This is a genomic window from Spirosoma gilvum (genome assembly GCF_054776815.1).
Window position 1 is genome coordinate 230,687 of record NZ_BAAHBH010000004.1, and the last position, 57,671, is coordinate 288,357.

The 57,671-nt window shown below is 46.9% G+C and carries 42 protein-coding genes and 7 tRNA genes (2 of these 49 running past the window's edge); 22 read left to right on the forward strand and 27 right to left on the reverse strand.

Going from position 1 to position 57,671, the window contains the following annotated elements; translation table 11 throughout:
* The 7 genes from lon to ACYVFD_RS12420 form a co-directional block, all read right to left on the reverse strand.
* Positions 1 to 2,334: the 5' portion of an endopeptidase La gene (gene lon / locus ACYVFD_RS12390; protein ID WP_461090399.1), read on the reverse strand. The gene continues 156 nt to the left of window position 1, outside the view; only the first 2,334 of its 2,490 coding nucleotides appear in the window; it begins with the start codon at positions 2,332 to 2,334; its stop codon lies beyond the left edge, outside the window.
* Positions 2,335 to 2,500: 166 nt separating this feature from the next.
* Positions 2,501 to 2,995 carry a DUF6702 family protein gene (locus ACYVFD_RS12395; RefSeq protein ID WP_461090400.1) on the reverse strand — a complete coding sequence of 165 codons (495 nt, stop codon included), beginning with the start codon at positions 2,993 to 2,995 and terminating at the stop codon, positions 2,501 to 2,503.
* Positions 2,996 to 3,056: 61 nt separating this feature from the next.
* A complete protein-coding gene (gene rseP / locus ACYVFD_RS12400) occupies positions 3,057 to 4,376 on the reverse strand; it encodes an RIP metalloprotease RseP (RefSeq protein ID WP_461090402.1) in 1,320 nt (439 codons plus the stop codon).
* 162 nt (positions 4,377 to 4,538) lie between these two features.
* Complete coding sequence (locus ACYVFD_RS12405; RefSeq protein WP_461090404.1) at positions 4,539 to 5,711, reverse strand: 1-deoxy-D-xylulose-5-phosphate reductoisomerase; 1,173 nt, start codon at positions 5,709 to 5,711, stop codon at positions 4,539 to 4,541.
* A complete protein-coding gene (locus ACYVFD_RS12410) occupies positions 5,704 to 5,961 on the reverse strand; it encodes a type II toxin-antitoxin system RelE family toxin (RefSeq protein ID WP_461090406.1) in 258 nt (85 codons plus the stop codon). Before ACYVFD_RS12410 ends, ACYVFD_RS12405 begins: the two co-directional genes overlap by 8 nt.
* Positions 5,961 to 6,182 carry a hypothetical protein gene (locus ACYVFD_RS12415; protein WP_461090408.1) on the reverse strand — a complete coding sequence of 74 codons (222 nt, stop codon included), beginning with the start codon at positions 6,180 to 6,182 and terminating at the stop codon, positions 5,961 to 5,963. Before ACYVFD_RS12415 ends, ACYVFD_RS12410 begins: the two co-directional genes overlap by 1 nt.
* Positions 6,183 to 6,186: 4 nt before the next feature.
* Complete coding sequence (locus ACYVFD_RS12420) at positions 6,187 to 7,689, reverse strand: GH3 auxin-responsive promoter family protein (RefSeq protein WP_461090410.1); 1,503 nt, start codon at positions 7,687 to 7,689, stop codon at positions 6,187 to 6,189.
* A gap of 200 nt (positions 7,690 to 7,889) precedes the next feature.
* On the opposite strand from ACYVFD_RS12420, the gene ACYVFD_RS12425 reads away from it, so the two are divergent.
* From ACYVFD_RS12425 to porU2, 11 genes are all read left to right on the forward strand, one after another.
* Positions 7,890 to 8,291, forward strand: coding sequence for a hypothetical protein (locus ACYVFD_RS12425; RefSeq protein WP_461090412.1), 402 nt, complete (start codon positions 7,890 to 7,892; stop codon positions 8,289 to 8,291).
* Between the two features lie 176 nt (positions 8,292 to 8,467).
* Positions 8,468 to 9,493 (forward strand): rod shape-determining protein, encoded by a 1,026-nt coding sequence (locus ACYVFD_RS12430; RefSeq protein ID WP_020597389.1) that lies wholly within the window; start codon positions 8,468 to 8,470, stop codon positions 9,491 to 9,493.
* A gap of 84 nt (positions 9,494 to 9,577) precedes the next feature.
* Positions 9,578 to 10,414, forward strand: coding sequence for a rod shape-determining protein MreC (gene mreC, locus ACYVFD_RS12435; RefSeq protein ID WP_461090414.1), 837 nt, complete (start codon positions 9,578 to 9,580; stop codon positions 10,412 to 10,414).
* A gap of 124 nt (positions 10,415 to 10,538) precedes the next feature.
* Complete coding sequence (locus ACYVFD_RS12440) at positions 10,539 to 11,045, forward strand: hypothetical protein (protein WP_461090416.1); 507 nt, start codon at positions 10,539 to 10,541, stop codon at positions 11,043 to 11,045.
* Between the two features lie 84 nt (positions 11,046 to 11,129).
* Entirely contained in the window at positions 11,130 to 11,621 is a 492-nt protein-coding gene (locus ACYVFD_RS12445; protein ID WP_461090418.1) for a GAF domain-containing protein, read from the forward strand.
* A gap of 174 nt (positions 11,622 to 11,795) precedes the next feature.
* The gene (locus ACYVFD_RS12450; RefSeq protein ID WP_461090420.1) at positions 11,796 to 12,239 is read left to right on the forward strand and encodes a DUF4890 domain-containing protein; all 444 of its coding nucleotides are present in this window, start codon (positions 11,796 to 11,798) and stop codon (positions 12,237 to 12,239) included.
* Positions 12,240 to 12,384: 145 nt separating this feature from the next.
* Positions 12,385 to 13,455 carry an NHL repeat-containing protein gene (locus tag ACYVFD_RS12455; RefSeq protein ID WP_461090422.1) on the forward strand — a complete coding sequence of 357 codons (1,071 nt, stop codon included), beginning with the start codon at positions 12,385 to 12,387 and terminating at the stop codon, positions 13,453 to 13,455.
* A gap of 12 nt (positions 13,456 to 13,467) precedes the next feature.
* Positions 13,468 to 14,976, forward strand: coding sequence for a leucine-rich repeat domain-containing protein (locus ACYVFD_RS12460; protein ID WP_461090423.1), 1,509 nt, complete (start codon positions 13,468 to 13,470; stop codon positions 14,974 to 14,976).
* A gap of 336 nt (positions 14,977 to 15,312) precedes the next feature.
* Positions 15,313 to 18,795 (forward strand): DUF1553 domain-containing protein, encoded by a 3,483-nt coding sequence (locus ACYVFD_RS12465; RefSeq protein WP_461090425.1) that lies wholly within the window; start codon positions 15,313 to 15,315, stop codon positions 18,793 to 18,795.
* Positions 18,796 to 18,862: 67 nt separating this feature from the next.
* Positions 18,863 to 20,311, forward strand: a complete 1,449-nt coding sequence (locus ACYVFD_RS12470) for a DUF1501 domain-containing protein (RefSeq protein WP_461090426.1) — start codon at positions 18,863 to 18,865, stop codon at positions 20,309 to 20,311.
* A gap of 48 nt (positions 20,312 to 20,359) precedes the next feature.
* The gene (gene porU2 / locus ACYVFD_RS12475; protein WP_461090427.1) at positions 20,360 to 23,599 is read left to right on the forward strand and encodes a putative type IX secretion system sortase PorU2; all 3,240 of its coding nucleotides are present in this window, start codon (positions 20,360 to 20,362) and stop codon (positions 23,597 to 23,599) included.
* Positions 23,600 to 23,604: 5 nt separating this feature from the next.
* Here porU2 and ACYVFD_RS12480 read toward each other — a convergent pair whose 3' ends face one another.
* From ACYVFD_RS12480 to ACYVFD_RS12490, 3 genes are all read right to left on the reverse strand, one after another.
* Positions 23,605 to 24,309, reverse strand: coding sequence for a hypothetical protein (locus ACYVFD_RS12480; protein WP_461090428.1), 705 nt, complete (start codon positions 24,307 to 24,309; stop codon positions 23,605 to 23,607).
* 416 nt (positions 24,310 to 24,725) lie between these two features.
* A complete protein-coding gene (locus tag ACYVFD_RS12485) occupies positions 24,726 to 25,817 on the reverse strand; it encodes a T9SS type A sorting domain-containing protein (protein ID WP_461090429.1) in 1,092 nt (363 codons plus the stop codon).
* Positions 25,818 to 26,085: 268 nt separating this feature from the next.
* Positions 26,086 to 29,640, reverse strand: coding sequence for a DUF5689 domain-containing protein (locus ACYVFD_RS12490; protein WP_461090430.1), 3,555 nt, complete (start codon positions 29,638 to 29,640; stop codon positions 26,086 to 26,088).
* A 448-nt stretch (positions 29,641 to 30,088) separates the two neighbouring features.
* On the opposite strand from ACYVFD_RS12490, the gene ACYVFD_RS12495 reads away from it, so the two are divergent.
* The 3 genes from ACYVFD_RS12495 to ACYVFD_RS12505 are packed head-to-tail and all read left to right on the forward strand — an operon-like array spanning position 30,089 to position 31,926.
* Positions 30,089 to 30,349, forward strand: a complete 261-nt coding sequence (locus ACYVFD_RS12495; RefSeq protein WP_461090431.1) for a PqqD family protein — start codon at positions 30,089 to 30,091, stop codon at positions 30,347 to 30,349.
* Positions 30,324 to 30,749: a lasso peptide biosynthesis B2 protein gene (locus ACYVFD_RS12500; protein ID WP_461090432.1), complete on the forward strand. Its 426-nt coding sequence runs from the start codon at positions 30,324 to 30,326 to the stop codon at positions 30,747 to 30,749. Before ACYVFD_RS12495 ends, ACYVFD_RS12500 begins: the two co-directional genes overlap by 26 nt.
* A 55-nt stretch (positions 30,750 to 30,804) precedes the next feature.
* A complete protein-coding gene (locus ACYVFD_RS12505; RefSeq protein ID WP_461090433.1) occupies positions 30,805 to 31,926 on the forward strand; it encodes a mechanosensitive ion channel family protein in 1,122 nt (373 codons plus the stop codon).
* A 6-nt stretch (positions 31,927 to 31,932) separates the two neighbouring features.
* Here the strand turns inward: ACYVFD_RS12505 and ACYVFD_RS12510 are convergent, their stop codons facing one another.
* The 4 genes from ACYVFD_RS12510 to ACYVFD_RS12525 all read right to left on the reverse strand — a co-directional run bounded on the left by ACYVFD_RS12510 (position 31,933) and on the right by ACYVFD_RS12525 (position 36,364).
* Positions 31,933 to 32,862: a carbon-nitrogen hydrolase family protein gene (locus ACYVFD_RS12510; protein WP_461090434.1), complete on the reverse strand. Its 930-nt coding sequence runs from the start codon at positions 32,860 to 32,862 to the stop codon at positions 31,933 to 31,935.
* 94 nt (positions 32,863 to 32,956) lie between these two features.
* A complete protein-coding gene (locus tag ACYVFD_RS12515; protein WP_461090435.1) occupies positions 32,957 to 35,149 on the reverse strand; it encodes a S9 family peptidase in 2,193 nt (730 codons plus the stop codon).
* Between the two features lie 109 nt (positions 35,150 to 35,258).
* Positions 35,259 to 35,846, reverse strand: a complete 588-nt coding sequence (locus ACYVFD_RS12520; protein ID WP_461090436.1) for a YcxB family protein — start codon at positions 35,844 to 35,846, stop codon at positions 35,259 to 35,261.
* 95 nt (positions 35,847 to 35,941) lie between these two features.
* Complete coding sequence (locus tag ACYVFD_RS12525; RefSeq protein ID WP_461090437.1) at positions 35,942 to 36,364, reverse strand: DUF4783 domain-containing protein; 423 nt, start codon at positions 36,362 to 36,364, stop codon at positions 35,942 to 35,944.
* Positions 36,365 to 36,498: 134 nt separating this feature from the next.
* Here ACYVFD_RS12525 and ACYVFD_RS12530 point away from each other — a divergent pair, with 134 nt between their 5' ends.
* Positions 36,499 to 37,011: a phosphoribosyltransferase family protein gene (locus ACYVFD_RS12530; RefSeq protein WP_461090438.1), complete on the forward strand. Its 513-nt coding sequence runs from the start codon at positions 36,499 to 36,501 to the stop codon at positions 37,009 to 37,011.
* A gap of 101 nt (positions 37,012 to 37,112) precedes the next feature.
* Here ACYVFD_RS12530 and ACYVFD_RS12535 read toward each other — a convergent pair whose 3' ends face one another.
* From ACYVFD_RS12535 to ACYVFD_RS12545, 3 genes are all read right to left on the reverse strand, one after another.
* Positions 37,113 to 37,289: a hypothetical protein gene (locus tag ACYVFD_RS12535; RefSeq protein WP_461090439.1), complete on the reverse strand. Its 177-nt coding sequence runs from the start codon at positions 37,287 to 37,289 to the stop codon at positions 37,113 to 37,115.
* Positions 37,290 to 37,384: 95 nt separating this feature from the next.
* Positions 37,385 to 40,381 carry a DEAD/DEAH box helicase gene (locus tag ACYVFD_RS12540; protein ID WP_461090440.1) on the reverse strand — a complete coding sequence of 999 codons (2,997 nt, stop codon included), beginning with the start codon at positions 40,379 to 40,381 and terminating at the stop codon, positions 37,385 to 37,387.
* 475 nt (positions 40,382 to 40,856) lie between these two features.
* Positions 40,857 to 43,130: a beta strand repeat-containing protein gene (locus ACYVFD_RS12545; RefSeq protein ID WP_461090441.1), complete on the reverse strand. Its 2,274-nt coding sequence runs from the start codon at positions 43,128 to 43,130 to the stop codon at positions 40,857 to 40,859.
* A gap of 603 nt (positions 43,131 to 43,733) precedes the next feature.
* Between ACYVFD_RS12545 and ACYVFD_RS12550 the strand changes: the two genes are divergently transcribed.
* Entirely contained in the window at positions 43,734 to 44,345 is a 612-nt protein-coding gene (locus ACYVFD_RS12550; protein ID WP_461090442.1) for a carbohydrate-binding protein, read from the forward strand.
* Positions 44,346 to 44,686: 341 nt separating this feature from the next.
* Here ACYVFD_RS12550 and ACYVFD_RS12555 read toward each other — a convergent pair whose 3' ends face one another.
* Positions 44,687 to 45,814: a PLL family lectin gene (locus ACYVFD_RS12555; protein ID WP_461090443.1), complete on the reverse strand. Its 1,128-nt coding sequence runs from the start codon at positions 45,812 to 45,814 to the stop codon at positions 44,687 to 44,689.
* 317 nt (positions 45,815 to 46,131) lie between these two features.
* Between ACYVFD_RS12555 and ACYVFD_RS12560 the strand changes: the two genes are divergently transcribed.
* Together ACYVFD_RS12560 and ACYVFD_RS12565 are read left to right on the forward strand one after the other, a co-directional pair.
* A complete protein-coding gene (locus ACYVFD_RS12560) occupies positions 46,132 to 46,899 on the forward strand; it encodes a transposase (RefSeq protein WP_461090444.1) in 768 nt (255 codons plus the stop codon).
* Positions 46,847 to 47,233: a transposase gene (locus tag ACYVFD_RS12565; RefSeq protein ID WP_461090445.1), complete on the forward strand. Its 387-nt coding sequence runs from the start codon at positions 46,847 to 46,849 to the stop codon at positions 47,231 to 47,233. The genes ACYVFD_RS12560 and ACYVFD_RS12565 overlap by 53 nt, the downstream gene beginning before the upstream one ends.
* 83 nt (positions 47,234 to 47,316) lie before the next feature.
* On the opposite strand, the gene ACYVFD_RS12570 is transcribed toward ACYVFD_RS12565, so the two are convergent.
* The 9 genes from ACYVFD_RS12570 to ACYVFD_RS12610 all read right to left on the reverse strand — a co-directional run bounded on the left by ACYVFD_RS12570 (position 47,317) and on the right by ACYVFD_RS12610 (position 52,596).
* Positions 47,317 to 47,388 (reverse strand) — tRNA-His (locus ACYVFD_RS12570).
* A 2-nt stretch (positions 47,389 to 47,390) separates the two neighbouring features.
* Positions 47,391 to 47,461: transfer RNA gene (locus tag ACYVFD_RS12575), tRNA-Gln, on the reverse strand.
* A gap of 14 nt (positions 47,462 to 47,475) precedes the next feature.
* Positions 47,476 to 47,548, reverse strand: a tRNA-Gln gene (locus ACYVFD_RS12580).
* Between the two features lie 86 nt (positions 47,549 to 47,634).
* A tRNA-Trp gene (locus ACYVFD_RS12585) sits at positions 47,635 to 47,709 on the reverse strand.
* 4 nt (positions 47,710 to 47,713) lie between these two features.
* Positions 47,714 to 47,795 (reverse strand) — tRNA-Tyr (locus ACYVFD_RS12590).
* Between the two features lie 5 nt (positions 47,796 to 47,800).
* Positions 47,801 to 47,873, reverse strand: a tRNA-Met gene (locus tag ACYVFD_RS12595).
* Between the two features lie 1,474 nt (positions 47,874 to 49,347).
* A tRNA-Gly gene (locus ACYVFD_RS12600) sits at positions 49,348 to 49,420 on the reverse strand.
* 205 nt (positions 49,421 to 49,625) lie between these two features.
* Positions 49,626 to 51,296 (reverse strand): hypothetical protein, encoded by a 1,671-nt coding sequence (locus ACYVFD_RS12605; RefSeq protein ID WP_461090446.1) that lies wholly within the window; start codon positions 51,294 to 51,296, stop codon positions 49,626 to 49,628.
* A 67-nt stretch (positions 51,297 to 51,363) separates the two neighbouring features.
* Positions 51,364 to 52,596, reverse strand: coding sequence for a hypothetical protein (locus ACYVFD_RS12610; protein WP_461090447.1), 1,233 nt, complete (start codon positions 52,594 to 52,596; stop codon positions 51,364 to 51,366).
* A 170-nt stretch (positions 52,597 to 52,766) separates the two neighbouring features.
* Here ACYVFD_RS12610 and ACYVFD_RS12615 point away from each other — a divergent pair, with 170 nt between their 5' ends.
* From ACYVFD_RS12615 to ACYVFD_RS12630, 4 genes are all read left to right on the forward strand, one after another.
* Positions 52,767 to 53,387, forward strand: coding sequence for a hypothetical protein (locus tag ACYVFD_RS12615; RefSeq protein ID WP_461090448.1), 621 nt, complete (start codon positions 52,767 to 52,769; stop codon positions 53,385 to 53,387).
* A gap of 73 nt (positions 53,388 to 53,460) precedes the next feature.
* Positions 53,461 to 54,612 (forward strand): helix-turn-helix domain-containing protein, encoded by a 1,152-nt coding sequence (locus tag ACYVFD_RS12620; protein ID WP_461090449.1) that lies wholly within the window; start codon positions 53,461 to 53,463, stop codon positions 54,610 to 54,612.
* Positions 54,613 to 54,661: 49 nt separating this feature from the next.
* Complete coding sequence (locus ACYVFD_RS12625) at positions 54,662 to 56,035, forward strand: serine hydrolase (RefSeq protein ID WP_461090450.1); 1,374 nt, start codon at positions 54,662 to 54,664, stop codon at positions 56,033 to 56,035.
* Positions 56,036 to 56,155: 120 nt separating this feature from the next.
* Positions 56,156 to 57,671, forward strand: partial view of a S41 family peptidase gene (locus ACYVFD_RS12630; RefSeq protein ID WP_461090451.1) — the 5' portion only. 5 nt of this gene lie beyond the right edge of the window; only the first 1,516 of its 1,521 coding nucleotides appear in the window; the start codon lies at positions 56,156 to 56,158; the stop codon falls past the right edge of the window.

A 57,671-nucleotide genomic window follows, 5' to 3' on the forward strand; every position in this document is an offset into this window, starting at 1 on the left:
TTCTTCAATATCCTTCCGATTTTTCGAGCAGAGGATAATTTCTTTAACTCCTGCCCGATTAGCCGCCAGAATCTTCTCTTTAATACCACCTACTGGCAACACTTTACCGCGCAACGTAACCTCACCGGTCATAGCGATATAAGGCTTCACCTTGCGTTGGGTATAAATAGATGCCATCGAGGTCAGCATCGTGATACCAGCCGAGGGCCCATCCTTCGGAACAGCACCAGCTGGAATATGAATGTGCAGATCGTAATGATTAAAAATACGGTAGTCGATTCCCAGATCATCGGCATGGGCTTTCAAGTAAGAAAGGGCCGTAATAGCCGACTCTTTCATAACCTCGCCCAATTGTCCCGAAAGGGTCAGTGCCCCTTTACCACGACTTAAACTGGATTCGATCATCAGGATTTCGCCACCAACCTGAGTCCAGGCAAGGCCCGTTACAGCACCGGCAATATCATCGTCGGCATAGAGTTCTTTGTCGAAAATCTCAGCGCCCAGCAGTTTAGGAATATCACTGGCTTTTACAGAGTGATTATACTCTTCCTCCATTGCAATGGATTTAGCCACTTTACGCACCAGTGCTCCAATCTTTTGCTCCAGATTCCGAACACCCGATTCACGTGTATATCCTTCAATAATTCGAAGGATTGCTTTATCCTCAATGACCAGGTCTTTGGGTTTCAAGCCGTGGTCTTTACGTTGCTTCGGAATCAGGTACTTCTTCGCGATCTGTACTTTTTCTTCAACTGTATACCCCGCAATATCGATTACTTCCATACGGTCGCGCAGGGCCGGATGAATCGTATCGAGCGAGTTAGCCGTGGCAATGAACAATACCCGCGACAGATCGAATTCCGTTTCGAGATAGTTGTCCATAAAGGTTGAATTCTGCTCTGGATCAAGCACTTCGAGCAGTGCCGACGATGGATCGCCCCGAAAATCAGAACTCACTTTATCAATTTCATCCAGAATGAACACCGGATTGGCAGTACCACATTTCCGAATGTTCTGAATGATTTTGCCCGGCATAGCGCCGATATAGGTTTTGCGGTGCCCACGGATTTCGGCTTCATCGTGAACGCCACCCAGCGCCATCCGGCTATATTTTCGGCCAAGTGCCTTCGCCACCGATTTACCAAGCGAGGTTTTACCCACACCCGGAGGGCCATACAGGCACAGAATCGGCGCTTTCATATCATTCTTCAGCTTCAGAACGGCCAGGTATTCAATAATCCGCTCTTTCACCTTTTCGAGCCCAAAGTGGTCGGCGTCCAGAATCTTCTGTGCCCGTTTCAGATCGAAATTATCCTTGGTATACTCATTCCAGGGCAGATCGACCATCAGCTCGACGTAGTTCATCGTTACCGGATACTCCGGTGCCATCGGGTTGATCCGCTGGAGCTTATTAAGTTCCTTATCGAAATGCCCACGTACTTCGGTCGACCATTTTTTACGATCGGCTTTCATGCGTAGCTCATCAATATCGCGGTCGGGACTATCCATACCCAACTCGTCCTGCAACACTTTCATCTGCTGACGCAGATAGTAGTCGCGTTGCTGCTGATCGAGGTCGGAAGATGCTTTGGATTGAATTTCACGCTTCAGTTCGAGCAGCTGCACTTCACGTAGCATGTATTCGAGCAACAAGCTAGCTTGCTGGCTACCATCAACCAGTTCCAGAAGTCGTTGTTTATCACCTACATCCGCATTCAGGTTCGAAGACAGGAAGTGAAGCAGAAACGTGGAACTTTCGATGTTATCTAATGCAATACGGGCTTCCTGAGGAATTTCGGGATTAAGCCGCAGAATTTTGTAGGCAGCATCTTTCAGGGATTGCTGTAACGCTTTTCCCTCTTTCTTGTTTACGTTCGGGAAGGAATCATCGATCTGGCGGACCTGTGCAGTCATGAACGGCTCTTCCTGCGTAATCTGCTGAATTTCAAACCGTTTTTTACCCTGAATAATAATGGTAATATTCCCATCGGGCAGCGTAATCATTTTAATGATGTAGGCTACCGTTCCAAACCGGTACAGATCATCGGCTGTTGGCTCGTCTTTCTGTTGATTGAGCTGAGCCACCACACCAATGATTCGATTACCTTTATAAGCACGCTTCACCAACCGGATCGACTTGGCACGCCCGACTGTAACGGGTATAACCATACCCGGAAACAATACCGTATTACGAACCGGCAAAATGGGAAGATTGGCCGGCAACTCATAGTCTTCATCTAACCCCTCCGGTGATCCGAGCGGAACAATTTCTAAATTATCCGAATCAAAATCGGTCATCAATAAACGGGTTGTTATTTCTTTATCGATAATCATATATACACTGTCAGCCTGACAGCTTCAATAATGGGTTAGCTACAGTTAGGTAGGGATAGAGCTAGCTGCAAGCACTATGCCAATCCTATTCTTATGACGAATTGACTGGCAAAGCGTTACAAGTACAATATTAACGGATTACTAACCTTAGTAACTCAGAAATTTATTAACCGAACGATATGTCCTGAACCGGCTGGTTTTTACGAAAGACGAACGTTTTTTTCTGACCCTGATATTGGATATTGACCATATTAACCTGGTCGTCAAACAACTCCATCAGGACATTTTGCTTCAGTAATCCGCCCCGAAATGGTTCGGCATAGGGCATTTCCAGATAAATCCAGTTTGCGTCTGCTTCTACTTCATGACCAACATATTTTAACGGTTTGGTCTGCTTTTGAGGATTTACGTAGCTAATGTGCGACAGGACGTATTTCTCAATAAGCTCATCGGCTTTTGCATTCGTTTCCAGATTGATTCGGCTATGTGACGCTTCAGAAAGAGCCTTTTCGAAATCGTCCGTAAATATGCGAATACTGATTTCAAACGATCGTTCTTTCGGATCATACTGCATCTGCGTGACGCTGGCGTGAAAGTCATGAGCCGGTCGGCTGGCACTTGATAGGACAAGACAAACCCAAAGAAGCAAAGGAAAACGCAAAGACCGCCAATAAAGACGTTGCGATCTTTGCGTTTTATTAGCGCCTTTGCGTTTTAATGCCTTAAAAAACAGCTTTAAATACATCGTTGAAAATAGCAAAAGCCATCAGACCGAGCAAGATAACCATACCCACTCGCTGAGCCCCTTCCAAAAACTTATCGGACGGTTTACGACCCGAAATAATTTCGTAGCCCAAAATCGTTGCATGGCCTCCATCGAGAGCAGGGATCGGTAACGCGTTCATAAAAGCAAGAGCCATGGAAAGCAGGCCCGTCATGCGCCAGAAATTCTCCCAATCCCAAATACTACCATATAAATTCTTGGCAATACCAATCGGACCACTTAAGGCTTTGGATGCTGATACTTCTCCCCGGAAGATTTTACCGAATCCTTTTATGTTGTCGAAAACAACCTGAAACGCTTTGTTTGTGCCAACTACCAATGCTTCGCCGAACGTATAATCCGTATGGCTTTGTTTTAGAAGAAATTCTGGAATAAATCCAATCTTTCCTTCTGCGGTAGTGGTCATATTCAAGGTTACTAAATTCCCTGAACGGTTAACGACTAACGTAATTGGCTTATTAATAAGTGGCTTCACTATGTCAGAAAATTCGTGATAAAACCGAATCGGCTTTCCGTTCACACTTGTAATAACATCACCCGGTTTTAAACCCGCTTTGATAGCTGGCTGATCAGGTGCGAGTAAATCGACTTTAAAAGGCCGGATTGGCTCAATAAACGGGCTATCTCCCTTCTTGCTATCCGACAATTTATTCAGGAAACTGTTTGGGATATAAATATCTTCCAGCTTGCCATCTCGCTCTACGGTATAATAGCTGTTAGTGCCTAACAGGACATCAGAGCTAAATACCTCACCAAAATCACTGAATGACTTACCGTTGATTTTTACAATCTTATCGCCCGTCCGAAATCCAATTTCTTTACCTAGTTCATTGGCAACAATACCATATTTAACATCCTGACTGGCAAGATACGTATTCCCGTTTTTGTAGGCCAGGATCACAAAAACCATAATACCGACAATCACATTGACGATAATACCCCCTAGCATAACGATCAACCGTTGCCAGGCTGGCTTCGAGCGAAATTCGTAGGGTTGTGGTTCAGTGTTGGTATGAGTCGTATCGAGTGATTCGTCGATCATGCCCGAAATTTTCACAAAACCACCCAGTGGAATCGCTCCCACACCGTATTCGGTTTCACCCCGTTTTATACTCCAGACTTTCGGTGGGAATCCGATAAAATATTGCTCAACCCGCATGCCAAACGCTTTGGCAGCCAGCAGGTGTCCTAATTCGTGTAATCCAACTAAAATAGACAAGCCCAGAATGAGCTGTCCGGCCATCACTAAAATTTCCATGTAATCAAAAACCGCTTCGGCGGGCCTTTATGAGAGGATTAGTTTTTAAGATTATTTAACGACTTAGCTTAGGGTAGCTTGCCGGGCAACGTGTGCAGGCAACCTAAATGTAGTGAGTTATGACCGTTAAAACGTTATGCATAGGTCATATAATACAAACAGCTAAACCAAACTTTTAATTCGTTCGGTGGCTAATCGGCGCGTTTCTTCATCCGTCCGAACGTAGTCCTCATAGGTTGGGCTTTGCACGAATGACGATTTGCTCAGGCAACTTTCAATGATTTCCGAAATTTCCAGGAAGCCAATCTGGTCGTTCAGGAACGCATCGACAGCTATTTCATTGGCCGCATTGATGATACAGGGCGCATTTCCTCCCCGATCGAGTGCTTCAAAGGCTAGCTGTAAATTTCGGAATGTATCGCGGTCAGGCTGTTCGAACGTTAAGGAAGGATAATCCAGAAAGTTGAAACGAGGGAAATCGGACTTGATCCGGTTTGGATACCCCAGCGCAAACTGAATGGGCAATCGCATATCGGGCAACCCCATCTGCGCCTTTAAGCTCCCATCTTCAAACTGAACCAGCGAGTGAATAATGCTTTGCGGATGCACCACAACGTCGATCTGATTCGATTGAAGACCAAACAGCCACTTGGCTTCGATCACCTCCAGCCCTTTGTTCATCAAGGTAGCGGAGTCAATGGTTATCTTGGCTCCCATCGCCCAATTCGGGTGTTTGAGTGCCTGTGCCTTGGTTACCGTCGCTAAAAACTCCCGTGTCTTGCCCCGAAATGGCCCTCCTGATGCAGTCAGAATGATTTTTTCGATCGGGTTATGAAACTCACCCACCAGACATTGAAAAATAGCCGAGTGCTCCGAATCGACCGGATAAATATTGACACCTTTCTGAGCCGCCAGCCGCGTAATAAGTTCACCAGCAACCACCAGGGTTTCTTTGTTAGCTAAGGCGATCGACTTTCCGGCTTCAATCGCTTTGATCGTTGGTAGTAGACCGGCATACCCAACCATAGCTGTCAACACCATGTCGATGGCATCCATTTGCACTACCGAGGCAATGGCTTTGGCACCCGCATACACCTTAATCCCCAGCGGGTCAAGTGCCGAAAATACCTGATCGTACCGGTCTTCATTACAAATGACAACTACATTAGGTTGTAACTCAATAGCCTGCTCAATCAGCAGATGGGCGTTATTGTTGGTTGTTAGCACCTCCACCTGAAACTGGTCGGGATGCGCTTTTATTACCTCAACCGCCTGCGTACCGATAGAGCCGGTCGAGCCCAGAATGGCAATATGTCGTTTTTTAATTTCAGTCATAAATGTCTTTTCGATTGCCCACTTTAACGACTTCAACCGTTACGATACTATCGTCAATAGTATAAAGTACTCGATAATCGCCAATTCGAATACGATAGGTATCGTCAACGCCTTTTAACTTTTTACAGTGGGCTGGGCGCGGATTGTCAGCTAAACCACGAATTGAAGATGATACATTATTCGCAATTTTTTTAGGAAGTGATTCAATCGCTTTTAACGCTGATTTTTTGATCGTAACGCTGTATTTCATTAATCAATAATGCCTTTCTCGCGTAACTGTTGTTCTGCTTCTTCCCAAGAGACCGTCTCTTCGTTTTTAACCAAAGCGATATCAAGCAGGTCTTCAAGTTCCTCCTGAAGTTGCATCATAATGTCATGGCCGGTCTGCCCAGTCCGTTTCAACTCATCAAGATCAATCACGATGGCCTTTTTCCGACCTTCGGCGTCCGTCAAATAATTAATTGCTTCCATAATCTTAAATCGTTTGTATGGTTTCCACTAGTCCATCCGCGATTTTACGGTCGTTGCTCAGCCGGGGTACTTTGTTTTGGCCGCCCAGCTTACCCTGAGACTTCATGTAACGTTGAAAAGCACCTCGTGGCAAAGCTGTTAATTTCAGTGGCTGCAAGATAGAACCGGTTATGAGATCATCATAGTATACGTTCAATTCTACCAGACGGTGGTTAATGTCTTGTGCGAATGTAACGGGGTCATGCGGGGGGGTAGCAAACTCAATGAACCATTCGTGGTAAGGTAACCCTTCTTTCGGGCTGACCATTGGGGCCACGGTGAATTCAACGACTTCGGTTTCGGGATGTTTCTGCATCGCAAACTGTAAGGCTTTTTCTACCTCTTCGCCGATAACGTGTTCGCCAAACGCCGAAATAAAATGCTTGATTCGCCCCGTTACCAGTAGTCGATACGGCTCACGCGACACGAATTTAACCGTATCGCCAAGAGAATATCCCCAAAGACCCGCGTTGTTGTTGATGATCACCGCATAGTTTTTCCCCAACTCAACCTCATCAATAGTCAGCCGACGCGGGTTATCGGTAAAAAACTCGTCGGCGGCAATGAACTCAAAGAAGATACCGCTATTCAGCAGCATCAACAGCCCTTCTTCGGTTTGTGAATCCTGAAAGGCAATGAATCCTTCCGAAGCGGGGTAGGTTTCGATGGAATCAATGCGTTTGCCGATGCTCTCGAAGAGTTTGGCTCGGTACGGTTCAAAATTGACTCCACCATACACGAACAGCGAAAAATCAGGAAAAACGTCTTTAATCAATTTGCCTGTCCGCTCCTGAATCCGGTCGAAATACATCTGCACCCAAGGCGGAATACCCGAGATCAGTGACATTGGTTCGGGCAAGGTTTCGTCAATGATTCGCTCCAGCTTCGTTTCCCAGTCTTCGATCGTATTGGTTTCGTAGCTGGGCATCTGGTTGGTACGTAGATAAGCCGGAACGTGGTGGTTGACAATGCCCGACAGCCGCCCAATGTTTATACCCACTTTCTGGGTCAACTCAGGACTACCTGACAGAAAAATGAGTTTTTTGTCTAAAAAGGCGCTGTTGCCCGTTTCATTGACGTAGTTCAGCAGGGCATCGCGGGCCGAGTTGATGTGATTCGGAATCGAATCACTCGTGATGGGAATATACTTGGTACCCGAGGTAGTACCCGACGTTTTGGCGAAATATAAGGGTTTTCCCTTCCAGAGCACATCACTATCGCCATGTAAAATCTGCTCGATGTACGGTTTCAGGTCTTCATAGTCGCGAACCGGAACCGCCTGCCGAAACTCCTCAACCGTTTGTACATCTTTCAGCCGATGATCACGCCCAAACACTGTATCACGCCCACCTTCAACCAATTTCTGAAACCAGTGTTGTTGAGCTTGGGCAGGCTGATACATCCAGTCTTGCTGACGCTCTACTACCCACTTAGCCAACGGCTTACTCGCTACTGAACGAATTCCCATAATAGTACAAAGGTAATGGAGAATATACTTCGTATGCTATGCTCATGATCAGGTTAGGCGGAATGGATTTTCAAACGGTAATACGCCTTGATCTGGATAATGGTTTACCGCTCCGACGATGGTCGTTCTACAAATAATGGCTATCAGCATGCAACCTCATTGACGACTAAGCGCATCTAGCCATAAAACAGATAACTCATATGAAAAAAATCATCTTCGCGCTAATCGTTATTTTTCTTGGAACAGGGTCCTGCATGGCTCAAGAGCGTATTCATGCTACGGTAGCAGATTTGCAAATGCTCCTCCAGCAAACATGCTCTACTGCATCGACAACGGTTATTAAACCGCTCGTAAAAGAGTATGCGATTCAAATTAACAACCATGTTTTTCCGTTAATGGAAACAACTCATCTGAATTGGAGCAAAAGCGGGAAGGACACCTATGAAGTAGAGTTCTTTTTACAAAAGGGAACGGCTGTTACTAGTATAACAGACCCCGGCTTTCGTCGAGCCTACTGGAAAATTTCGCTATCATCGAAGCAGGCCTGTCAGAAATTTATAGAGCTATTCGATAGTCTTCGTGCTGGGATGCGAAAGGGTTGATATTTTGTAACTACCTCGTATTTGTCTTATTACCGTTGAGAACCTATTATTTGAGCGCTGTAAAAACTATTTATCCAGACGTACGGCTGGAACGGGAATTTTATCAGATTCTCCCTATTTTTGTACACTTTTCAAAAAATCAGTACTCGTATTAAGGCGTTCTGCGTCAACCTATAATGGGACTTTTTAATTTTCTAACCAGCGACATTGCGATTGACCTGGGCACAGCGAATACCTTGATTATTCACAAGGACAGGATTGTGGTGGATGAGCCTTCGATTATTGCAATGGACAAAGTCAGCGGAAAAGTGCTGGCGATTGGCCATAAGGCCATGCAGATGCATGAAAAGACCAACGAAAATATCAAAACCATTCGCCCTCTGAAAGACGGCGTAATTGCCGACTTTACAGCCGCCGAGCTCATGATCCGGGGCATGATCAAGATGATCGATACGGGTAGCAAGCTTTTTTCGCCCTCGCACCGGATGGTCATCTGTATTCCATCGGGGATTACCGAAGTGGAAAAACGGGCGGTTAAAGACTCTGCCGAACATGCCGGGGCGAAGGAAGTGTACATGGTACACGAACCCATTGCCGCAGCTATTGGTATCGGCATCGACATTACCCAGCCTAACGGTACTATGATCGTGGACATCGGCGGTGGAACAACTGAAATTGCCGTGATCGCCCTGTCAGGTATCGTCTGCGAACAGTCGATTCGGATTGCGGGTGATGTTTTCACGCGAGACATCGTCGATTACATGCGTCGGGAACATAACCTGCTCATCGGCGAGCGGTCAGCGGAGCAAATTAAAATGGAAGTGGGTTCGGCCCTCCCTGAACTCGACAATCCTCCAGCCGACTACGAAATCCGGGGTCGTGACCTGATGACGGGTATTCCAAAAGAAATCAAGGTAACCTACAGCGAAATTGCCTACTCGCTCGATAAGTCGATCTCGAAAATTGAAGAGGCTACCATGAAAGCCCTTGAAATTTCGCCACCGGAATTGTCGGCCGATATTTATACCAACGGGATTCACCTGACAGGTGGTGGCGCTTTGCTGCATGGTCTCGATAAGCGTCTGGGAGCGAAAACTAAACTGCCGATTCACGTAGCCGACGATCCGCTCAAAGCGGTTGTAAAAGGTACGGGCGAAGTGATTAAGAACCTGGATTTGTATAAATCTGTTCTGATTAGTTAAAGTAACGCGGGTGGAAACCCGCGCTTTGTAGATGATCATTAAATCGCTATAGAGCGCGGGTTTCCACCCGCGTTACTTGTATATATGGGAGAGTTAGTTGATTTTTTCTTACGAAGCCGAAACTTCATTCTATTTGTGTTGCTGGAAGTACTTTGCTTTTACTTCATCATCAACACCAGCAACTATTGGGGAGTGACGTACTTCAACACGTCAAATCGGTACGCAGCTAAGATACTGGCCTGGTCGAATGCCGCTAATCAATACGCCAGCCTACGGCAAGTCAATGCGGACTTAGCGCTTGAAAACCAACAACTCCACGCTCGGCTAACCCAGCTACTTCAAAGTAAGCCAGCCTCCCCAGCGGAATATCAGGCCGATTCAGCTTTTGCGGGCCGTTTCAAGTTCACTGTAGCTAAAGTGGTGAATAACACCACCCAGTTTGCCAACAACTACATCACCATTGATAAAGGCACTGAAGATGGTATCCGTCCGGGTATGGGTGTTATCTCACCAACGGGTGTAGTGGGTAAAGTGAAAGTCTGTAATCCACATTTTTCGGTGATCACCTCCATTCTACACTCAGAATATCAGGTATCCTCGAAACTGGTAAAAGCGAATGAAATCGGAACGGCTACGTGGGATGGTGTCGACCCCCATTTGATGAAATTGGATGCCATTGCCCGGTATAAGGCCGTCGCCAAAGGCGATTCGGTTGTTACATCCGAATTTAATTCAACATTTCCCCCAGGAATACTGGTTGGTCGAGTGATGAAGGTTGGGGTCCAGCCGAATCAGACTTTTCACGATATTACCCTCTATCTGGCCACAAATTTTAGCAACCTATCGTTTGTGTACGTAGTCGAAAATCGGTTACAGGCCGAACAGGATCAGTTAGAGAAACAAGTTGAAACTGAAAAATAAGTTACGGTATTCGGTTTATAGTATTCAGTGGCGCAGAGCCGTCTTGCACGGTCCGCCGTGGCGGTTAGCCCGCCGTAAACCATAAATCGAATACCGTAAACCGAATACTGTAAACCATTTTGCTGTGACTTTTCGCGAAATTGTATCGACCGTATTGCTGTTTTTGCTCTACCTCGTATTGCAAATTGTGCTCGTACGGAATCTGGTGCTCTTCGATTACGCGTTTTGCTTTGTGTACATCGCGTGTATTCTCCTGCTGCCGAACGAAACGAGTTTGACCTGGCTTCTGATCATTGCTTTCGTGACGGGCATTATCGTCGATACGTTTTATAATACGCTTGGTATGCATGCAGCCGCAACGGTACTGATGGCCTACTGTCGACCGTTAATTGTACGTGCCCAAATCGATGTCCCCGGCCTTGAGTCACGAATCGAATTCTCTCTTAAAGAGTTGGGAACTGGGGCTTTCTTCCGATACGTTTTCATTTTAGCGCTTATTCATCACACAGCCTTGTTTTTCATCGAAGCCAGTAGTCTTTCGCTGATTATTCCAACGCTGATTCGAGTAGCCGCCAGCACCTTATTCACGACACTGAGTATTGTGCTGATCCAGTTCTTTACAAGAAACTAAATGATATAGGATGTATGATATATGATGTAAGGTATATTCGGAATACATCATATATCATACATCCTATACCTTACATCAAACATCGTGGCAGAAACACTCGTTCTACCCCAAACTACCAACCGGCAGACTATTTACGAAAGTTTGCTCCCACAGATAGCCGCACTGGTCGAAGGCGAAACCGATTTAGTTGCTAATCTGGCGAACATTGCCGCTGCCCTGAAAGAAGCATTCGGCTTTTTCTGGGTCGGTTTTTATCTTAAAAAAGATGACCAGCTGGTTTTGGGACCATTTCAGGGACCGATTGCCTGCACGCGTATTGCTTTCAATAAGGGCGTTTGCGGAGCTGCTTATACGCGCAAAGAGACAATTCTGGTACCAGATGTTGAACAGTTCCCAGGCCATATTGCCTGTAGTTCGGCGTCGAAGTCAGAGATTGTCGTGCCCGTGTTTGATCTGGCAGGAAACGTAACAATGGTACTGGATGTGGATAGTGATCAACTGGATGATTTTAGTGAGGCTGACACGATAGGGTTAGAAAAAATTGCACAATTAATCACTTCATTCCAGACGGCTTAAAAGTTTAAACACAGAGACACGGAGCACACAGAGGTTAAAAATCTTTTTTCTCTGTGTGCTCCGTGTCTCTGTGTTTAAATACCCCTTATCGGTTAAGATGTAATTAAAATCATGGTGTTGATTAAACCGGCAGTCATGTTGTCCGTCTCATAGTCGGATTAACAACAAAAAACCATGATTAAGAAACTTGTGCTGAGCGGGCTGATGCTTTCGCTCCTATCACTCCCCTTACTAGCCCAAACGGCTGCTACTGAAGCGCAGGCACCTACCCAATCCACCCCACGAATGGGTCGCGGTCGGGCGATGCAGCAATTTCAGGCTGCCGACCCTACCACGCGAGCCCAGCGAATGACCGACCGGATGACCAAACAACTTGGTCTGGACGAAGCCACTTCAAAAAAAGTATATGATGTAACGTTGGCACGAGCCCAAAAGGTCGATGAAATCCAGAAAGGCTCCGACGATAACAAAGCCAAAGCGCAGGCCCTAAAAGCCAATGCTGATGATTACAAAGCCAGGCTGAAAGCTATTCTGACGCCCGATCAGTTTGCAAAACTGGAATCCATGCGTGGCCAGATGCGAAAGGGGCATCGGGGTTCAGGCGATGATAATGGCTAGGACAGCAACCGATAACAAATCAAAAGATAATACAGTAAAAGCTGCCGACCGGAACAACCATCGAATCGGCAGCTTTTGCGATTCTGTAGGGTTGCAGTAAAGTTTATCCCTTCGTTCCTTTTTAGGGAAACGATAGCGTACGCTTATGGCTCCTTTACTTTCCCGTCGATCGTTTGCCCGACAGGCAGCGCTGGCAACCGCAACTAGTCTTGTAGCTCCTACCATTCTTTCCGCCAATCCCTACGGCCGAAAGGCTGATACGATGGTATTAGGTCATAACGGCTTTAAGTATCGGGTAGTGCCGAACTGGGGAGTGCTGGACGCGGCCAAAAACCCCGTCAACGACTGTCATGAGATGGTTCAGGATGCCAAAGGCCGGATTATTCTCCTGACCAATGAAACCAAAAACAACGTACTGATTTACGATAAATCGGGTAAGCTGCTCGACACCTGGGGACATGACTATCCCGGCGGACATGGCCTGACCCTGGGTGGTGAAGGTTCTGACCAATACCTGCTTATTGCCGATACTGAACGGCACCAGGTTATCAAAACCGACCTTACCGGCCGGGAGTTACTAAAAATCGACTACCCCAAAGAGACCGGCAAATACGACTACCCGACCCAGTTCAAACCAACCGAAACCGCTATCAATCCCGCAAACGGCGACATATATATTGTTGATGGGTACGGTTTGAACCATGTGATGCAATACGATAAAAACGGCAAGCTGATCCGTTTCTGGGGTGGAAAAGGCGAAACCAACGAAACCTTCGATTGCTGCCACGGCATCGCGGTTGACCGTCGGAATGCAGCCAATCCTACGCTTCTTATCACTGATCGACGACACAATGCCCTGAAGCGCTTTTCACTGGATGGAAAATACCTATCGACCATCGCCCTGCCCGGTTCATACATTTGCCGCCCGGTTATTCATGGCAATAGTCTTTTTGGCGCCGTATTCCGTAGTACGTCCGATGCCTACCCAGATTCAGGTTATATCACTATCTTAGACAAGAATGACCGGGTTGTGTCCACACCGGGTGGTACAGAACCCGTTTATCAGGATGGCAAGTTAGGGGAACAACGCAAAGATCGAACGAACTCGCCTTTTTTACATCCGCATGATGTGCTGGTCGATGAAGACGAAAATATTTACGTAGCTCAATGGGCATCTAAAAAAACGTATCCTATTAAATTGGAGCGGGTTGCCTGACCTTATTCCTCTATGAATCTATTTATTCTGGTGCAAGCCACTGCTTCACAGCCATCTGATTGGGTATTGTTTTGGGGGCATTTTCACCCTCTCATCGTTCACCTGCCCATTGGTTTTTTGCTAATCGCCGGTCTGCTCGAACTGGATCGTCTCACCCGTCGAAACTCCGTCAGTCAGCATACCATAACGCTTATTTTATTTTGGTCGGCGGTGAGTGCCACGCTGGCCTGCCTGTTTGGTTACATGCTTTCGCTGGGAGGAGGTTATGAAGCCGAAACGCTGGATTCGCATATGTGGGAAGGCATAGGGGTAGCCGTATTTTCCTGGCTGGCCTGGGCCGTAAAATCTGAAAATCTGGGCCGTATCGTACCCGTCGCTCAACTGGCTTACTTACCCACTTTGGGAGTTGCGTTACTGCTCTTGCTGGTTGCCGGACATAATGGTGGAAATTTGACCCACGGCTCCGATTACCTCACTCAATATGCTCCGGGACCAATCCGAACGCTGGCAGGATTGCCTCCCAAACAGCCAACGTTTAAAGCCGAACCGATCAAGGATGTCAACCAGGCGATGGTTTATCAGCAGATCGTCAACCCAATTCTGCAAACCCGTTGTGTACAATGCCATAACGCCGACAAATCGAAGGCAAAACTCCGGCTTGATAACCCGGATATGATCAAAAAAGGTTACGAAGATGGTCCCGTTTTTGTAGCCGGTAAAAGTACGAACAGTGAACTCATCAAGGTTTGCTTACTGCCGGTTGAAGACGATCACCACATGCCCCCCAAAGGCAAAAATCAGTTGACCGAAGGCCAGATTGCCCTACTGACCTGGTGGATCGATCAGGGCGCTCCATTCAACAAAAAGGTTTCGGATTTAGCCGTCAACGATGCCATTCGTCCGGTGCTGGCGTCGTTGAGCGGTGGTGGCCCTATTGAAGCAGGAGGTTCTTCTGTAGCAACCGGGCCAGCCCCCGAGTCACCGGTGCTGACGATGAAAATGGAGCCCGCTGACCCGAAAACCGTTGACGATCTGAAGAAAGCAGGCTTACTGGTACTGCCACTCTCAAAAGAGCAAAATCAACTGGAGGTCAGCGCGGTTAATGCGCGTACCTTCAACGATGCTCAGGCTGCTTTACTTCCTAAAGTCGGGAAACAACTTGTCTGGTTAAAACTGGGCGACACCCAAATTTCGGATGCGGCACTAGCTCAGGTAGCCAAACTTGAAAACCTGCAAAAGCTCCATCTGGAACAGACCAACATCACCGATGCGGGTCTGAAAAACCTCAAAAACCTACCCAACCTCGAATACCTGAACCTATATGGCACGGGTATCACGGACGCCGGTCTGGCGGAACTATCCAGCCTGAAAAACCTCAAAACCGTCTACCTCTGGCAGACTAAAGTAACCGATCAGGGCGTAGCAAACTTAAAAAAGGCCATGCCTAAACTGGACGTAATTGGCGGTCTTAGTGAACAGGCCATTGCCGAGTTGGCGAAATCGGACGAATCGAAGAAATAGGTATTATTTGAACAGGATTAATACACAGTAATTTAAGTCCTTGATTGTTTTCTGTCATTCCGACCGGGACGCGTAGTCGAAGGACCGGCCTTCCCCGCGGTCTGTGTCCGCACAGACCGCCTGCGCGCCAGCCTGGTTTGCCTGCCGGATGAACGTTCTGTGAGGACACAGAACGTGGAAGGCGCTCTCTTTCAAAATGTTGTAAAATTTAAGTTACATTGTAACTAACCGGATAAAATAGGATTTCCACGAATCACTAATCCTGTCGAAAAACTTCATATTTTGCATTTTTCTTTGTTATTTTTGTAATAACATCTCAACGCTTTGCCCGTTTGTATGCTCGTCTGGTCTGACATGCGATTCCGATCCGTTCTGTTTAGCGCAACGATTGGCCTGTTTGGCGCTTCCATCTGGTTAACGGCTTGCCGAACATCTATCGACAAACCGGCTGAGCTGGTTGCGGCAGAGGCCACCCTACCCGAAAAGATCGATTACAACCTGCACGTTAAGCCTATTCTGTCGGATCGTTGCTTTGCGTGTCATGGTCCCGACAAAGCCAAACAACAAGCGGGTTTGCGCCTGGATACACCCGAAGGTGCTTATGAGGCATTAGAAAAAACGGGACATACGGCGATTGTGCCTGGCAACTTAGCCAAAAGCGAACTGGCCCACCGCATCCTCAGCACCGACCCCGAGGAGATGATGCCAACGCCCAAGTCGAACCTGAGCCTGACGACTGAAGAAAAGGCTTTACTACTGCGCTGGATTGAACAGGGGGCCGAGTACAAAGAACACTGGTCGCTGATTGCGCCAACCATGCCGGAAATTCCGCAGGTAAAAGACCAGCAATGGGTTAAAAACGACATCGACCGATTTATCCTGGCCAAACAGGAAGCTAAAAAACTGAGCCATTCCCCCGAAGCCGATAAGACAACCCTGCTTCGGCGCGTGAGTCTCGACCTGATTGGCCTGCCCCCTACCCCCGCCGAAATCGATGCCTTTCTGGCCGACAAGTCACCCAACGCGTATGAGAAAGTCGTCAATCGGCTGCTCAATAATCCTCACTATGGTGAACGACAGGCTGTTGAGTGGCTCGATGTAGCCCACTACGCCGACACGCATGGGTATCAGGACGATGGCCTTCGGACGATGTGGCCATATCGGGACTGGGTCATTCGGGCCTACAACCGCAATCTTTCCTTCGACCGATTCATTACCTGGCAACTGGCGGGTGATCTGTTGCCCAATCCAAACCGCGACCAGCTCATTGCTACGGCCTTCAACCGTAATCACCAGCAGAGTCAGGAAGGGGGGATTGTGGATGAAGAGTATCGAGTCGAATACGTGGCTGATCGAACCAATACCTTTGGCAAAGCCATGTTGGGCTTAACGGTGGAATGTGCTCGCTGTCACGATCATAAATACGACCCAATCAGTCAGAAAGATTACTACTCTCTGTTCGCCTTTTTCAACAGCAACAACGACCGGGGGCAAATCCCGTATAATGGCGAAGCCGCTCCAACCGTCACCCTGACCAAACCTGAAACCGACGCGAAACTCAAATTCATTCGTGAACACCTGACACCACTTGAGCAACAGTTAAATCCGAATCGACCCGATTATCAGAAACGGTTCGGTCAATGGCTCGGTCAGGCAGCAAAACGACCAATCTCTTCCATCGACTCGGGCCTGATTGCGCATTACACATTCGACGAAGCCGATCGAACCGACATTAGCGCCTTCGTAAAGGCCGATCGAGAGAAGCGGAAGCTGGAAGACGAGAAGCGTAAAAAAGAAGAGGAAGCACGAGCCAAATCCAAAAAGCCGGTCGAAAAACAGCCCGAAAAGAAAGAGCCACCCAAGCGCAAAACCAAGGAAGAACTCTGGAAAGACCCGCGAAACGCATTTGAGAATTCCGTCAACGATACCATTCCCGCTCGCCTGAGTGGCGACCCTGATAAGGTTCCTTATGCTGTACCAGGCCGCTTTGGCAAAGCCCGTTTCCTGCCCGGCGACAGCTTTATCGAATTACCATCGAAGTTTGGCGCTTTTGAACAAAATGAGCCTTTTTCGATCAGTAGCTGGTTCAATCTAGCCAAACCGAATATGGCATTGACATTCCTTGGACGGACGACCGGCCCCATGGATGGTCAGCGCGGGTACCAGCTAGATCTTTTGGCCGACGGCCGGTTGAAGTTAACCCTCAGCCATGTTTGGCCTTCCAACGCTATTGATGTTGAAACGATTGACAAGGTACCCGTCCGTAAGTGGTTTCAGGTGGCCTTTACCTACGATGGCATGGGGCAAGCCAAAGGTATCAACATCTACCTGAATGGAAAGCCCATGCAGACGAAAGTAATAGCCGACCACCTGATTCACAGCACGGTGTGGGGTAAAGATCGTACACACTGGGCACAACATTCGTTTTACGTAGGTCGGATGCATGACAATTTCTATAAAGATTTTGCCGTTGATGAACTCCGTATTTACAACCGTTGCCTGACTCCGCTGGAAATGCCCCGGCTGGCTGGACAGGCCGATGCCTTGGCTAATGCACTGCGCACCCCCAATCGAACGCCCGAACAGCGATCTGGTGTGTATAGCTATTATGTAACAACCCAGGACCCTGTTTACCGTAGCACATTTGCCCAGGCCATGAAGCTGCGTGGTGAGCAAATCATGCTGTACACCAACTCCGATCAGGTCATGGTGATGGAGGAGCGCAAGAATCCCCGCGAAACGCATTTGCTGAAACGTGGTGCTTACGATGCTCCCGGCGAAATCGTGACACCGGCCGTCTTGCATAGCCTGAGTCCATTGGATGAAGATATGCCCCAAAACCGATTGGGTCTAGCTCAGTGGTTGTTGTCGGAAAAAAATCCCCTGTTTAGCCGGGTGGTTGTGAATCGGGTTTGGCAACAATACTTCGGGCAGGGGCTCGCCAAAACCAGCGACGATTTTGGTAACCAGGGTGCGCTACCGAGTCATCCTGAGCTACTGGACTATCTGGCCGTACGATTTAGAGAATCAGGCGGTCCCGCTCCGGCGTACCGGTCGCACGGCTGGAATTTGAAAGCGTTACACAAAGAGATAGTCATGTCGGCCACCTATCGGCAATCCTCGACAGTATCTGAAAAAGTCCGCGAAACCGATCCCGACAATGTGTATCTGACGCGTGGAGCCAGCTACCGCATGTCGGCGGAACAGGTACGGGATAATGCCCTAGCCGTAAGTGGGTTGCTGACCCAACGAATTGGAGGCCCAAGCGTACATCCCTATCAACCGGCAGGTATATGGGAAGCCCTGGCCACCCGAAATGCGGTCAAATACGTTCAAAATCACAAGGACAGCCTGTATCGACGGTCGATGTACACCATCTGGAAGCGCTCATCGCCCCCACCCATGATGTTAAATTTTGATGCGGCCGAACGACATACATGCATTGTCAAACGCCAGAAGACCAACACACCTTTGCAAGCCCTCGTCACCCTCAACGATCCGCAATTTGTCGAAGCCGCCAGGGTATTGGCGCAGCGAGTAGGGCAACAAGGCGAAAGCAAAAAGGATGAAAAAAGCGTGATCAATGATCTGTTCAAGGCCGTTATCAGCCGGTCAGCACGGGCCGAGGAAATAGCGCTTATGCAGCAACTTTACGCAGAAGAACTAGCCGACTTTAAGAAAAACCCTAAACGAGCTGCTGAGTTATTATCGGTAGGCGAGTATCCAGTCGATGGCCATCTGAACCCGGCCGAATTAGCTACCTGGACTGTCGTAACCAGTACCGTAATGAATTTCGACGAAGCGATTATAAAACGCTAAGGGCAAAGGGCATGGGGCAAAGGGAAGCCCCCAAGCCCCATGCCCTCTGCCCCATGCTCTACAACCTATGGACATTCAGTATCAACTTCATGACCAACTGAGCCGCCGGACATTTTTGGGCCAAACCAGTGCAGGTTTGGGTACCATTGCGCTGGCTTCGCTGCTCAATCCAACAAATTTATTTGGCGGGTCGCCGGGCGAAAATCCAGCCGTTGGGAAGCCGCATTTCCCGCCAAAGGTCAAGCGAATCATCTACCTGTTTCAAAGTGGAGCCCCTTCGCAATTGGAGTTGTACGATTATAAGCCGAAACTTGAGGCTATGTGGGGCCAGGATTTACCCGAATCGGTTCGGAAAGGGCAGCGCCTGACCGGCATGACCGCCGGACAAAGTCGTTTCCCATTGGCCGCTTCCAAGTATAAATTTGCCCAGTACGGTCCGGGGCAGATGTGGATTAGTGAATTACTACCCAACATTTCCCGATTGGCCGGTGATCTTACCTTCGTTCGGTCGCTTCATACCGAAGCCATCAACCACGATCCGGCCGTCACCTTTTTTCAAACGGGCAGCCAGCAGGCCGGGCGCCCCAGTTTTGGGTCGTGGGTGAGTTATGGACTTGGTTCCGATAACCAGAACTTACCCGCCTTTGTGGTGCTTCTGTCGAAGGGCCGTGATGGCGACCAACCGCTATACGCTAAGCTCTGGAGCAATGGATTTCTGCCATCGGTGCATCAGGGGGTTGTGTTCCGATCAGGACCCGATCCGGTCTATTACCTCAACAACCCACCCGGCATCGACAAAACCAGCCGTCGGCGTATGCTCGATTACCTGGGCAAGCTGCATCAGGAACAGTTCAAACATGTCCTGGACCCGGAAATCAACAACCGGATGGCGCAGTATGAAATGGCATACCGGATGCAAACGTCGGTGCCCGAAACGCTCGACATCTCGAAAGAGCCCGACTACATTTTCGATATGTATGGCCCAGAAAGCCGGAAACCCGGTACGTTTGCGGCCAATTGCCTGCTGGCCCGCAAGCTCATCGAAAAAGATGTGAAGTTTGTCCAGCTATATCATCAGGGCTGGGACCAACACGGTAACCTTCCGAACGACATTAAGATTCAGACCAAAAGCGTTGACCAACCATCATCTGCATTAGTTATGGACCTGAAACAGCGGGGCTTACTGGACGATACGCTCGTGATTTGGGGTGGAGAATTCGGGCGGGGTGCTTATTCGCAGGGGAAACTCACCCGCGACAATTACGGACGCGACCATCACCCAAGAGCATTTACGATCTGGATGGCTGGAGCCGGTGTAAAAAAAGGGCTTGTCTACGGCGAAACGGATGATTTCGGTTATAACGTCATCAAAGAGCCGGTTCACGTACACGATTTCCAGGCAACAGTCTTGCATTTACTTGGCATTGACCATGAAAAATTGACCTTCAAAAGCCAGGGCCGCCGGTATCGCCTAACCGATGTTCATGGTACGGTTATCAAACCCCTGTTGGCATAATCAATCGGTATAAGTACCTTAGCTATCCTAACTTTGTACTTATAAAAATTGAAAGTAATTTTTGCTGCTTTTCTTCTGCTTGCCTATTCAGGTCAGGCCCAATTCCGCTATGGAAACGAGTGGATTGTTTCAACACAATCGTACGCAAAAATCAGCATTCGGGAAGATGGTGTTTATCGAGTCAACTATGCCGAATTAATGAGCGCTGGTTTCTCAATTGGTAGCATCAGCCCTAAAAACTTTCAGCTTTTCCACCGAGGTCGCGAACTGGCTATTGAAGTCGTTGGTGAAGAAGATGGTCGATTTGATCCGACCGATTATATCCAGTTCTACGCCGAAAAGAACAAAGGTGAACTCGACAGTCTGGTCTATTATCGTACCCAACGCGCCAATCCATACCAAAGCTTATTTTCGGACGAGACCTTCTATTTTCTAACGGTGGGGGTGAAGCCGGGTCTTCGACTTCCTTCATTTGTTGCTAAACAAACTGAGCAGACGCCTGAACCCTATCATTTCGAACAGCAGGTTACGGCCTTTACCAATCAATACTCGTTCAACAATTCAATTGGTCTGGTTCCTCCGGTTCAGCAAAGCTATTTTGAAGAAGGGGAAGGCTGGACAAGCAATTACATTGGCCCAGATTCAGCAGCCAGGTTCACGATAACGTTCCAGAATCGGGTCGTTGACACTAAGCTGCCACCCACGTTTGAGTTCCAGATAAATGGCCGTTCGAACAATAACCATCAGATTTGGTATGCACTACAGGATGGCAATCCGATAGATACACTCACAATCGGCCCATTCAGTCCTAAAAACATTCGGCTAAGTCTAACCGAAAATGCGATAAAGAACGAATCTGTTCTGTTAAAAACACAGTCGATTAAACTAAGTACGTATGACTGGTATTCGATGACGTATCTGAAGGTCGTCTACCCGCAGCGTTTTGTGATGAATGGCCTGCGAAGCAAGTACTTTTATTTACGACCAACTACTGTTAATCAGTCAGTTGTACAAATTCCCGATCTAAGCGCCGATTATATGGCTTATGCTCTTACAGATCGGTATGCCACCGCCCGAATTACAATACAGGCTAATCAACTCGTTGCCCCGAATACATCGAACGGGCAAACGGTGTTCATTAGCAATGAGATCAAAAAATCATCTGCTATTTCGACGGTCAGCTTTTCAATACCAGATCCCAAAACAAGTAATTACCTAATCGTTACGCACCATTCGCTGCTGGAGTCGGCAACTCAATATGCCGCCTATCGGGCATCCGATGCAGGCGGTGGCTATAAGCCGTTGGTTATCGAAACGAAGGCAATCTATGAGCAGTTTAATTATGGCGAGCGCAGCCCGATAGCAATACGCCGTTTTGCCGATTTTATGTTGTCAGGCGGAGCTGATAAGCATCTGTTTTTGTTGGGTCGGGGCATTAGTTTTCCTGATGTATTAAAAACCTCGGAAGTCGACGATCTGGTCCCCACGTTCGGCTATCCAGGCTCTGATGCCCTGCTCACAATGGGCCTGAAGGGTTTCCCGGAGTTTGTACAGGCGATTCCAACCGGGCGGATTAACGTGACCACCAATCAGCAAGCTGTCAATTATCTGGCGAAGGTCAAAGAATTTGAACAAACTCCTCCTGCCGATTGGCAAAAGAGAATGATCCACTTAAATGGTGGACACGACCAGGGTGAAATTCTTTACCTGAAAAGCCTGATGGAGCAGCTTCGTCCAATTGCCGAAAAGCCTTACATGGGCGCACAAGTGACGTCGCTATCGAAAAAAACCTTTGAAGAAGTTGAAGCGGTCGATATTTCAAAACAGATTAATGAAGGCGTTGGGATGGTTAGCTATACTGGACACGGCTCATCCAATACGCTCGATTTTAATATTGGCTACTGTTCGGCTCCCGGCAGTAATATTAACAACAAGGGCAAGTATCCACTCATGTTTTTTAATGGGTGTAGTATTAACAACCTATTTTACAAGTATGATCCCCTCAGCACCGACTGGCTGATCACGCCCGACAAGGGTGCTATTGCCGTACTGGCCGGTTCGTTTTGGAGCTATCCAACCAGCACGCAAACCTACGCCACTACCCTATATCAGAAACTTTTCGCCGACAGCACTAGCCTATCTCTTACGCTAGGCAAACTACAACAGCAAGTCAACCAGAACCTCAGTCAATACAGTGGCGACCTAACGCTGCGCACTGACTTACAGCAAATTATCTTACAAGGCGACCCAGCGTTACGTATCTTCCCGTTATCGAAACCTGACTATGTTGCCCAAAGTTTGTTTATCCAGGCCCGACGATCAGGAACCTCTATTGCCAATAACGATTCGCTAACTGTCAATCTGATTCTATCGAACGTAGGTAAGTTTTATGCCCACCAAACGGTTTCGTTTCAATTAAAGAAACTATATGCCAACAATAGCGTAATCAATCAGCGATTTTTGGTCAATATCAAGGCTGTTCGGGATACGATTTCCATTCCAATTAAAAAGGAGCTTTCCCTGCGGCAATTAGAAATTACAGTAGATAGCAATGACCAAATCGACGAGTTAGTGGAGACTAATAACCAGCTTAATCTGGAACTCACAGATTGGCCGAGTATTGAGCAGACCAGCCTTTATCCAGCCAACGCTCTTCCCGATCAGCTAAATCCGATTCTGTCGGTAACCGTTGATAATCGTACACTCAAACATGGTGATTATGTCTCAGCGAATCCGACCATACGGGTCAACTTGACGGACGAAAATCAATTACCAATCGATAAGCTGGGCAATATTCAAGCCTATTTTAGGCAATGTAATACGTGTTCGTTCACGCTTTTAAAGCCTCAGTCTGGTTCAGTCGTATCAATAACCTCGCTCCTGGCGACTTATCAATTAACAAATCTGGCTGCCGGTACATATGAATTACTAGTAACGGGTCGTGATGTAGCAGGCAATTCGGCTGGAAACCCCTACACGATTAGCTTCAAAGTAGCCACCGAAACAGCGCCAACTACCTGGAAAATCTATCCAAATCCAGGCAGCGATATTGTGCAGATTAGCTTTACATTGGTTGGGCAGTCGGCACCAAAGGCAGCACAGTTACAAATTTTCAATAGCCTAGGCGTTTCTGTCGATACGTATATGCCAACGCCATTCGTGGGTGAAAACACTCTTTATCTGGAAAATTTCCGACAACTTCCGGCTGGTCTCTATCAGGCTACTCTCAAAATCAGTTGGGACGGCGGCCGTGAGGAACTATTGCAGGGGAAAATCATCAAACGGTAGCCGCTTTAGTCAACCCCTGTCTCGATTAATGTCTGTTTTCGGCGGTACCCATAGGCGATTTGGCCTTTGCCAATGCAATCAGGCGTACTTTGGCAATAAGCAAGTGCTGTGTTTTCTTTGGCAATCAGGCCAGTCTGGTAGGCATATACATCTACCTGTCGATTGAGCGAAATAGCCGTCGAATCATTCTGTTTATTGACGACCTGAATTGTATTGGCGAAATTTTTACCATTAGCGATATAGGCATTCCCAATTTGTTCGTAGCGGCAACTACTAGCGGGTAATGAGTTGTACTCGTTCTGATTCCAGGCAGTGCTGACAACAATTGGGAATAAAAGCCTGATAACTGCGATTGAATTTTCGGTACGCATCAGTCGATTGGGCCACTGCTGCACCGTCCAAACCGAATCTGTCTTCCAGCTATCAGTCGATCGACTCCGTTTGTATCGAATCAGTTTATACGTTTTATCCGTTTGCGCTGATAACCCTGGTTCACCAATCGCTTCTTTTAGAAAATAAGTACTGAAAACAGGGGCAGCACTTAGGGAGTAATGTTCTTCCCGTATTTCATATATCCAGTAACGTCCTACGTCAACGGGTGCATACTGGCTATCGTCTTTGGGGATAGTACCTTCCGGCTGGCAGGATTGTAGAAACAATAACCCCCAAAGTATAGTCGACCCTGAATACTTTCTAAATAATCCAATCATATCGCTAGCTAGATCCCCTAGCCACCTATAAAACGTAGTAATAATCTTTGATCGAACTAAGTATCCTATAAAAAAAGAGAAGTTCGCATTGACGTGATGCAGGAACTCCTCTTTGTACGATACATACCAATAAGTTTGGGAGATTCTATCTACCTGTTAACCCAAATTATGAAGGATCTTTTGTAAATCAGATTCCAAACCTTCCGTTCAAATTGAAAGGGTGAGGACGCAATTAAGCGCTAAAGTCGTTAGTGGATGTCATTGCATCAAAATTACTCCCTCCCTTCAAGGTAATTTTCGAAACCTTTCCGTGTTTCATAAGCTTCGGTTTTTTATACGACTTTTTTACAGATTGTACTAAGTTAGATGGGGCACTTTTCATGTATGTAAATGGAAATTTTAAGTTGCAAGATATCCTACTCGACAATCACTTTTAGGGATTGTCTTTTTATTCCATTGCTATCCTGAAGCCGTAAAAAATAGACGCCAGGAGCCAAATAGCCAGTAGAATTTACTGATACGGAGGTAGGACGCTCGCTCTTACGAATGGTCACCGGAACAGCATTTCCCAAAGGGTCAAACAGGCCAACAGCAGATAAATCCTGGTTAGTAGATAACACGGTGAAACTTCCTTGATTCGGATTAGGATATACTGATGCATCTATGGCTTCGTCCCCTATGTCGGCTCGCACGGCAATGATTTTCGATAACTCTGAGCCACCGCCACTATCTCGCTGGCGAAGTTGGTAGTAATATACTTCCCCTGCCTGCACTTCATGATCCGTAAATGAATAGTCCGATACCTCCTGCGTAGTTGTGTGCCCTTCGATAAAGCCAATTTTCTCAAGACTGGTAGGTATTTGCCCCTTTAAAATATCGAACCCTTCATTTTTCTCCTCCCACGACGTAGCCCAGTTGAGTAATACAGCGTTATCCGATGATTGACCCGTAAATGAAACGAGTTTGACAGGGAGTGGAGCGGAGCCAATAACCGTGAGGGTGTTATCTAATCTGAAGGTTCCTCCAGCTGCGCTAGCTCCCCATGCATAAATTCTGAAACGAACGGCTTGCGGAGTTTTTAATGAAAAAACAGGGCTTAACGATGTCGAAGTGGTTGTTGAGAGCGTACCCGTTGTTATTGTTGTTTCACTGCCCGCTATTGAATAACTAAGGAGATAATTTACAGGTCCAGTCGCAGAGCGACGAGCCGAAAGAGCGATACCCGTTATATCTAGTTGATATCCACTATTTGGCGTCAAAGTAAATTCATAATAATCATTGACATCCTGAGATACACTATTCCAGCCAGTTGCGTTGATACTGCCTGCACCTGCAGTAGCTGTTATACCAGTTCCTCTTACTACATCAGAAGCAGTAATATTAGCATCCTTCGAAGCTACAGGTTGAGAAGTCTGGTTTCCCGCTGCTGCACTAAAATTATACGTTGCAACTTGTGCAATCCCTACCAATGGAAGCAAACAAAAGAGAAGCGGTACAATTATCTTCATAAACTAATAAATAGTTTTTGTTTAAATTTTAGTAAATACTAATTATCAAATAGTAATATTAATAATTTTAATGGAGAAATACATAGTTGATCATAAATCGTTAGAAGAATTTTCGCTTCGAAAAACCCACAGGAGATGTTTACCTTGTTGACTTGTATTGACTGACAAACGACAATAAAAATGGGAGACCCCGTATAAAACAACGAGTGTCTCCCATTTATAAATCAATGAGCTATAATCAGCAGCTCAGTGTCTCGAATCAATAGGCCTATAATCCTGAAATGATACGGGCATATACGTTATTCCCAGCATTGATATCATACCCTGATCCACCATCGTCCGTCACGTTAACCGTAATGTTGGAGGTACTTCCTGAGTTAGCCGTCGTGCGGGTCAGGCTGAAGCCCACATTACGTTGTGTGTTGGCATCCATGAACTGACCCGCTTTCATTTTTAACGTAATCTGCTGCCCATCCAGGTTACTGGTCACATCCCAGTTTTGGTTATCAACTGATACATTACTATCTCCACCCGATACATCGATAGATGTCTGTGCACCATTGAACGTAAGTGAGTAGCCTGTCGGTGCGCTGATTGTAATCGTTACCTGCCCCATTGAGGTAGAATGGTAGCCGACTTCAAACAAATTCACCACAAAACTTCTCACGTTATCAGGAGCGGAAGCTGTAAAATTCGATTGGGGTAATACAAGGGTTGGTGATATATCAGGACCGTTTGTTGCCGTTACACTCACTAATGCCGTCTGTGTGCAGCTACCTTGACTGGCTAACAACGTAAAGGTTTGTACACCAACACTCGTGAGGGTAGCCGAAACAGGCGATCCGGTTGTAGCGTCGAGCGTTGCACCAGCAGGCGCACTCCACTGATACGTACTTGCCCCGCTGGCAGTCAGGCTAACCGTTCCACCAATCGCTGTGGTAGCCGATGAAGCGCCAGCCACAACCGAAATTGGGCTATCGATCGCTACGTTTCCGCTTATGGCCGTAGCACTGGCGCTAGCCGAAGAGAATACGGTCAGGGTAAAGGAACCTGCCACCGTAGGAACCACGCTGGCGAAGGTAGATGACGTCGATACACCGGATGTTGTGGTGCTGTTGGTCCCATTGGTCACCGTGTAGCTGTAGGTATCGCCACTGCTGAGACCATTGACAGTCACAATCAGATTAACAGGCTGCCCCGAACAGACCGCCGACGTGCTGGCTACTAACGTTGCCGAAAGAGGACTGGCAAACTGAAAGCGGGCCATTACCGGGAAGTGATCCGAGGTAGTTGTGCCGCCAACGATGGGCCGCACCGCCGTAACTGAGTTCGGGATGTAGGCAATGCCGCTGGCCGGGAACGATCCGTTTGTACTGATTTCGTTCGAAACAACCAGGTGGTCGATAATATCCGGGTAAGATGCCGTACTCGAAATATTACAGGTGCTGAGTTGCTTCGTAATGGTTGTATAGTCGGCCGAGGTTACGAAGTTGTTGAACGATGAAACAGCCGTACTACTCGTGGCCGCATCCACATAAATCGACTGGTCAGCATCGTCGTTAAAATCACCCATGATCATGACATTACTGGTTGGATAAGTATTGTCAAGATAGGTTTTTAACGACGTGTAGTCCGTTATACGGCGGTTATACGACGATACATCCGAACCTGACTTAGCATGTACCCCAACCAGTTTGAAATTCTTTGTGACACCATTGATCGTCACATCGCAGTTCATAAGTAATGGAAACCGGTTAGAAGCCCACGCACTCGTTCCTGCTCCTTCTGTGAGGATTTGTGAAGCCGAGACATTAGATACGACGGCCGTATTATATACAAAGCAAACCTTTTGACCATATGTCGTGGCATCGCCTGACACTTCAGGATCATCGAACCAGTGCGAATAGTAAATAGGCGGATTCCGGGTTGGATCGGCGCCACAGGTATAGGTGTACGATTTTCCTGTGTTCGCATTTAAGGTGGCAACAATAGCATCCAATTTGGTCAGATCCGTAACCTCTTCCAGGCAGTAAATATCCTGGTTCATATTTTGCAATTGCTGCCGTACGTTATCCTGCTGCTGGGCTTCGTTGGTAGGGCCAAATCCTGTATTACCCAGCCACTCTACGTTCCACCAGGTAATATCCAGCGTGTTGTCCGTCGAAATGCCGGCACCACCTGTACCTACTCCAGGACACGAAGCGGTATTTGGTGTAGAACCTGGCACATCGGCTGTTGAACGAGGCAATAGCTGACAAACGCCATTAAACAAACTCACTACGCCCGTAATATCAACGGTGCCACTAGGGCGAGTGGCTGCCACCAGATCCGTTCCGTTCTGAATCCGCATCACTACGGTTCCACTACCTGTTGTCAGGGTGTAATTCGTATTACCGGTGAATGTAGCGCCAGCCGGTGAAAAAGACGTAATACCTGTAAGGGTTACGAGTTCGCCTTTATGATCACAGAGGGTAGATGCCGTCACTGCAACAGGCGTAACAGGAGCATTGGTAGCCGATGTTTTGACAAAACAGCCGGTGAAATCTTTCAGCTCTTTATCTGTCTGATAGGTAGCCAGCACACCGGTTACCTGTATTTCATCACCAATACTTAGTTCAGGAAGTTCTATAGTCGTTCCTGTTCCGGTATAGAGCATGATGCCACCCGTAGCATCCTGAATATAAATGTTGGTGCCTAGGATTGAGGTAACACGGCCCGTTGCTGTAAACGTTATACCATCGGTCGCTCCCCGAATCGCACTGATTTGTGTAGAAGTTCCGCATGGACCGGTATCGCCAGCCGGAAAAACGGTTCCACTGACTGCAACCGTTTTTGACGTCGCTACACCACTACTGCTCACTGTTATGCTGCCAGAGTAAGCTCCTGTAGAAGCCCCTGTCGCCAAACGCGTGTAAATCGTCTGATTTAAGGAACCATCGCCCGCAGGATTTACCGAAATAGGGCTAGTTGAAAAGGCGGAATTATCAGTCGACACTTCGAAGTTGGCAGGAGGTGCAATCGATACCGAATTTGTGAGGTTTTTTCCTGAAGCGACAAACGATTTCGAAGCTGAAGGACCTGTTCCGGTATAGTACATGCCCGAAAGCGATTTAGGCAGAACACCTAACCGAGGATCGCTGTTGAGTGAGGAGTAAGTCAGCGTAAAATCGTCAAGCCCTGTAGTGGGTCGGTTGCCGCTTCCTGTGCTAGCCGTTAAGGCAACGACCCGTATCCAGACAAAATCGGCGATGTTATCGAGTGCCAGATCAAATTCGTAATTAACCGGGTTATTAGAGAACGTCGCCCCTCCAATATCCTGCGTAGCTACAGTCGTAAACGATGTTGGGGCATTGCCAATGGCATACTGTATACTCCAGGTAGTCGTTCTAGTCGACGTAACATCCAGCGACTGAAGTTTCAGCGAAAGCTTAAAATCCTGTAAACCCGTTGTATTGGTCAGCTTAACGGCAAATGCAGCACCTGGATCGCCAAAAGCTCCCGTCTGACGGACGGCCAATGCACGGTCCGTTGAAACACCTTGTGCTCCGGTACTGCTACTTTGGGTTAACCCATCTGCTGAAGCCACATTCCGAAAATTGCCTGTTACTGTAGCCCACGATGTTGTTGACGATAAAGCAGGCGTTACCGAAGCCCCCAATGTCGAACTGGTTGCTCCTGTATAGGCATACCAACCCGTGGGTAGCCCAGAAGCGATTCCGTCAAATGTCTGGGTATAGGTGGTACCAGACAACGTAACGTCCTGAGCCCAGAGCCCATGCGTTACTAGCAGAAAAGTTAAAACGAAGAGTAGACGTCTTTGCATGATGAAATGAGGTATTAAATAGGCCAATAGATTAAAAATTTACGTGCTTAAGAAACCGTTTAACCCTCTAAAATAAATCTACATTCTTCACAATGACGTCCCAGTTAATATTATTTATTTATGTTCCTTATTTAATATAAATAAAACTAAATAAATTCATAAAACACCCTTAAAAATGGTAGCTAAGTGAGCGAATAAGTAACTCGTTAATCCATTTGATATAAAATTTTAAACCGAACTATCTTTGTTAGTGATACTGTCGGCAACCTAGGTCAAACAACACCATAACCAACCAAAACAAAAGTTAACTACTTATCTATCAATCATATACGACATAATCCTTTTTATTTATATATACTGAATAGCACCCGGTTCGCTGGCATTATCTGTCGGTAAGCCACCCTTGCGGATAAATTCCTTTATCTTTGATCAGTCATTAGTAAAGCGTATGTATCGATTAACTCAGAATCAAATCTCATCTGAACTGGCTGGCGAAACGATTATTCTCAATCATGCCGCTGGTATGTATTATGGCCTAAATGAAGTTGGTACCTTCGTCTGGGATCTTCTCAAACAGTCCCCCCTATCGTTTGACGACCTTAAAGAACGGGTTATGGCGAATTTTGACGTCGATGAACAAACGTGTATCAACGATTTGCATCAATTGCTGGACGAATTGATCCATGAAAAACTGGTGGAAGCGGTTTAAGAAATTCTGGCAGTTATCGCTGGCGGACCAGTTCCTACTGATTCGGGCGTTTTTTATTGTATTGATTATTCAACTGGGTCTTAAGCTCCTTTCCTTCCAAACATTCAGAGAGTTCTATAGTAAACTGACCAAAGCCGAGAAATCAACCGAAACACCCCGTCAACTGATTGACCGCGAAATTCAGGCTATTCGTAAAGTAAGTGGGCCACTGTCAGCCTTTTGCCTGCCGCAAGCGTTGGCCCTGACCTACTTCTTACGGAAAGATAAACACATTGATCTGGTCGTTGGCGTCCGCAAAAGCCATACATTTGAAGCCCATGCCTGGGTCGAGAAAAACGGAACCGTTCTGATTGGCGACTTGCCTGATCTGGATTTTCAGCCGCTCTGGACCTGGCATTAACCGGAACACTATTGGCCTGCAACCTGGTTACTAAGGCAGGCAACTCAACTACCGCATGCAACAGCAACTTGACATATGGATACGGGCCATTGTCCGTTGGTTTGGCTATACACCGAATCGGGATTTGTCGGGCTGGATTTTACTTATTATTGCCATTGTTCTGGGCCTGGCCGTCGATTTTGTCATCACACAGATCATCCGATTTGTTGTACGCCGACGTAGCTTCCGAACGCTATCGCTGCTTAAAATCTATGCGCGCTGGGCATTCTGGGTTTTCGTCCCCTCTCTGTTTTTTCTGCTGTCTACCAACATCCAATCCGAGCGATTTCTGCGTCGGCATCCGGTAGCCGACAAAACGGCTGAAATCCTCTTTCTGATTACCACAACCTGGTTCATTGTTCAGCTCCTAAAAGTTGGCGAAAAGCGGCTGATTTACGAATACGACACCAAGAACGATACCAATTTATCGCATCGTAAATTCGTTACGCAGGTACGTTTTTTTCGTCGGCTGATCGTCATTCTGGTCATTGTGCTGGGTGCTTCGCTCTTACTCATTTCGTTTCAGGGAAGTCGTAAAGTAGGGCTTAGTGTATTGACTTCGGCCGGGGTCGTATCGGTCGTACTCGGGTTTGCCGCGCAAAAGACATTAGCCAACCTGCTGGCGGGTATCCAGATAGCCCTGAATCAGCAAATTCGTCTGGACGACGCCGTGGTGGTTGAAAAAGAATGGGGGCGCATCGAAGAAATTAACCTGACCAGTGTGATCGTCCGCCTTTGGGATCGCCGACGGCTGATCCTGCCGATTACGTACTTTGTGGAAACGCCCTTTGAAAACTGGACTCGTTCGGATGCTTCCATCATCGGTTCCATTTTTCTGTATCTGGACTATAGCGTCCCTGTTGAAGCCATCCGAAAAAAGGCGCGTGAACTGGCTGAAAACGATCCGCTCTGGACTGGCGATAGCTTTGCCGTACAGGTTACCGACACTACACCCACCTGTATTCAGGTCCGGGTGCTGGTTTCAGCCCAGGATGCACCTTCGGCCTTTGATTTGCGTTGTCATATGCGTGAAAACCTGATTGCCTTCATTCGCGACGAGTACCCGCAAAGCCTGCCCCAAACGCGGCTGATGCTGGCCGAAGAGTTGAAACCGCAGGAAAATATTCCTGGCCAATAAACCGGCTTATATTTTCTGAATAGGAGGTTGATTTGCAACTGTCAGTGTAAAGACATCGTTGCGGGAATAGTGACCCACGCAGTCGAAATCTAACTTGCTTTTAGCCAATACCGCAAAATCCAGATCAGCCGTTAGTAATCCTTCCTGATTCCAGAGCGGACCGGCAAGCACTTCACCCATCGGCGAGATAATCACACTGCCCCCACTACACATGATTGTTGGTTCGTCGGCAAGATCAGCCTGATACCGTTCGGGGTAGTCGGTCTTTTGTACGAACTGATTGCTGGCCAGTACAAAGCAGCGGCCTTCCAGCGCAATATGTTGCATGGTGGCCTGCCACGAATCGCGGGCGTCGGCCGTTGGGGCCAGGTATAACTCGATTCCCTGCTGATACAAAGCTGTGCGAGCCAGGGGCATGTAGTTTTCCCAACAGATCAGACCACCAAATTTCCCTACTTCACTATCGAAACTGACCAGTGTACTCCCATCACTTTCGCCCCAGATGTAGCGTTCCAGACCGGTAGGCTTTAGTTTTCGGTGTTTTCCTAACAAACGCCCGTCTTTCCCGAAATAAAGTAGTGTACAATACAACGTACCGCCAACTGGTTCTTTTTCGGTTATGCCCAGAGCAACAAACACATTCGCTTTTTTTATGGCCTCGCTAATCCGCTGGATTTGAACGGACTCTACTTCCAGGCTATTTTCCCAGTAATCCAGCCACACAGCACGTCCTTTGTCGGTTCGGCGACCAACGATCGCGTCAAACGTTAAGCCACGTGGATAGCAGGGAATGAAGGATTCAGGAAACAAGACGAACTGGCAACCAGCCTCAGCCGCCCTTCCAATCCAGTCGATCACCAGATCAACACTCTTTTCCAGATCGAACAGCGCAGGAGTCGCCTGCACCACACCAACTCGTATGTTTTTGAAGGGCATAAGCAAAAGGGGAAAAGGGAGAAGGAAAAAGGGAGAAAGGGAGTTTACAGATCAACTTTCTTTTCTCCTTTTTCCTTTTTGCTTTTTTCCTCTATTATAAATTCTTCTCGACAAAATCCGTCATCATCTGGTAGAGATGTAAACGAGTGTTGCCACCGTAAATACCGTGGTTGCGGTTCGGATAGTAAAACGATTGAAATTGCTTTCCGGCTGCAATCAGGGCATTTTCGAACGCCACCGAATTCTGAAAATGTACATTATCGTCGCCAGTACCATGCACGAGCAAATAAGGGGCGCGCAGTTTGCTGGCATGCGTTACCGGTGAGTTATCGTCGTAGCCTGATGCATTTTCCTGTGGACGTTTTAAGTATCGTTCTGTGTAGATGGTGTCGTAAAAACGCCAGTTGGTAACGGGCGCTACCGAGATTCCGGCTTTAAACACATCAGCCCCTAACGTCATACACAAAGCGGTCATGTAACCGCCATAACTCCATCCCCAAATCCCAACGCGACTCTGATCAACAGAAGGGAGGGTTTTAAGCTGACGGGCTACAGCAATCTGGTCTTCGGTTTCGAGCTTGCCCAACTGCGCGTAAGTGGCTGTTCGAAACGCTGTTCCGCGTGCTCCCGTACCCCGACCATCGACCGATACAACAACATAACCTTTCTGAGCCAGGGTCTGGTACCAGAAAAAGTCGCGGCTTTCCCAATCATTTTTTACGGTTTGCGAGCCCGGCCCACCATACACAAACATCAACACCGGATATTTCTTGGTGCTATCGAATGCTACCGGGCGAATCATCCAGCCATTGAGCGGAGTACCATCAGCCGCTTTGGTTTGAAAAAACTGTTTGGGGGCGATAGCATAGGTTGCCAATCGACTTTTCAATGCCTCATTGGCTTCCAGCACACGAAGGTCATTGGTCGATTTTGTATCGCGCAGGCTGACCCTTACGGGCGAATCGGCGGCTGTATGATAGAGCAGATAATAGGAAAAGTCGGGGCTGAAATTTGCCTTGTAGGTACCTGCCAGGGTTGTTAGTTGCTGCTTGCGCTGCCCATCAATCCCGATTTGGTACAACTGCCGTTCAAGTGGCGATTGCTCGGTACCTACATAATAGATTGTCCCTGTTTTTTCGTCAATCCCCGATACCGTTATAACTTCAAAGTTGCCGGTAGTAATCGGACGGATGAGTTTGCCACTCAGATTATACAGATACAAGTGCTTGTAGCCACTTCGTTCGCTAGTCCAGATAAACGACTTGCCATCGTTCAGGTAGGTCAGGTCGTCGGTGAACTCCAGATCGACATAGGTAGGACTGGTTTCGGTCAGTACAACCGTCGATTGGCCGGTGGTGGCATTCACGTGCAGCAAATCGAGCCGGTTCTGAAGCCGGTTCATCCGACGAATGGAGAGCAGATTGGCTAGTTTCGTCCATTGAATTCTCGGCAGATAAATATCATTGTCTGCCAAACCAGCTTCCGTCTGAGCCATTACCTTTTTGCCTGATACCACATCGGCGATCCAAACCGACACTTTCGAATTGGCTTCGCCAGCCTTCGGATACTTGAAGCGGTATTCGACCGGGTAAAGCCCTCCCCAAAGCTGCATGTCGTATTCGGGCACCCGGCTCTCATCGAACCGAATCCAGGCTACCCGCCGACTATCGGGCGACCATTCGAAAGCACGTGCCATGCTGAATTCTTCTTCATACACCCAATCGGCTCCTCCGTTGATAATGGCATTCCGCTTGCCATCGATGGTTAGTTTGGTTTCCTTGCCAGTGGCCAGCTCAACTGCAAACAGGTTATTGTCTCGTACGAAAGCCACCCGTTTGCCATCAGGCGAAAACGTTGCGTATTGCTGCTTTCCACCCTGGCTAAGCGGCTTCAACCCTTTGGTAGCCAGATCATAGACATAAAACGTTGCTTTACTGGATCGGCGGTAAATAGGTTCTTCGTCGGTGGTCAGCAATAGCTTCCGTTCATCGGCCGATAATTGATAATCGCTAATATTGATTGGCTTGCCAGCCACCGTCGCTTGTCGTCCGTCCAGTAACGTCTCAACGGCTGAGCCCGTCGTAATGGCAAATTTGACTACCTTATTGCCATCGAGGGTCGTATAAAAACCACCAGTTTTCATCCAGTTTACAGCGTCGACAGTCTGCTGGGTGAAAACACCGGCATTACGTCCCCAAATATCATCGAGGGTCACCGGTTTTTTCGGCTGGCTATTAGCGGCTATAGATAGAACAAAAAGATGAGCTAGAACGAGCAGCTTTCTCATGCGTTTCAGTTTATTGATAAAGGGAGAGCCACAGAAAACACAGCGAAACCTGTCTACAGCAGGGCGTTGTGTTCTTTGCGGCTCTATATGGGCACTATATTATAACGAGCTACTTAACAGTTTCGGCCGGAACGTTTCCGCCAGCCAATAATCCTTTACGCTTCAGAAGCGCTTCGGTAAACCGCAGGTCATTATCGCTGGTAAAGATGCTGAACGGCAGGTAGATAAACTGTGCTTTGGAGAGGCCTTTCGTTACGGTTTTGGCAATCCAGCTGGCTTTCACATTTGCCATAGCGTCGGCATTGTTCAGAAACAGGATATAAGCTTCTTTATCTTTTATAACGCTATCGATCTGGTTCCATTTTAGAATACCGCCCTCTTTCGCATTGATCCGCATCAGAATCTGGCGACTGTCGATCTCATACACGTACTTATCGAACAGGGCTTTGCTTTGCTCCATTTGGGAGATTCCCGTGATCTGCACGGCCCAGAAAAGCACGTACAAAACCGTTAGCAACACAATGACAATGTAGATCCAGTAGTTTGGATAAACGTTCGTCAGGTTCAGAACGACATTCAGCAGAATGAGCGCGAGGGGAACAAAAGCCCATTTCCAATTCTCTTTAACCCACTGACGAAGGGCAATATTTACGTACGTTTTTTGGTCTAACGCGTATTTTTTGGTCTTAACAATCATAGTACCTCTACATGAAAGTGCAAAGATACAGGTAAAAGTCGTCAGTCGTTAGTCAATCGTGTCAGTAGCCGATGAATTGATAGATGTGCTGATGCCTAGCGACTAACAACGGTTGATTCTTTTCTAAAATGAAGCGCGTTGATCACGTATGTCTGATTGCCCGTCTGACGCATGAGCACATACACCGAGAACGTTTGCCCATCGGCTTTGTACGTACCTGTACTGTAGCGCAGATGATCCGAAGCCCCCCGGTATACGAACTGAAAGCTCTGGGGCGGGTATTTCCGGAAAAAGGAGCGTAAGATCAATTCGGCATGCGTAGCCTGAACGGCTGAAAATTCGACGTTTTCGGTATCAATGACTAATTCAATGGTTTTTGCAAAGCGGGCCGATAGCCGACTGGCATCTCCACTTCGCAACGATACGCCTACAGTTTGTGTAATATCGGTTTCAGTTACGGAAGGTCCGGGTAGTACCCAGATATAAAGGCTTACTATAAGACTGACAATCGTGTGCATAGTCGGTTAAATCAGCTTGTATTTAGTAGGACTAATGGCGAAAACTATGCCAACTCACCAACCTTAGCTGTTATTTCGTTCGCTAACCGCTTTTTTATCATCTTTACATCCAAATTTCGATTGTCGATTCCCGCATGAACATCGCTCAACCCACGCTTATCCTTAATTCTGCACAGATCCATCAGAAAATCAGACGGATAGCGTTCCAGATCTACGAAAATAATTTTGACGAAACGGCGTTGCTGCTGGCTGGCATCGCGGGTGAAGGGTACACACTGGCGCAGGCATTGGCACGCGAATTGCAAACCATTACCCCTTTATCTGTTGACCTGATCCGGCTCGATCTGGATAAAACATCGGTAGCCCAACCTACGGTTCATCATGAGGGTTCGGCCACTGATTTTAGCGATAAAGTAGTCGTTATTGTCGATGATGTGTTATATACTGGCCGAACATTGGCGTTCAGCTTACAGCCTTTTTTGAGCGTACCGATTCGTAAACTACAGGTAGCCGTTCTGATCGACCGGAATCACCCCCGCTATCCGGTAGCCGCCGATTATAAGGGCTATGAATTAAGCACCACCTTAACTGAGCATGTAGACGTTGTGCTCAGTGATTCCGAGCGCATGGGGGTGTATTTACGATAAAAGGAGAAGGGAAAAAGCAAAAGGGAGAAAGGATGTCGATCTGTAAAGTCCTGATCTCCTTTCTCCCTTTTGCTTTTTCCCTTCTCCTTTTACCCCTTATGTTATGCTTTCGTTCCGCGAATCAGGCTGATGCCTGCAAAGAAGAAAACACCGCCCAAAATCAGGTACACAAACGATGCCTGAGCGACTCCACCCCTTGTAAAATCAATTCCGCCGTAGATCAAGCCAGCCAACCCTAGTAAGGTCAGAATGATGCCGAATACGCTTTTGACATTCATACGTTGAGTTATTTAACAGTGAACGATAGTGTATTTGATGGATAACTATCGCCAGCCAATAACTTCCCGCGAATGCCTGACTTTTATGGAAATTTCTACTCAAGCAATACCATAATATCCTCTTTGGTGAGGGATTTTACGAAGTTCTCCTCGGTCGTAATCAAGCTACCGGCCAGTTGTTGCTTGGCTCGCTGTAAAGAAAGGATTTTTTCTTCGACGGTATTTTTGGCGATGAATTTGTAGGTAAATACCGTCTTTTGCTGACCAATTCGGTGCGCCCGGTCGACCGCCTGCGCTTCGATGGCCGGGTTCCACCAGGGGTCAAGAATGAATACGTAATCGGCAGCGGTCAGGTTATGTCCTAGCCCACCGGCTTTCAGCGAAATCAGGAATAGTTTTACGGAATCGTCGGTCTGGAATAGCTCGACCTGACTTTGCCGGTCGGTGGTTGAACCGTCCAGATACGCATATTTGATTCGCTTCTCTTTCAGGTAGTGTTGCACAACGTTCAAGTGCTTGATAAACTGACTGAATACCAACACCTTATGATTTTCGGTCATAGCACTTTCCAAACGCATAATTACGTCATCCAGTTTGCCCGAATCACCTTCGTACTCGGCATCGACCATACGCGGGTGGTTGGCAATCTGACGAAGCTTGGTTAGACCTTGCAATACGACCATCTGCGATTTCGCCATGCCCTCCTCTTCAATATGCTCCAGAATCAGGTTACGATAGTATGATTTTGCTTCTTCGTACTGTGCTTCCTGATCGGGTGTCATCTCACAATAGAGTATACTTTCGACTTTTTCGGGCAGATCAGTAGCCACCTGCGACTTGTTTCGGCGAAGCATAAACGGCTTGATCAGACTGTAGAGTCGACTGGTTTTGGATTCGTCGTGTCGTTTTTCAATCGGTATCTGAAATTCATTTCGGAAGAACGACTGACTACCCAACAGCCCCGGATTGATGAATGACATCTGCGACCATAAATCCATCGTGCTGTTTTCGAGGGGCGTACCGGTCAAAATAAGCCGATTTGCTGTGTTTAGCTGCATTACGGCTCGGGTGATATGCGAGGACGGATTTTTGATTGCCTGCGACTCATCCAGAATCACATAATTGAACCGGTAGTCGCTCAGAAGATCAATATCGATTCGAACGATCCCATACGAGGTTAGAATCAGGTCGTAGTCATCAAACTGGGCTGTATTTTTATCCCGGTATGTACCCGTATACACCATGATCCGCAGATCGGGCGTAAACTTACGCGCTTCCAGCTCCCAGTTGTAGAGCAGCGACGTCGGCATAACCAGCAAACTAGGCTCGGTTGCGCCTGATTCTTTCTGGTTTTGCAGCATAGCCAGCGTCATCACGGTTTTTCCAAGCCCCATATCGTCGGCCAGGCAACCACCAAACCGGTACTGACGCAAAAAATTCATCCAGTCGTACCCAGCCTGCTGATAAGGACGCAGGGTCCCATTGAATCGGATAGGCAACGGAAAATGTTCGATCTCCTCAAAGTTGCGCAACCGCTCCAGCTTCCGACTGATCACTGTGGTGGCCAGGCTGTCCCGTTCCAGCTCTTCTACCAGAGCGAGATGGTGTTTTTGTAATACCAACCTTCCATCCACTGAGCCGTCTCCATCCAGGTGTTCGAGAAAGCCAAACAGTTCCGAATACTTCGTAAACCAGGCACTCGGTATAACGGCTACCTCGCCATTGGGCAGGGTAAATTCCCGCTTCTTGGCCAGAATTAGTTTTCGCAGTTTCAGAAATGGGATTTCATACTCACCAAAGCGAACATTTGCATAAATGTCGAACCAGTCGCGGCCTTCCTGAATCGATACGTCGATACTGGAATAGCCCAGAAAATAGCGTTTGGTATTCTGCGCGTCCTGCCGAACCTGAAAACCTGCATCCTGAAGTTGTTCGTTATGATCGGAAAGCCAGGCAAATGCGTCAGACTTAGGGAGTGTTACTCGCCCATGCCGCAAATCGAGCCCTGAATCGCGCAGAAAGGTTAACTTTTGTTTTTCAAGACGTTGATCCCGACGGATTTTATGAAAAATGTATTCATCGCCTTTCTTTTCTAAACTCACATTGGCCGAGGGGCCAAAACTGTCGAACCGGAATGTAAAGTTGCCATATTGAAACGCCAGATCGAATACAATGCGCTGGTCGGATTCTTCATCCTGCTCCAGCGTATCGACACCACCACTTCCATTCTGGAATAACGGCACTGAAACCGACCGGCTCGACTGCACCATTTCTGATACGGTTAGCACCGGGGTTGGCTCCAGAACTTCAGCCCGGATTTCGAACCCTTTGGCATATACGTCATAGGAGGCAATGAGCTGCGCTACAAAGCGTTCATAATACTGCTGTTCAATATTACGGGGAATGATAATATGGTTTTTTGTAAAGAATGGACGTAGTTTTTTCCCGTCAACATTCTTGCTGAAATGGTACAGTCGATTACCCACCATCATATAGGCAGGCTCATCGCAGATCATCAGCGCATCCTTAAACTGGAATTCGACGCGTTCCGTTTCCATCTCGCCCGCTGCGTTCTGTCGTGGGTAGCGGATGATCGGAAAATAATGCGTTGCATCGGCGTTACGAACAAAGTGAAAATGAACACGGGCCGGCTCAGGCATCCAAGTAATGGGCTGCCAGGCCGGATTGCCATCGTTGCCCATAATGTAAAATGGTCTGCCGGGCATCAGCGCCATAATTTGCGCCTTTATCGTTTCGAGATAACTACCGATGGCTTCCTGAACTAGTTTATCCCCTTTCTGGGTGTCGTATATTTTCAAAAAGAAATCGACAGCAGGCAATTTGCGGGTATTAAACTTCTTAACAATGGTATCCTGCTGAATACTATCAATGAGTTTCACCAGTTCAAAATCACGTTCATCCAGACCTTTGGCAAATTCACCTACGTTTTGCGTCGATAAGGTTTGATTTTGAAGCGTAAGTTCACCCCGGCTATTCCGCTGGACCACAAAGGCCTCAATCAGGTAGCCTAAAAATTCGTGATCCAGCAACGAATACACGATTTGAAACGGTTGTAAAGGCGAAACTTTCATGCAGACTATAGCATTCTGGCCCAACCCTTTCGGACTGGTCAGAACGACAGCAAAAGGTGAACACGTTGATTGAAAACTCGGGTGGATCAGTTGTTGAGCAACCAGCAAAAAAAGCTCAAAAAGTAGTCAATATGAACGTTTTGTCCTTACTGCATAGTTGCCAACGATTTCAAATATACAAATCAAAACAAAACGGACAATAAGGAATCTGGCAAAAAGAGCAAACGAGGTAAAGCTATACGCGAAAGTTATTATCCGGTAAAATCCCCGGCTTCAAACGAGTCATGGCAGGACGATGACAGCCCCGTTCAAAAAAATAATTTTCCAATCAACTTTTTAAGCGATTTGCCCGAAAAGTGTTGCCTAACCAACTCCTGACCCTACTGGTAGCAGGCTCCTTATAACGGCTACTAGATTCAAACAAAAAAGGTCCTGAAGTCAGGACCTTTTTTGTTTGAATCTAGTAGCTACCGTTTTATCTCTTTTTAGCCAGTTGCTTCATCACCAACTTTCTCAGCTCACCTACCTCTGCTTTAAGCTGCTGATTGGCAATCTGTTGCTTTCTATCTGCATCCTCCAGATTACGATTATTCTTTTCCAGTTGAATGCTGTACAACGTTAATTCTTCTATTTTCTTCAGCAATAGGGCGTTCATCTTAGACAGGTCTATACCCTGTTCCGCCATTTGTTCGGCCGATGGTATTTCGGGCAAGTGATGATTTTGCTGGATGAATTTCTCCACGGACGCCAACGACCGGAGTGAATACGTATGCGTGAAAACAATGTCGGCCCATTCGTTCGGATGATTAACCTGCAGCTTATAGTTGGCCTTCACCACATCCCCTTGTCCGTTGACGGCTAGAAATTGATTCGTTGAATAAGCGGAAGGGCTTTTGTCAGTCAACTGTGTCAATCGAAGGCCGCTGGCATCAGCCGTTTCGCTGACGACCTCAAGCCGAGCCATAGGAGCCGATGTGCCGATGCCTACATTGGCGTTATGGCCTAATACAACAGCATTGCTCACCGCCACAGTTGCATCAGCCCCAATTGCGGTCGCATTGGTCAGTGGTTCGTTATTGGCTGCCAGCATAACCCCAGCCTGTGTACCTAAAAAGGTGTTGCGGGAACCTTTATCATGCTGCCCTGTATTGAAGCCAATGTACACATTATCGTCGGAATTGATCGAAGCAGGCCCTGCTTTATTGCCAATGATCGTGTTGTTCGACCCCGTCGTGATATTGCGTCCTGCGTTCACGCCAAAAAAGGTATTGCCTTTGCCAGACGTTGCCTGATAGCCAGCCTGATAACCAACAAATGTGTTTGAATCGGCAACTGCGTTAAGGCCAGCCTGATAGCCAATAAAGGTACTTCGTTTGCCAGTCTGGTTCGCAAAACCAGCTTTAGACCCTAGCATTACATTGCCATCCACGGTATTATTAAAACCGGCGCTGTCGCCAATCATCACATTCTTATTACCGGTTTGGTTCTTATTGGCCGCTCGCAGACCAACCGATACGTTATTCGACCCCGTAGTATTACCCAGCCCATTGGCAATACCTAGAAATGTGTTTCCTACTCCGGTTGTATTGAATGAGCCCGTATTACTACCCATAAACGCATTGCTATCACCAGTTGTGTTGTTATACCCAGCCGAATTACCGATAAACAGGTTTCCAAAACCGGTTGTATTCGTGTAGCCCGAGTTGTTACCGATAAACACGTTTTGTGAGCCAGTCGAGTTATTCAGTCCGGCATACGCACCAATGAACGCATTGAAGTTGCCCGAAACTGTACTATAACCAGCGTTAATACCAATCATCGTATTGTTTAACCCAACCGTATTTGAGAAACCGGCACTGCTGCCTAAAAAGGTACTACCCCCACCCGTGGTGTTAGCCTGACCCGCAGCATTGCCAATGAATGTATTTCCAGTACCCGTCGTCGTGTTTAGGCCAGCGTTGTAGCCCAGAAATGAGTTCTGATAACCGGTCGTAACATTATTCCCGGCTGCATAACCAACAAAGGCATTTTGATAGCCGGTTGTATTCAGGCTTCCGGCACCTCCACCCAAAAAGGTGTTGTTGGCCCCTGTCGTATTGGCCTGACCCGCTGAGCTACCGAAAAAGGTATTATTAGACCCGGTCGTGTTGCTATTACCTGCCTGGTAACCAACATACGAATTACCCGATCCGCTTGTATTGGCATAGCCCGCATTGGCTCCCATAAATGTATTTGAGAACCCACTTTCGTTCGAATAGCCCGCATTATTGCCAACGAACGCGTTGTTGAAGCCAATGGTGTTGGTTCGGCCAGCACCGTTTCCTATAAAAACATTAAAACTGGCTGTAAGCGTAGAAAACCCCGCTTCGTACCCGATAAAGGTGTTTCGATTGCCGCTGGTAAGAGCCTGGCCAGAAAATGAGCCCAGGAACGTATTATAATTTCCGGTGGTATTGGACGTACCAGCACGGTTACCAAAAAAAGAATTCCCAGCCCCTAACGTAGTAAATTTCCCGGCAGCACTACCTACGAATGTATTTTCAAACCCTTGTGTAGTTGTTTGGCCTGCCTGAAAACCCAAAAATGAGTTATTACTCCCCTGCATTGACCCATTACCGGCCGATGGACCTGCTATTGTATTATACGAGCCAGGTAGGGATGTATTTGCAGAGTTAGCCACATAGCTATTCTGCGCCATTAACGTTTTCGCTGAGAGAAAGAAAAGAAAAGCCGATATAATTATACGCATACCTGACTAGTTTATGAGTATATATTAAGATATGTAAAATACTTAACAGGTTGACTATTACCCATCGCTGAAACTACAAGCAAACATCTCGCCAAACAGCTATCCACAAGTTGTGCTCATCTAAATAATAGTGTTTATAAACGTTAACTAGCCTATTCGTCGCGTTTGAGGCCACTTTAGCAATTTTAATTATTTCATGTTACCGATTATTAAAATTCATAACATTATAGCAAATTTTCTTTATCATCAATTTTGGCCCGGTTTTAGCTGTGTATTAATCAACTATTCTTTCTAGTCAACAGTAATTCAATTTCAGCATACCACACTTTTACAAATATTAGTTTACCAATACATAAATAAATAAACATACTATCGTTTAGCTTATCTGAGTGTATCTCTTGGCACATATGCGATAGCTTGAACGACGATTTCATCCCTGATACAAGTGCTTATATCATAGTAAGCCAAACCTATTTACACCGGCTGTTCAGCAGCCTTGATACCGTCCAATTCATTTTAAACCCAGCATGAGATTCCTATACGTCCATACCTATAGAGAATCAAACTAACGAATGGAACCAATTATTTAATCGACAAATTAGTATGGCAATCGGCACTCAACTTGTCAGAATTCGGCGCAGCAGCGATGGGCAGGAGATTTATCAGGCAACGACGACACGTGACACCGACGTTTATCCGCTAACCAGTGATGGTCAGGCAGCTTTCGAGGCAGCCGCCAGTGCGGGCAGTTTTACACTTACTGTAGATAATGGCGCCATAATTCCGGCTGGAACCCGCCCTCCTCTTATCAAACCAGGCACAGGACCAGGTGCCGCTTTTTCGCAAAAAATACAGGCAGAAGACGCAACGGGCACAGGCACTTATACAGGCCAACCGGGCGATAATAACCTGAAGGGACCTTATAGTACCAGTAGCGATTATCTGCTTTATGCAATAACCGATGCCCCCATTACAGCTTCTAATTATAATCTGGCTATCCGCTATCAAACCAATTCTCAGACGCCGGGCACAGCCACTATCATTGTAAATTCGGCCACAACCATGGATTTTCCTTTAGAGGGAACTGATGGCGGAAAACGTACCTACAATATGACTATTTCATTGAATGCGGGCAGCAATCGAATTCGTATACAGGGAAAGTCGGGAACGTCCTTTTATCAGGACTATATTATCGTTACTCGTTCAGCCAGCTAGCAACCCTAGGCTCTTACAATAATAAAGCTCTGGAACTACTTTTCCAGAGCTTTATTATTAGTACCAGGAGCGGGTACAAAACTCCATCATAACTAATTGAATAACAATAAATTATACATATCGAGTAACAAATAGGAAACAAATTCTACACGAGAAACAGTAAGTGCCTCTTTCAAGCAAATATATTTTTGCAAGCCTACTGCCAAGATTCCTTCAATAATCAACTAACAGTAAAGACTAATGAAATGAGCATTTTGAAAATCATATCTGTTTCTATTTCCATTTGTGATAAAAACAGATTGGTTACAACAGCCATAATACATTACAATTCTTCACACTCGTTAAAACTTTGCGGGAGCTGACCACCCTCCATTCTTAGCAACTTGCCAGATATGATATAGAGAATGGTCTTCACCAATATAAAATAGTTCAAGTCGCTTATCTAGGTTGCTCCCAATTGCAATGCTTCCATGACGCTGGTTTTGAACGTTTATATGAAACGATTGCTCTCCTGTCCATTGTGCTGGATTTTGAGTATTCTTGACAGTTTGCCATCGATGATATATGTTATTATTAAGACCAACGTAAAATAACTCAAGTCGCCCATCTTCATTTTGACCAATGACAATATCTTGAGCAAAGTCATTACTACCAAGTCGGTTCTCAGCACTCCACTGTGCGGGATTTTGGGTATTCTTTACCGTTTGCCACTTATGATAAAGAGCAGAATTTGTACCAATATAGAATAGCTCAAGCCGACCATCTTGATTTTGTCCGACAGTCAAGAAGACGGCAAGGTCATTACTACCAAGTCGGTTCTCAGCGCTCCACTGTGCGGGATTTTGGGTATTCTTTACCGTTTGCCAACGATTGTATAATGCGCTTGAATCAAATTCATTAGGAAAAAATAATTCAAGCCGTCCATCAGCATTACTTCCTACTGTAATGTATTTACCCTCAAAATTATTTAAAGCTGAAGTAATGAACTTTTGTTCACCACTCCATTCGTTCATTTTAGCATTCGGAATAGATTGCCATTGGTGGTAAATTTTCTTGTCACTAGCAACGTAGAACAATTCTAGTCGTTTATCCTGGTTTTGTTTTACAGTAATTGGCTGATAACTGTTGAGATAAGCTCTCCCAAAATTTGTTAGTGCTTGATCAGCACTCCATTGGGCAGGATTTTGAGTGTTTTTCACAGTTTGCCACTTATGATAAATTGCATCATCCAATCCAACATAAAATAACTCAAGTCGACCATCTTGATTTTTTTCTACTACCATCTGTTTAGCGCCAATAGTTGTATTTATTTGCGCAGGACCGGCCCATCCATTATTGGCCCTCGTTTGCCAATAGTGAAAAATTTGTGGAGATGTAAGATCTGATGTACCTTCTGTTTCTTGAAGAAAAAATACTTCCAACCGGCCATCCTCATTACTAGCAGTAGTTACTTGAATTATGCGACCCATTGCTATATGAATTTTAAAAAAGTCAATAGAAGGAACTGTTGTGATAATGATCGCAAAATATTACATGCTGATTTTAAAGGACTTATCAAACGGTAGTTTTATTAGCATTGTGAATTTTTACCGCAGGGCTTACATCTAATTAAGGCTTATTACCTTATGTCGCTATAATCAGGAATTTGAACTTTAACTATAAGCGTGAATTTTGACAACGTTTTTTTCTTGTAGAAATAACGGTCTTATGAAGAATTAATAACTGATGTTACGCAAGCTGGTTTTAGACTGCCAGCCTATTGATTAAATTTAAGAAAAACTTGCTCATGCGCTTTGTTTCTCCCGTTTTTGATCTGTATTCCGACTATTTGTTAGTCAATCAAGGCCAAACTACGGCTACTGGTTTATCCACATTAGTGGAGGGAAAACTCTCGCATGATGCCATTACCCGTAGCCTGCATCAACTAGATTATGGCTCCCCACAGCTTTGGCAGGTGGTGAAACCCTTTCTCCAGCAGATAACCGATCCAAATGCCGTGCTGACCCTGGATGATACGGTTGAGCCCAAGCCCTACATGGATACCAACCCACTCATTCGTTTTCATTACGACCACTGCCTAAAGACAGCCCTGAAAGGAATTAATCAACTGACGGCTCTCTATACAACTCAGACCATTTCCTTGCCCGTAGCTTATGAGTTAATTGAAAAAGACCAGCTCCTGACCAACCCCAAGACGGCTAAAACCAAGTGGGTATCTACCACGGGCAAACAGGAACGGTTCCGGCGCTTAATTCATCAATGCTTACTCAATAAGCTTACTTTCAAGTACATACTAGCCGACAGTTGGTTTTCCTCAAGTGAAAATTTCAACTATATAGCTGGCCTTGGACAACAATTTATCATGCCCTTGAAAAGCAACCGAAAGGTGGCTCTTTCGCAGACTGACCGCACCGGCGGCCCGGCAGCAACAGGGGCGGTATCAGCCGATTGGCTCGTTGGCGATCGAAGCGCATCAATGCCTTGCCGTTTGGGTAGCGGGGGTGGATGTTCCACTACTGTTAACCAAGCAGGTCTTCAAAGACGGAGATCGTGAGCAGGGGGTGCTCTATCTGGTCACCAATGATCTGACGGCTGATACGGCTAGCATTCAGACGCAGTATGCCCGTCGCTGGAAAATCGAAGAATTCCACAAATCGGTCAAGTCTAATACCGGCTACGGTCGTTCTCCGGCCCACACCATACGCTCTCAAAGCAATCATCTTTTTTTATCCCTGTTAGCTTACGTCAAGTTGGAAGCCTTACGGTTATCCACTTCAAAAAATCATTTTGCCTTAAAAACGCTGCTGACTCTAAATGCGATGAAATTGGCCATGAGCGAACTTAACAGCCTCAAAAATCAATCTACTCTATTAGGTAAGGCTGCGTAACTTCAGTTAATAATAGAAAATAGGCACCCACTTCTCTTTATAAATAGTTACCTTAACACTTTGGCAAATCAGTCATAAAAATAGGTGTCAGGTCGGAATCGAACCGACGATCAACGGCACCACAAGCCGACGCTTTACCACTCAGCTACTGACACAGTTGGGATATATGGATTCGAACCACAGTCTGCTGAGCCAGATTCAGCCGTCCTACCTCTGAACGATACCCCAATATAAAATACTCGATGTCCTGTCAGGGTTCGAACCTGATACCTCCTGAGCCAAATTCAGGCGCTCTACCAACTGAGCTACAGGACAATACAATTTGTAGAACTACAAGGGCACAGGCTATAACTGTATGGCTGTGTACAGAGACTATTTTTCACCCTTGTAGTTTACAAATCTGGCACACCTGGAGCGATTCGAACGCCCGTCAACGGTTTTGGAGACCGATATCCTAGCCACTGGACGACAGATGTGTAGTTGGCACTGAGGGATTCGAACCCACTCACCCAAAGGAACAGATTTACAGTCTACTGCAACTCTCCCGCGTTGCCGAGCGCCAATATGTAGGGTGAGCCGGAGTTGAACCGGCGACCTTCGGCTTATGAAACCGATGCTCTAACCCCTGAGCTACCACCCCGAGAAAACAGAAAAAGCCCCTATCAGATTAAGTCAGATAGGGGCTCTCTACGAAAAAAGTCTTTATACCTTAGTCAATAGTCACACCCCTACAAAGCCAGTACTGGCTTTGCATTTGATGTTGATATTGACGGCGATTATTCATAGTGCAAGGGTAATGGAAAAGAAATCACACTTGCAACAATTAATTTTAGCTATATCCTTCTCTCATCCTCAAGCTGAGAGTCAAGTATAATTCCAAATGAGCGCAAGTACTTCATTGTCACTTTGGGGTCTGTGTGTCGGTTATGTCGCATGAGCCGCAACAGGTCTCTATACTGCATGTAAAGGTGCACATTGTGAGTGTGTTTCCAGGCATACAGTGTATAGTTCTTGCCAATTCCTAACTCATCCAGCCGTATCCGATAAAATTCGAAAAAAAAGTTTATCCCTACTGCTTTTGGCCCTGGTTTAGGGTCACAGTAATTCCTCCATACCCCTTTACCCTGGTTGCCAAAAATGTACCATTCTGAGGGTAGACCTATCAGGTTCATGTTTGCTATAACCTCTGTTAAGCCAGGAGATATGTCAACTGGTTCAGCCTGGCCATTCTTGGAAACATCGGCAGGCACTAAGATGGTGTTGGTTTGCCAGCGTATATCACCCACCTTAAGGGTTAACAATTCTTTAAGCCGAATACAGGTGTAATAAAGCTATTGGATGAACTGATATCACTTCCCAAGCCTTAGCCTCTTAGATAGCTTATCATCTTCTGTATTTGCTCATCATTATAGGCCTAGTGAAGGCGGGACTGATCAGTAGTTCCATATCAACATCACTTGAAAATTTCTGGTGAATAACTATTGAGAGAAATCACAGATTAATTTCGGTAATGTTTCATGAAGCAGAAAGCCCCTGCAAACCGCCATATTTCAAGCGATTACAGGGGCTTTCTAGTACCAGGAGCGGGAATCGAACCCGCACGGGCCGTAAGGCCCACAGGATTTTCATACCAACTACAACTTTCGTTGCTCTTTACCATTTGTAAAGATTTGTGGTCTGGACTTTCTCTTCACCTTATTTTGATAGTATCAAAACGTAGGTGCCACCTATTAAGTCTCTACACCTTCCATGTCAACTAATTCATTGACAGGCTTGGCTCGGGATTGCCAATCATCACTGATAAGGTTTCCCCGAATTTAAGCGGTTCTACTCCGACAGTTTCCTGTCGGGCACTCAACTTTTTGATATTCTTTGCTCGGTAATTATCCGTAAGCGCATGGCAGTTCGGACACATCGACGATCTTCTCTTCAAAAGAAGCATCGAAAGTGTAACGGGCCATACTATTGAAAACGATTATGTTCTCAACATACGAATAATACTAAAAATATCAAAGAACTAAGTCCGGCGCGTCTACCTGTTCCGCCATCCCGGCATTCATCCACTAAAAGTGGCATTTTACAAAAAAAGCACCGGGTTCGGTGCCTCTTTGTAGAGCGAAAGACGGGGTTCGAACCCGCGACCTCGACCTTGGCAAGGTCGCGCTCTACCAGCTGAGCTACTTTCGCGTAATTGCCTTTCGGCGAATTGTGGATGCAAATTTAGGGAGTTTTCTTCGGTTGTCAAGTCTTACTGTCAAAAAAATTTCAGAAAAGAGATTGGCTTAGCTAACAGAATCTGATTGTTAATGGGTTACGATATTCTATTTACGGTAGCTGACGCATGAGGGTGGTTCGCGTCAGCTACCGTAAATAGAATGCCATAAAACCAATCTTATAACAAGGGGTCATTTACCTGGGTATCGAAAACGCCTGTTAACACCTGGCCATTCCGTTTTATCTGCACCCAGATCCGGTAATGACCGGCTCGCGGAAAGGCATATGGAAATTCAACCATGTTTGGCGTTTTCATAGTATGATTCATGGTGGGCATACCAGCCGCCAGCAACTGATTCTTTTCAGCCTCCGGCATCGTTTTCAGTCGATTCACGTAGGCATCAATGCTATCGCGGAAGTGAACAGCATCAGGGTAGTGAAACGTACGGGCCGTATCGGCGATGCGGGTAACCAGCGAGTTTTCGGCGGCCATCGAATAGGTCCCAACTGGATGCAAATGAATATAAACCGTACCATCGGAACGCAAAATGGCAGCATGGCCAGGCATTCCCAGATACGGCTCCAGAGGGGCCGCTTTTCCCTGTGCATCCGCTACGGCAAATTTTAACGTGTATAATTTATCTGCTTCCAATACTTGGCCAGACTTATCCATCCAAAGCATAGTCGACCCATCGCTCAGTTTGCAGGTGGCGCTGGGTTTGCCACACACAACCATATCATTGTCTAAATGCGGTAGGTTCACGGCATTGGCTTTCACGCCCATCGGTTCGGTTACCAGCCAGCTATCGTCGGGGTCGGTTGGTTTAGCGGCTGCGGCTGCTTCGGCACTAATTTTCAGCGAAGGCACGTCAATCGTATCGGTCAATGTTTCAGTAAAACCACTCCGAAAAACAACATCCGAATAGACCAGATACTTCCCCCCCGGCAACGGAGGCAGGGCAACCTCATAGGTCAGGGTATCCCGACGGTTGGGGTGCAGATGCGCGAAGGCATCTAGACCGGGAATTCTGACCAGAAAGGTGTGCATCAGTTTCCCATGATCGGGCAACATATAACTGTATAGCCGACGTACGCTCCGAGCAGCACCTGTATCGAACCGGATCGTTAGTTGCCGTTGCGCATTCATGACCCGAACAGCCGTTTTAATGGGCATTGGCCGGTACAATTGCACATCCCGGTAATTTTCGGCTGTACTTGTCCACCAGGCTCTCCATCCGGTTAAGATGAGACCAATCACCAGCAAACCCGCTACCATACCAATCCAGCGCCGACGCCCCAGCGTGACCGGTACCGGCTGACCGGGTTTTAAAACACCATCGGCATTACTGGCTCCTACAATCGTGATTAGCATCACAATCAGCAAGAGCCCCATAAGGGCTAGTCCAACGCCAGTTCCTTCGGGCATATCACGCAGGGCGGTAGCTATTGCCATTACCGGTACAATAACCTGCTGTTTGCCATCGGGGCCATCGATGCTTAATTCAACGCTTGACGAACCGGAGTCCATCAGCCATAAATCGCCCTGATACCGGTTCTGGCCAACGGGTTGCAGCACATCGTGCGTAGGAGCCCCTTTATCGCCTGATCTAAAATAAATGGGCCGGGCTCCAATGCTGCTCACCCGACCCTGCTCTACGTAAACCGTAACGATGGCCGTACCGGGCACCACATCGGGTGGATTAATGCTGATTAACAATTGGTACTTACCCACCTGTTTTTGTACGATCACCCCCGAACTACCCACGTGGGCGTTGGAGAAAGGTGAAAGAGCGAACCAATGAATGAGTGAGAGAATAAGTAGCACGAGCCATTTTGCACGGTTAGGCATGCACAAATGACGTTTAGTAGCCTTTATTGAGTTGAATTTCATAGTTTATCCGCTTATCGCTCATTGTTCACCGCACTACCCGCTTCATCCAGTTGCCCCATACTAAACCGACCCGCGCCGACAGAAACGCGTAGATCAATGATTTACCAAAACCGATGGCAAACTCAACGGGCGTCTGGATATTCCACGGGCCATAATCGTACCGGTACTCCCAGTCGGGCGGACTTTCGTAGGTCCAGGAATACGATAGAAAAAGGCCATTACGTGCCCAGGGAGACTTGGTCAGGAACTCCCCAAAAGGCCATTGAAAAATGAGTAATACAACCATGAAGGCCACGGCATAGATGGCAGCCAGAAACCAGTCGTTCAATTTTCGACGACCTGTTTCGGCGGCTTCAAATCGGTGCATCAACCAATCGAGCACGAAGCCCGGTACAATCAGCAACATCGGAAAGTGGAACGGCTGGTAATGCGTAATGGGGTTCAGAACCGGCCCAAGTCGGGGAGTTGCCGGAAGATACTGGATTACCCAGCTAGGCAGAACCAACGCCAGCATATAGATGCCCGTTACGGCTGTAATCGGCCAGCGTAACAAAGAAGCCCGCCCTACGGCCAGCAGAAAAAACGGAAAGACGATAGCGGCCGTTGCGTAGTAGCTCGACTGATGGGTCTCACGCATACCCATCGATTCGGACGCCAGCGTAAAGATCATACAAAGCAACAGGGCAGCCGCAACCGCAAACAACCACTGTAAACGGGTACTTTGCTGACCAGCCTGACTCGTCTCAAGTGTCTGTACTGAATTTCGATACTGGTTCTGAAGTGCTAATACACCAACGATGGCTCCTAACTGCATGGTCATGATACCAATAGCCAGAATGGTATGCGGGGGTGTTAAGATCTGTACGTCAAGACCATAGGTATTGTGCCACCAATCGTCGAAAGGGGCCGAGGTCAGCATGGCCAAAGCCCCCCATACGCAGAACATAGCGCCCAGCGGTCCGTAGAAAACACCCCAAAAGGGTATGGCCTCTGGCCGACCAGGGTGATTTTTACGTAACGTTAGATCCAGAATCTTGTAGGCGGAAAACAGGCCACCTACCACAGCCCCCAGATAAATAACCAGGTGTGGGGGCGCAAAAAGGCCGTCGCGACCGATACTCATGTGCCACATGATGTCCCAGAGTAGGCCCATGATGACACAGAACGACGAAAACACAACGGCATAAATATAGGTTGGAATACCTAAGCGCCAGCTACCCAACTGAAATTGAGGGCCGGAAGGATGATCAGGTTGCATACAAGTGTGATGAACTCTATATAAAGAGGTCTAAACGAGCGAAAAGGTTGCTTGTAACCCGTTGATAGAAAAAGGCATGTGTCGCTGTATCTACTTGAGCGTACGGCATACGCTTGCTAACAATTATAGCGTTATTTGCACAATTAGTCGATATGTTTAATCCAGCTAGTATGCTATTTTTTGATTCATCGGTCAAGTTTTCGACAAAGGCGATCAAACTCGTACTGCCTTTGCTAGGCTTGTTGATGAGTGCCTGCGTTCCCGATTTCCTGCTGTCGGACCCCGACTGGGTGGTGATCGAAGCGGGTGAACATGAACCGAATCCAAAACGGAAAGTCGGTTTATTAATTAGTCCAAGCGAAGTATCGGCAACGGTTACGTTCGATAGCTCCTGCATTTATGATATTGGCAATGCCGATGCCGACGACTGGAACAAAGTGATCGGGCTGGGATTTGTCGGCTCGAAAGATCAGTCACTGGATGGTGTGCCCCCGCATCAGGTGGATGGCGCACGGGTAGGCTGGCGCTGGAATAAGCAACGGAATTGTATTGACCTGGGCGCTTATATTTATGTAGAAGGTCAACGGATCGATTTCAAAGTGGCTGAAGCGAAAATTAATACCCCTACCCGAATGGTCATTAAGATCGACTACGATCGTAAAGTGTATCAGGTACTTGGCGGGAAAACCGTTCCCTTTACGCACGATAAGACCTTTGCCTACAATACGGGGCTCTATTTTGGCGGGAACCAGCCAGCCCCCCACCGCATCCGCGTGAAAATTGAGGATTAGTTCATAACTTGCTCCTCCTCGTAGATTTATATGGGCCTATGGTGTCCTGATGTTTCCTCCTACGCGCTGTAGTATGAAAATTTCTCCCTTCGACCTCATTCTACTGTTGGGTAGCGTTCAGGGAGCAATTCTGGGCACATTATTATGGGTCAATAAAAAGGGGAATCCATTAGCTAACCGTCTGCTGGCTACGCTGATTGGCCTATTGGCGTCGATGAGTCTGGCCGTAGGTGCTCCTAATTTCAACCGGTGGTGGGGTTTGGCGATGGAGTTGCTTCCGCTTATCATGGCCATGCCTATTGGGCCACTCATTTATTTTTATACTAAATCGCTGCTAGATCCGACCTTCCAGATTGGCCAACGGGAACGGCGCCATTTTTACCCCGTTATCCTCGATCTGGGTGCGATGCTGATAGGCTGGGTATTTATAGTTGGGCTGGTATTCGGCTTTTTTGACCAGAAAAGCGGGCCTAAATGGGGAGCTATCATGGACGAATACAATACCTATGTTGATATTCCTCGCTGGCTTTCCGTCACGGTCTATCTTATCGTAACGAAACGGCTTATCAATCAAAACCAGGCTTCTGGCCAGCCTCATCAGGAACAACAGCATCTGCGCTGGCCAGGACAGTTTGTAAGTGTATTTCTGGTCTTTCAGGCCATATGGTTTATCCATCTGGTTCCTTATATCGTACCGGCATGGCGCGACCCGCTGCTGGACCGTTTCGGATGGTACCCCGTTTATATTCCAATCGCCATTCTAATTTACTGGTTGGGTTTCAAAGGCTATTTACATACGCGGTCTGAGCCATCCAGCAAATTGACGCTCAAGGCAACCGGATCAGACCTATCGTCCGATACAATTGACCGGGTAATGAATGCGCTTTCAAAGGCAATGGAGCAGGATAAGCTTTATTTAGACCCCGACTTAAGCGTCGATAAGTTAGGGCAGCACCTGCAACTCCCACCTAAGTTGATTTCGGCAGTTTTGAATCAACACGTCCGCAAAAATTTCAATGGATTCATCAACGAGTATCGTGTCGAGGAAGTAAAACGGCGGGTTCTCGATCCGGCCAATGACCATCTGACCTTAACGGGCATTGCGTTTGAATCGGGATTTAACTCTCAGGCTACTTTTCAGAGAACATTCAAACAACTGACAGGTGCTTCGCCGGGCGAGTACATCACCCAGCAAAAGAAAAAGTCCTCTCAAATCCCGATTTGAGAAGATTGAGTAGTGTTTTTCGAGCTGTTTTGCCCCAAAAACACGTGCTATGCGCTCCCTTTCGCAAATCCTTTCCATCCTGGCTTTTTATTGTCTTACGCTTCCGGTCAACGCCCAACCCGGTCTATCAACAGCCGAAAAGCTGGATGAATACCTCACAGTAGCCGCTCGTCATCATCGGTTCAACGGTACGGTGCTCGTTGCCAAACAAGGATCGGTTCTCCTTAAAAAAGGCTATGGCTGGCGGAATGCATCGAGTCAGATACCTAATGACTCTACTAGTATTTATCAATTGGGGTCTATCACCAAAACCTTTACAGCAGCGGCTATTCTGCAATTACAGGAGGAGAAAAAACTGTCGGTGACCGATAAAGTGAGTCAATATCTGCCCGATTACCCGAACGGTGACCAGATTACTATTGAACAGCTTTTTGCGCATACATCGGGCATTTATGACTATAAAGGCATACTGTACTCGAAAGATAGTCTGGAGTTTACCCGGCCTGTTACAAAAGAACGAGTCCTATCGACATTCAAAGACAAGCCCTTACAGAATAAACCAGGCAAAGAAGTTAACTACACCAATTCCGGCTATTTTTTGCTGGGGCTGATTATTGAGAAAGTAACCCAGCAACCGTTTGAAACTGTTATCAGAAAGCGATTCATCGAACCGATCCACCTCACTCGAACCGGTTTCGATTTCATCAATTTGAAACGGCCTGAGAAGACAACGGGTTATACGTACTGGAAAGATTCGGCTCTGGTAACGGTTCGACCGTTGGATTCAACGGCTGCCTATTCGGCTGGTGGTATGTATAGCTCAGTCGACGATTTATACCGGTGGGGACAGGCCATGCTCACCAACCAATTGCTGAAAGTCAATTCTAAGCGCCTTGCTTTAACCCCCATTAAACCGGGCAACTGGACATATGGCTGGGGGGTTAATCAATTTCAAAAAGGACAACAACTGGCCTTCCAGAACGGCAACTTACCTGGCTTTGCTACTTTCTTTGTCCTGATTCCGAAGGATGAAACAGTTCTGATTATGCTTGCCAATGTGGATAACACCTCCGACGCCACTACACTCGAACCGTTGCTGAAAGACCTGCTTTATATCACGTACGGAATGCCTTACCAGTTGCCGGTTAGCTTCAAAACCATTTCGGTAAGTGAATCCGTATTGAAAAAATATGTCGGCAGCTATCAATTAGTCCCTAATCGTATCCTGTCGATCACACTCGATAATCGGAAGCTTTTTCTGCAAGTGACGGGCCAGCCACGTTTTGAGATTTTCCCTTCCAGTGAAACCGATTTTTTCCTAAAAGCGGTAAACGCACAATTAACCTTCCAGAAAGACGCTGGCGGACGAGTCACACAAGTGATCGTGCATCAAAATGGCGATATCGTTGCAAAGCGCTTATAATCTCTTTTGAATCGCCAGAGCGCAAAGACGCAAAGAATAAAAATCAATCGTGTATTCTTAGCGCCTTCGCGCCCTGGCGATTCAAGACTATTCATCTTACCCCTAAAAACTACCGAATTCGTGCGATCTGTCTACAGCTTTCTCTTCGCTTTACTCACGTACTCGCTTACGGCTCAGCCCATCACTGATAGTCTCCAGACCAAAATTCTGCAACCCGCCGATATGCAGGCCGACTTCCGGTATTTCCGGCGTTTACTCGAAGAAACGCATCCGGGTTTGTATCGTTATACCCCTAAACCAGTCATGCAGACGAAGCTCGACAGTCTGGCCAGAACCTTAACCAAACCGATGCCTTTCTACGATTTTTTTCGACTAATTGAATCGCTCGTTGCCGATATTCGGTGTGCTCATACTCACGCACTTCCGACGAAAGAATGGCAAAGTGTATTTAACAACCGTTGGAAAACAATGCCTTTTTTCATGCTACCTATCCAGGGACGCTCCTATGTCCTGTTCAACGGAACAACTGACCAAACGATAAAACCCGGTTTTGAGCTGATTGGTATCAATGGCCAATCAATAGAACGTATCCGAGAGCAGGTTTACCGCTATCATTGGGACGATGGGTATATTCAACCATCGAAACAGGCGGCTTTTCAGGGTCAATTATTTACGCTGTTCTATTACTGGTTTGTTGAACGCCCTGATACCTACCATCTGACCTTCCGAAGCCTGACAGGTGACACAGTTCATATAGATGCTACTGCTCAACCGTTTCGAGAAACAGCAAAAGGATACAGAAAGAATCCGGTCAATAAGCAGATGCTGGCCTGGTATAACAAAAAACGTCCTAAACACCCCTGGCGCTTATCATTTCCTAACGATTTACCCCAAACGGCCCTATTACGCATTGATAGCTTTGGGGGCGAAGGAGCCAAAAGCAGCGATGAAGCGGTAGAAAAATTCAGGCAGTTTATGGATCGGTATATGGCAACAATGAAACAAAAGAAAACTCAGCATCTGATTGTCGATGTTCGAGCCAATCCCGGTGGCTGGGATAGCCAGGGCATTGAATTATTTACTTATCTGATGAAATCCGACTCGGCTGTCGCATATTACACCCGGCAACATAGTAGCACTGATAGTTCGGAGTTCCTCCAGTTTTCGGACCTGTCGAAAAATGATCTTAAGAACGTTAAAACCGAACTTATTCCTGAACTCGATGGCACGTTCACATTGAAACAAGGTGACTTGGGGCGCGGCCCCAGACGGTATATGCCAAAGCACAATCGATTTCGGGGGACTGTCTACATTCTACTCGATGGCCGAAGTGCCTCAACAACGTCCGAGTTTCTGGCGGTTGCCCATGCCAACAAGATCGGTGTATTTGTCGGTGAGGAAGCTGGTGGCGCTTATGAAGGTGGCAACGGCGGCAGTTTTATTCACCTAGAATTGCCCCATTCGAAAATCCAGGTAGGTACCCCTTTGTTATATTACGATAATGCCGTTGGGAACGTCGTAGTAAAAGGACGTGGTACTATACCCGACTATTCCGTTCCAATTACCCTTAACGATCTATTAAATCATACCGATAGCCAGCTTGACTTCGTCAAAAAACGAATTCGGGAGCAGACTA

Coding starts and splice junctions, on each gene's coding strand:
- rseP (WP_461090402.1), bottom strand. CDS start 4,376: ATGGAAATTTTAGTGATGGCCGGACAGCTCATTCTGGGCTTGTCTATT.
- ACYVFD_RS12405 (WP_461090404.1), bottom strand. CDS start 5,711: ATGACTGAAATTAAAAAACGACATATTGCCATTCTGGGCTCGACCGGC.
- ACYVFD_RS12410 (WP_461090406.1), bottom strand. CDS start 5,961: ATGAAATACAGCGTTACGATCAAAAAATCAGCGTTAAAAGCGATTGAA.
- ACYVFD_RS12415 (WP_461090408.1), bottom strand. CDS start 6,182: ATGGAAGCAATTAATTATTTGACGGACGCCGAAGGTCGGAAAAAGGCC.
- ACYVFD_RS12420 (WP_461090410.1), bottom strand. CDS start 7,689: ATGGGAATTCGTTCAGTAGCGAGTAAGCCGTTGGCTAAGTGGGTAGTA.
- ACYVFD_RS12425 (WP_461090412.1), top strand. CDS start 7,890: ATGAAAAAAATCATCTTCGCGCTAATCGTTATTTTTCTTGGAACAGGG.
- ACYVFD_RS12430 (WP_020597389.1), top strand. CDS start 8,468: ATGGGACTTTTTAATTTTCTAACCAGCGACATTGCGATTGACCTGGGC.
- mreC (WP_461090414.1), top strand. CDS start 9,578: ATGGGAGAGTTAGTTGATTTTTTCTTACGAAGCCGAAACTTCATTCTA.
- ACYVFD_RS12450 (WP_461090420.1), top strand. CDS start 11,796: ATGATTAAGAAACTTGTGCTGAGCGGGCTGATGCTTTCGCTCCTATCA.
- ACYVFD_RS12455 (WP_461090422.1), top strand. CDS start 12,385: ATGGCTCCTTTACTTTCCCGTCGATCGTTTGCCCGACAGGCAGCGCTG.
- ACYVFD_RS12460 (WP_461090423.1), top strand. CDS start 13,468: ATGAATCTATTTATTCTGGTGCAAGCCACTGCTTCACAGCCATCTGAT.
- ACYVFD_RS12465 (WP_461090425.1), top strand. CDS start 15,313: ATGCTCGTCTGGTCTGACATGCGATTCCGATCCGTTCTGTTTAGCGCA.
- ACYVFD_RS12470 (WP_461090426.1), top strand. CDS start 18,863: ATGGACATTCAGTATCAACTTCATGACCAACTGAGCCGCCGGACATTT.
- ACYVFD_RS12480 (WP_461090428.1), bottom strand. CDS start 24,309: ATGATTGGATTATTTAGAAAGTATTCAGGGTCGACTATACTTTGGGGG.
- ACYVFD_RS12485 (WP_461090429.1), bottom strand. CDS start 25,817: ATGAAGATAATTGTACCGCTTCTCTTTTGTTTGCTTCCATTGGTAGGG.
- ACYVFD_RS12490 (WP_461090430.1), bottom strand. CDS start 29,640: ATGCAAAGACGTCTACTCTTCGTTTTAACTTTTCTGCTAGTAACGCAT.
- ACYVFD_RS12495 (WP_461090431.1), top strand. CDS start 30,089: ATGTATCGATTAACTCAGAATCAAATCTCATCTGAACTGGCTGGCGAA.
- ACYVFD_RS12500 (WP_461090432.1), top strand. CDS start 30,324: ATGAAAAACTGGTGGAAGCGGTTTAAGAAATTCTGGCAGTTATCGCTG.
- ACYVFD_RS12505 (WP_461090433.1), top strand. CDS start 30,805: ATGCAACAGCAACTTGACATATGGATACGGGCCATTGTCCGTTGGTTT.
- ACYVFD_RS12510 (WP_461090434.1), bottom strand. CDS start 32,862: ATGCCCTTCAAAAACATACGAGTTGGTGTGGTGCAGGCGACTCCTGCG.
- ACYVFD_RS12515 (WP_461090435.1), bottom strand. CDS start 35,149: ATGAGAAAGCTGCTCGTTCTAGCTCATCTTTTTGTTCTATCTATAGCC.
- ACYVFD_RS12520 (WP_461090436.1), bottom strand. CDS start 35,846: ATGATTGTTAAGACCAAAAAATACGCGTTAGACCAAAAAACGTACGTA.
- ACYVFD_RS12525 (WP_461090437.1), bottom strand. CDS start 36,364: ATGCACACGATTGTCAGTCTTATAGTAAGCCTTTATATCTGGGTACTA.
- ACYVFD_RS12530 (WP_461090438.1), top strand. CDS start 36,499: ATGAACATCGCTCAACCCACGCTTATCCTTAATTCTGCACAGATCCAT.
- ACYVFD_RS12535 (WP_461090439.1), bottom strand. CDS start 37,289: ATGAATGTCAAAAGCGTATTCGGCATCATTCTGACCTTACTAGGGTTG.
- ACYVFD_RS12540 (WP_461090440.1), bottom strand. CDS start 40,381: ATGAAAGTTTCGCCTTTACAACCGTTTCAAATCGTGTATTCGTTGCTG.
- ACYVFD_RS12545 (WP_461090441.1), bottom strand. CDS start 43,130: ATGCGTATAATTATATCGGCTTTTCTTTTCTTTCTCTCAGCGAAAACG.
- ACYVFD_RS12550 (WP_461090442.1), top strand. CDS start 43,734: ATGGCAATCGGCACTCAACTTGTCAGAATTCGGCGCAGCAGCGATGGG.
- ACYVFD_RS12555 (WP_461090443.1), bottom strand. CDS start 45,814: ATGGGTCGCATAATTCAAGTAACTACTGCTAGTAATGAGGATGGCCGG.
- ACYVFD_RS12560 (WP_461090444.1), top strand. CDS start 46,132: ATGCGCTTTGTTTCTCCCGTTTTTGATCTGTATTCCGACTATTTGTTA.
- ACYVFD_RS12605 (WP_461090446.1), bottom strand. CDS start 51,296: ATGCCTAACCGTGCAAAATGGCTCGTGCTACTTATTCTCTCACTCATT.
- ACYVFD_RS12610 (WP_461090447.1), bottom strand. CDS start 52,596: ATGCAACCTGATCATCCTTCCGGCCCTCAATTTCAGTTGGGTAGCTGG.
- ACYVFD_RS12615 (WP_461090448.1), top strand. CDS start 52,767: ATGCTATTTTTTGATTCATCGGTCAAGTTTTCGACAAAGGCGATCAAA.
- ACYVFD_RS12620 (WP_461090449.1), top strand. CDS start 53,461: ATGAAAATTTCTCCCTTCGACCTCATTCTACTGTTGGGTAGCGTTCAG.
- ACYVFD_RS12625 (WP_461090450.1), top strand. CDS start 54,662: ATGCGCTCCCTTTCGCAAATCCTTTCCATCCTGGCTTTTTATTGTCTT.